Origin of the sequence: Actinopolyspora mortivallis (genome assembly GCF_003001495.1) — a bacterium.
Classification (GTDB): Bacteria; Actinomycetota; Actinomycetes; order Mycobacteriales; family Pseudonocardiaceae; genus Actinopolyspora; species Actinopolyspora mortivallis_A.
The window spans coordinates 1-56273 of record NZ_PVSR01000012.1 but is presented as its reverse complement, the minus strand read 5'-3'; the positions used below and the strand labels follow the sequence as shown (position 1 = coordinate 56273).

Genomic DNA, 56273 nt, shown 5'->3' with positions numbered 1-56273 from the left:
CCCGACCGTTTCGACCTGCGTGCGGAGTTCACCGCGGCGGCGGTGCAGTCCGACCCGTTGGCGCTCTACACCCGGCTCGAACGGTTACCGCAGCACTTCGCCCGGCGGTTCCCGCGACGGGAGCCGGGCTCGACGGCGGGGACGACCTCGGTGCTGTCCGGAGACCTCGACGGTGGTCCGGTTGGGTCGAGCGGGGAGACCGCTTCGGGGGAGACCGCCGTGCAGGTCCCGGCGGGCGCCTCCGGTGCGTCCTCGGTCGGATCCGCCCGGCACCTCCCGCACGTGGCGGGTTCCCTGTCGGAACCGGCACCCGCCGCCCACGCTCGGTCCACAGCGGAGGGTTCCCCGTCCTCGGAGTCGAACGCGCCGACGGCCGGGGGCGCGGAGCCGGAACGCTCGCCGACACCGCCGTCTCCCGTCCCCTCGACGGGGGAGGACGGGGATCCGCCCGGCCCGGCCGAACGCACCGAGATGATCATGGGTGTGGCCGGCCCGTTGGCCTCGGAACCCACCGGGACGGACTCCGCCGGTGGGCGGGAGGAAGTCCACGGCTCGGAACCCTCCGAGGACGACCGGCCAACGACGCGGATCCCGCCGGTGCCCGCCGAGGCGGAGGGGGTTTCCTCCGCACCGGCTCTCGCCCGTCCGCGGCCTCCGGTCACGGAGCGTCCCGGTCCCGAGCCGGGTTTCTCCGCCTCCGCCGCGCCCGAGGCACCGGGGAGGAACCGACCGGTGAACAACGGCGTGGACGCGGCGCGACCCCCCGGCCGTGGTGGTTCCGTTCCCGGCACCCCGGTCCCACCACCGGGTCCGCCGAGGGTCGCTGCCGGCCCGACAGCGCCGCAGGCACCGTCCGGAACTCCGCCCGCCGGGCCGTCCGGCGGTCCCGTTCCGGGTGATCGGTCCGGCGCCGGGCCGGAACACCGAGGGGCGCAGCCACCCTCCGGTAACTCCCCCGGGGAACCTCCCCGGGACCGGACGGGGCCGGAGAAGCGGCCAGCGGGCGAGGGGTCCCGTTCCGGCGTGCGTCCCCCGAGGTACGAACCCCGTCCGGACGGTGGGTTCGGCCCCATGGGATCGGGTTCGTGGGTGTCCGGGGGGATGAGTTCCCGCTTCGCCCCCCGCGCCAGGGAACGCCCGGAGAACGAGGAGCAGGAGGACTCCGACAGGCCACGTCTCAACGAGCTGCGCAGCGGACAGGGCTACCACTTCGAGGACGAGGACGAGCGCCCGCGTTTTCTCGTGCACACCGACGACGCGGCTGGTGGTGCCGACTTCGGGGAGGACCGGTTGGTCGCCCCGCCCGTGATCGGCGAGGGGCCGGTGGGATACGGCTTCTGACCAGGTCTTCGGCATGGTCCGGTCCGTCCCCTCCACGGAGGACGAGGGCCGGTTTTCGAGAACAGGCAGGTGAGCGGGGCGACCGTGACCCCGCGAGCACCTTTGCGAGGGACGCCCGTACATGGTCGAGACGATCAACCTCTCCCTGTCCGCTGTCGGCGTGCTGGGAGCACAACTGAACCTGGACGTGCGGCAGTACCCGTTCGAGTTCCCTCCCACCGGTGGGACTCCGGAGGAGCGGGACGAGCTGACCAGGAGGGTGTGGGCCGAGTTGGAGTCGGCCGGTTTGGCCAGCGGGGGAGAACCCGAACCCGAGGTGGCCGACGCCCTGTACCTGATGTGCAGTTCCGAGGTCTCCGTGGCGGCGGCGGGACTGCTGGACATCCGTGGCGGACTGCGGTTGGCCGCCCGTGCGGTCTCCACGGGGGAGGTGGGGGTCGTCGGTGTGATCACCGCTCACGGGCTGCGACTGGACTTCATGGACCCCGAGACGCTGCCCGAGGTGTGTGTCCGGCTGCTGCCACGGGCCCCCGCCGGCAGGGGCGGACCCGTGCGGGTTCCCGTGGAGGCGCTGCGGATGCGGGCGCGGAACACCGGTGAGGACCGGGATACGGGCCCCACGGAACCGGAACTGCTCGCCCGGGCCCCCAAGTACCGCATCGGGCACTTCGTGGTGAGCGGAAACGAGGGAGAGGCGTCCCGACTGCCCGGGATCGTGTGGTTCGACACCGAGCACGGCCGGTACTCGATGCGTCGTGTCGATGCCTCCGAGGGGGAGGTGCTCGACTGTTCCCCGGTGGACCACCGGGGGCTGGTCGCGCAGCTCACCGACTCGCTCGACCGGGTGAGACGGAACTAACCCCTGTAGGGGAGTGTGACGTAGGACAGGGCACGTTCGGCGACGAGTGCGTCCTCCGGATCAGGTAAGGCAGGCTTAAGTTGTGAGCCGTGACAGCGCCGCCACCGAGACCGGTGGCCCCGACGAGCGCGATTCGTTGATGCGGGTGCTCGGTGGGCGTGCCTCCGCCGTCGACGCCAGTGTGCCCCCCGTGGCCTTCGGTGCGGTGTGGGCGTTCAGCGACGGTTCGATCGCCGCCGCCGGGATCGCCGCCGTCGGAGTGGGGGCGGTCATCGGGGCGTGGCGGCTGACCCGGGGAGCACGTCCCCTCGCGGTGCTGCTCAGCCTGCTGGCCGTGACCGTGGGGGCGCTCATCGCGCTGCGCACCGGCCAGGCCGCCGACTTCTACCTGATCCGGCTCGTCTCCAACGCGGCCAGCGGGCTGGCGTGGATGACCAGCATCGCGGTGCGGTGGCCACTGCTCGGCCTGGTGGTGGGCACCGTGCTCGGGCAGCGGACCACGTGGCGTCGCGACCCCGAGCTGCTGCGGGCCTACAGCAGGGCCAGCTGGGTGTGGGTCGGGCAGTACCTCACACGGCTGGTGGTCTTCGTCCCGCTGTGGGCGGCGAACGCGGTGTTCGCGCTGAGCGCGGCCCAGGTGGTGCTGACCTGGCCGCTGGTGGCGTTGTGCGTGGCCACGAGTTGGTGGGTGCTGCGGCGCACCCTGCCCGCCGACCACCCCGGGATCCGGCACGTGCGCGAGTCCGGCTGAGCACCCCTGCCGGAGCTCCGCGCGGAGCACTCAGACCTGCCGGTGGAGCACGGAGTCGGTTCGTTCGCCGAACCACCGCTCGTGCAGCCGCAGCGCCTCGCCCTCGTCGACCAGTTGCCGGGCGGCCAGCCAGGCGGCCCCGATCGCCCCCGAGCCTGCCGTGATCGGCTGTGCCCGGCTGCGTTCGGCCAGCTCGCCGCGCACCGCCTGGCCCAGCGGCCCCTCCGCGCACAGGAGGCCGCCCGCCAGCACCACGGGCCTCTCGTCCTCCTCCGCGTGGACGGACAACACGTCGGTGGCCAGCATGTGGGCCGCGCGGGAGACGATCCCCCGGGCCTTTCCGCCTCCCTCGGAGGCCGAGGCCGTCACCAGCGGCGCCAGTTCGGCCAGTTTCACCGGCCGGTCCCCGACGAACGAGATGAGGCGGCGGCACAGCAGGGTGTCCGACTCGTTCCGGGGTTGGTCGGCGAGCACCTCGTTGAGGACGGAGGCCACCAGCGGGTCGTTCTTGCCTGTCCCCCGTTCGAGGGCTCGCAGCGTGACGCGCACCGCCTCACGCCCGAGCCAGAAGGCCGATCCCTCGTCCCCCAGCAGCCACCCGTGACCGCCCACGGTGCGGGACAGCACGTGGTTCTCGATACGGGCCACGATCGATCCGGTTCCGGCGATCAGGGCGGTGCCGCTCGGCTCCGGGGTGCCCGCGGCGAAGGCCACCTCGCTGTCGGAGACGGTGCGCACCTCGCAGCCCAGCCCCAGGCTGCGCCAGGCCTGTTCGTAGCGACCGGCGATACCGGGATCGCTCAGCTTGCTGATGCCGGCCATCCCCAGGACCGCGGCACCGACCCGTCCCCGGTCGACCCCGGACAACGCCGAGCGGGCGGCCCGGGTGGTCTGCTCCACGGCGTACTCCGGCGGGTGGGAGTTCGGGTTGCCTCCGCCCGCGTGTCCGACCCCCAGCACGCGGGAGTCCAGGTCGGCGACGACCGCGCGGCTGGAGGTGCCGCCCACGTCCAGACCGAGGACCAGTGTCTTGTCGTCGGTGGTGTCGGTCATGGTCCTCCCGTCCCCCCTGCTCGTCGGCCGCGCCGCCCGGCGTAGCCTGGCTGTGCCCGTCCCGCCCCGCCCCCTCGGTGGGACGGGCTTTCACATGTCCGTGCCGGGTGGTCACCTCACGGTATCCCGGTCAGCGGGTGCGCGTGACCTTGTTCAGTCCCCGCGGCCGGTCCGGGTCCTCCCCGCGTTCGAGAGCCAGGGTGAGCGCCAGGCGCTGCACGGGCAGCACCTCCAGCACCGGGGCGATCTCCTCGGCGGAGTCCGGCAGCTCCACCGCGTGGGAGTGGGGGACCGCCTTCGCTGCGGAGCCGATCGCGCAGACGTCCGCGCCGCGTTCGTGCACCGTCTCCAGTACCTCGGTCATCGCGGTGCCGCCTCGCCCCGAACTGCACAGTGCCAGCACGGCCGTTTCGGTGTCCACGGCCGCCACGGGGCCGTGCAGCAGGTCGGCTCCGCTGTAGGCACGGGCGGAGAGGTAGCTGGTCTCGGCCAGTTTGAGGGCGGCCTCGGCGGCCGTGGCCGAGGAGTACCCGCGTCCGGTGGTCAGCACTCGGTCGGCGAACCGGTAACGCCGCACGGCCTCGTCCAGTTGTTCCGTGGGTTCCAGGGCCCGTTCGGCCAGTTCGGGCAGCCGTCGGGCGTGCTCCGCCTCACCACCGCGGATCGCGTCCACCAGCAGGTACAGCGTGAGCAGCGTGGCGCTGTACGTCTTGGTGGCCGCCACGGCGTGTTCGGGTCCCGCCGCGATGTTCACCGACATCTCCGCCGCCTTGTTCAGCGCGGAGTCGGGGTTGTTGGTCACGGCCACGGTGGTGGCCCCGTTCCTGCGGGCGTTCTCGGTCACTTCGAGCAGGTCCGGCGAACCTCCGCTCTGACTGACCGAGACGAGCAGCACGTCGGTGAGGTCCGGCTGTGCGCCGTACAGGGTGGTGGTGGACGGTGAGACCAGCCCGGCCGGGAGCTGGAGCAGTACCTCCACCAGGTACTTGGCGTACAGCGCCGCGTGGTCGCTGGAGCCGCGCGCGGCCAGCAGGACGAAACGGGGGGCGCGCTCCGCCACACGCCGGGCGACCTCGGTCAGCGCGGAGCGGTCGGAGAGCAGGCCGTCGAAGACCGCGGGCTGTTCGGCGATCTCGGAGCTCATGTTCCTGCCGGGATGCTGGGACTGCTCGCCGGCCCCGGCACCGGGGTGCTCGGTCATCTCGTCGTCCGTCCTTCACCGTGCGACAATTCGGTCTAGACCAATCCTACCGGTGGGCTCCCCCGATGCGACAGCCCCGAGCCGCCTCCGTAGTTTTCCGAGCGGGGGTCCACCACCGGTTCCGAGTCCGGCATGCTGGAGTCAGTGGTACTGATCGCCCCGTTCAAGGCGCGACGGTAGGAGGAAGAATGCTCGAAGCGTCGGTGCCCGGCGGGGCCGACACGCCGACGAAGAACCAGCGCGAACCCAAGTACTGGGGGTTGAAGCAGCACCTGCTCGACATGCTCCGATCCATGCCGGCCGGATCGTCCATCCCCACCGAGCGCGCGTTGGCCGCCGAGTTCGACGTCTCCCGCACCACGGTGCGGCAGGCGCTGGCCGAGTTGACCGTGGAGGGCCGGTTGCTGCGGGTGCAGGGCAAGGGCACCTTCGCGGCCCAGCCCAAGGTGGCCCAGCGCCTCCAGCTGAGCAGCTACACCGAGGACATGCGGGCCCAGGGCAGGCACCCCGACTCGCGGCTGCTGGAGATGACCGAGGAGTCTGCCGAACGCGAACTGGCCCACCTGCTCGACATCCCCGCGGGCAGCCCGATCCTGCGGATGCGCAGGCTGCGCCTGGCCGACGACGAGGCGATGGCGATCGAGACCACGCACCTGCCGCTGACCAGGTTCAAGGGACTGACCAGGCTCATCGGGGAAGGCGGATCGCTCTACCAGGTGCTGCGCGAGCAGTACGGGATCTCCTTCGCCAGCGCCGAGGAGACGATCGAGACGGCCCTGGCCAGCCCGGAGGAGGCCGAACTGCTGGGCGCCGACGTGGGCCTGCCGATGCTGCTGCTGTCCCGCCACTCCTTCCACGGGGACGGAACCCCGGTGGAGTGGGTGCGCTCCATCTACCGCGGGGACCGCTACAAGTTCGTCGCCAGCCTCAACCCCCCAGCGAGCTGACCAGCAGCGCCGGATCGACGTTGCCGCCGCTGACCACGGCGACCGTGGTGGTGTCCGGAAGTTCCCGGGTCCGGTGCAGCCAGGCCGCCGTCGTCACGGCCCCGCTGGGTTCGGCCACCAGTCCGGGCCCCCTCGCCAGGTAGCCGACCGCCTCGGCGATCTCCTCCTCGGTGACCGTGACCACGTCCTCGACGAACGCCGCGAGGTGGGCGAAGGTCAACTCGCTGGGCTGGGCCGTGAGCCCGTCGGCGATCGTCCTGGTGCGTGCCCGCACCGGCCAGTCCACCCGCCGTCCCGCCCGCAGGCTCTGCCTGGTGTCGGCGGCCAGCTCCGGTTCCACCCCGATCAGCCGGGTCCGGACGTCCGCCCCCGACAGGGCGGCCCCCACGCCCGAGATCAGCCCTCCTCCGCTGACCGGAACCAGCACCGTGGCCTCGGACACCCCGCGCGCCCGCAGGTCCTCGGCGATCTCCAGCCCCACGGTGGCCTGCCCGGCGATCACCGCGGAGGCGTCGAAGGGCGGGATCAGGGCGGCACCGTTCTCCGCCGCGATCTCCCGGGCGCGTCGTTCCCGCTCGGCCACGTCCACCAGAACGATCTCGGCTCCCAGCGAGCGGGCAGCGGCGACCTTGGACCCGGGGGCGGAGTGCGGCACCACCACGGTGGTGGGCACGTCGAAGACCCGCCCCGCGTGGGCCACCGCGCGCGCGTGGTTGCCGCTGGAGTAGGTGACCAGGCCCCTGCTCCGGGTGCGCTCGTCCAGCACGGCCGTGGCGTGCAGGGCCCCGCGGAGCTTGAAGGCCCCGGTCGGCTGGAGGCTCTCGGGTTTGAGCAGCAGCGGCCGGGTGCCGTCCCCGACGGGAAGCAGCGGGGTGCGCACCGGCCCGTGGTGCTTCGGCAGCCGCGCGAGGACCTCCCGGGCGGCCACGGCGTCGGCGTGGGTGGTCAGCGACATGGGGACATCCTCTCCGATCGTGTTCCCCCGCCTCGCCGGGCGTGCGCCCCCGTGCGTCGGCCGGTGTCCGCGTTACACCGAAGTGGGGGTGTTCACTGGAGGGCCGTGCTCGGGAGCAGCGCGCTGCGCTCCGACGTTGGTGGGAGGGAATGGTCGGATCAGGTTCTGTTGGGAGTGCCATGAACTCGTTGGACCCGTTCGCAGCGACACCCCTCCGCCGTGAACGTGAGGGCGGCGGGCCTCACGCGGTGCCGCGACCGCGGGCCCGGCGGGGCGGATTCCCCGGTGAACCGGATCGGGGAGTGGAGACCGTGCGGAAGGTCCGGCGGGTATGACCGAACGCGAACGTCCCGACTCCCCGCCGCGCACCGAGGACTCCGAGCGGGACGGGAAGAAGGGCCTGTTCGGCAAGCTCGACCTCTCGCCGACGCAGGTGCTCGGTACGGCTTTGGCCTCGGTCACCGCCGCCTTCCTGGGCGGGAGCCTGGGGATCGCCGGCACCGTCTCCGGGGCGGCGCTGACCAGTTTGGTGATCACCGTCGGCGGTGCCGTGTACCAGCGGTCCCTGGAGACCACCAAGGAGAAGGCCGCCAACGCCGCCCTCCGCCGTCCCGGCAGACGAACGCCCGGGCAGGGACGGGAGGAGGCCACCCGCCGGATTCCCGCCGGACCGGCCGCCGCGCCCGGTGACGGGCAGGCCACCCGGGTGCTGCGGCCGTGCTCACCGGAGGCCACCACGGACAGGATCCCGTTGTCGGGCACGGACAGCGTTCCGTCGGGCGAGGCCCCGAGCCGCGCGCGGCGCGGGATCCGCTGGCGCGTGGTCGCCGTGACCAGCGGGCTCGCCTTCCTGCTGTGCATGGTCGTGGTCACCGGTTACGAGGTACTCACCGGCGACTCCGTCTCCGGCGACTCGGGAGGAACCACCGTGGGACGGATGCTGCACCCCCACGGAGGCGGACAGCCCCGGGAGCGGGGCGGTGAGGAGCTGCCCGCCGGATCCGAGTCGGTCGAGCCGACCGCTCCGGAAACCACGGAGCCCACCCCGGAGTCCTCGGCTCCCACCGAGCCCGAGCGCTCCGCGGAGAACCGGCCCCCCACGGCCACCTCCACGCCGCCCCCGACGACCACGGAGACGCCCGAGGAGACCACCTCCACCCGGCCGACGGAGGACGTGGAAGGGGGCGGCCCTTCGGCGGGACCCTCGGAAACCCCCGAGTGAGCCGTTCCCGGCTCGGCGGAAGGCGGCGGCGCTCCGCTCCTCCGACTTCCGCCGCCCCCGGAGCGGCCGGACACGGACCTCGCGGGTCAGCCACGGGCGGGCGAGTCGTGCAGCACGCACTCCGTGCAGTAGCCCGTGCCGGAGCGCCACATCTGGCAGCACGTCCGTCGTCGTGTCCACAACCCTTCGGGTGTGGCCGTCACACGCACCAGGTCCTCCCGGCCGGTGGCGGCACGCAGCGTCAGCGCGCTCGCCAGCGTGTCACCACCGATGCCGTCCCGGTCGGCGCGGCGCAGCACCTCGCCGATCAACCCCACCGCGTTGCCCCAGTACTGGTCGCTGTCGGCGGGTGGGCCGCCGATCCCGGCCAGGCCCCGGGTGAGGGGAGTGACCAGCGCCGACACCTCCGTCCACCAGCGGACCGCCCGGTCCTCGTCGGTTCCCGTGCGAACCGCCGGCCCCGGCAGCAGGCCGTGCAGGAAACCGTCCGGGGTCACCACGGCCCGCGTTCCGCGTGCCGAGGGGAAGTCCGTGCCGAGGTGGTACTCGGGAATCGTGGCGCACAGCATCAGCCAGCAGGCGCGGAAGGCGACCAACACCGTTCCGGCGCGGTGGTGCTCGAAACCGGCGCGTCGCTGCCAGTGCCGCACGTTGTCCGCCAGGTACGGCTGTTCCGGGTCGCAGAACCGTTCCCAGGGAACGGTCCTCGTCTCCGTCGTCGTGCGCCCGGGGCGGGCGAGTGCACGGGTGCCCGCCGTGAGCGGGTTCGGATCGCTGTCGGATTCCACGTGCCCATTCCACGTCACGGGACGGGAGCTCGTGTGCGGACCGGGCGAAACGATGAAGAGATGTTCATCGCTTCCGCGGGCAGTTGTGCGCACCGTGCCCGTCCCCGTAGGGTCCCGCTCTGCCGCAGTGCACGGGAAGCCGGTGTGAGTCCGGCGCGGTCCTCGCCACTGTGACCGGGTAGCGAGTCCTGGAACGCCACTGGACACGACGGGTGTCCGGGAAGGCTGGACAGTGTGGATCCGGAAGCCAGGAGACCGGCTGCGGCACACGCCAGATTCCACGAGCGATGGAAGGAAGGTTGTTCGATCATGACGACCGTTCCCGCCGCTGACCCGTTGTCCGCTGTCCCCCGTGTCCGGGTCCCCGCGTGGGCGTGGGCGGTGGCCGTGCTCTCCCTCATGCTCATGTACGTGGTGTTGCAGGAGAACGGGGCCGTGTTCGCCCAGACGGCCGAGGTCATCCACGAGTTCACCCATGACGGCAGACACGCCCTCGGCGTGCCGTGCCACTGAACGGGAGGCGATCGTGGAGAACTCGTTCGGTCGCATTCTGCGTGACGGGGTGCTCGCCGGTCTCGTGGCCGGAGCGGCGGCGGCGCTGGTCGCGCTGCTGGTGGTCGAGCCGCGGATCCGTGCCGCGCTGCGGATCGAGGAGGCGCGCGCCCACGACGGTGGTGGGCACGCGCATTCCCACGAGGAGATGTTCGGCCGGGTGACCCAGGTGATCGGTGGCATGGTGGCCGCCGTCGTGGTGGCGGTGGCGCTCGGTGCGCTGTTCGCCGTGGTGTTCGCCCGCCTGCGGCACCTGCTGCCCGCCCGCACCGAGTTCGGGCGCACCATGCAGCTGGCCGTGGTCGGGTTCTTCGCGTGGTCCCTGCTGCCCGCGCTGAAGTATCCGGCCAATCCTCCGGGGGTCGGGGGTACCGACACCGTCACCTACCGCACGGTGACGTACTTCTCGGTCATTCTGGCGGGGATCGTGATCGTGGCGCTGGCGTACCTGCTGCGCGGGTACTGCCTGCGGCGCGGGTGGTCCTCGCCTGTCACGGTCGCGGTCACCGCGCTGTTCGTGACGCTGCTCAGCGTCCTGGTGCTGTGGGCGTGGCCCGACAACCCGGATCCCGTCCCGGGCGATGTGCCCGCCGGGCTGCTCTGGCGTTTCCGACTGTCCTCACTGGCCGAGCTGGCCACGTTGTGGGGTGTGCTCGGCCTGGGGTTCGGGCTGCTCTCCGAACGGCGGGTGGCCGCCACCAACGGCACACGTCCGGTCGCGGCGGCGTCGTGACGCCGGTGTAGCGGATGAGCCCGTCGGTCCCGTCGAACAAGGCGGGGCCGGCGGGTCCGACTCCCCGGCGACGGCGGGTTCGGTGAGCCGACGGCGGGTTCTGCTCCGCACCAGCGTCCGCCGCGTGGAGGGAAGAGGAGAGCAGCGGCGGGGCTCGGGCCGGTTCTCCGGGGCGCTCCCGTCTTCCGGGAACGAACAGGTGCGTGGTGTTCGTGTGCCCGAACCACTGTGGCCGGACGGTCGTGACGGGTACGCTCGCGGGCCGTTGCGCCGGGGGCTTCCGGCGGTGTGAGGGGTCGTCGACGGGGGAAGCGTGTCGGAAGAACGAAGTCCGGAGTTGCGGAAACAGGGGGCCTTCCTCGCCGTCCTCACGGTGCTGCTCGTGATTCCGGGGCTGCTGGCGCACGGGGCCTGGGTTGTCGCCTCGTTCGAGGCGTGGGAGCACGGCGTCGAACTGTCCGAACTGCTCGGAGGCGTGGGTAATGCTCTGATCGTGGCAGCGCTGGGGGCGGGAGCTGTCCTGCTGACGCTGCGCCGCCCCGCCGGTCGGTGGATGGTGGTCGCGGGTGCGGTCGGAGCGCTCGTGGTGATCGTCGTCGAGATCGTGCACCTGCTGGTGCTGATCGCCCACACCGAGGACGGCGACACCAAGGGTTTTCTGGAGATGGGGCTCCTCTTCGTGTGCGCCGCCCTGCTCGGTCCGATCCTCACCCTGATGTGCACCCTCACGGCGAGCATGGGCGCGTGGCTCCGCCGGGGCTCTCCCGGTCCTTCCGAGCAGTAGACGCCACGGTCTTCCGGCGAGTCACCCCAGCAGTCGGGAGCGCAGCTCGCTCGCCGCGGCACGCGGGTCCTCGGCCTCGGTGACGGCCCGCACCACGACGACGCGTTCGGCTCCCGCCGCGATCACCTCGTCCAGGTTCTCGGGGCCGATGCCGCCGATGGCGAACCACGGACGCCCGTGCCCCTGGTGCTCGGCGGCGTGGCGGACCAGCTCCAGACCGGCGGCCTGCCTGCCGGGCTTGGTGGGTGTGCTCCACACCGGCCCGGTGCAGAAGTAGTCCACTCCGCGTTCGGTGGCCGCCGCGTCGGCCTGCACCACGTCATGGGTCGAACGCCCGATGACCATCCGGTCGCCGACGATCTCGCGGGCCGTGGGCACCGGAAGGTCGTCCTGGCCCAGATGCAGCACGTCGGCGTCGACGGCCACGGCGATGTCGGCGCGGTCGTTGACCGCCAGCAGCGCGTCGTGACGCACGCAGGAGTCCGCCAGCACCTCCAGCGCGGCGAGCTCCTCCCTGGCCTCCAGCGGGGCCCCGGACTCGTCCTTGTCGCGGAGCTGGATGATGTCCACCCCGCCCGCCAGGGCCTCGTCCACGAACTCGGCGAGATCACCCCGTTCGCGCCGCGCGTCGGTGCACAGGTACAGCCGCGCCGCCCGCAGGCGGGAGCGGATTCCGTGGCCGTCCATTCCGGGCATGCGCCCAGGATAAGTCACCTGAGGACGCGGGAGGAGCCACGGAACGGATCGGATTCCGCTCCTCGGCGTTCACGTGACTGCTGACGTGAGGCCGGACATCGCCTAGGCTGTGCGGTGGGTAGGCACGGGAGTCCGGCCGAACGGACTGAGAGGGGGCTGAAGCCCCGACCGTCGAACCTGATCCGGATCATGCCGGCGCAGGGAGCGAGACGTTGACGAGAGAACAGCACCACGACGTCGCCGTGGTCGGTGGCGGGGTGATCGGTCTGTCCTGTGCCTGGCGGCTCGCCGCCGCCGGTGCGCGGGTGTGCCTGGTCGACCCGGAACCGGCCTCCGGTGCCTCGCGCATGGCCGGGGGGATGCTGGCCCCCGTGGCCGAGGCGTGGCCGGGCGAGGAAGCACTGCTGGAGCTGGGCTCGGCCTCGCTGCGCCGGTGGCCCGGTTTCGCCGCCGAACTCTCCGCGACCGCCGGGGAACCCTCCGGTCTCCACGAGCACGGGACCCTCGTGGTCGGGGTGGACAGCGCCGACCGGGAACAGCTGGGTGCGCTGGCCGAGCATCTCGCCTCGCTGGGGCGCACGGTGACCAGGAGAACCTCCCGGGAACTCCGTCGGGTCGAACCGGCGCTGGGACCCGCCGTGCACGGGGGGCTGGAGGTGCCGGGGGATCTGTCCACGGACAACCGCACCACCCTGCGGGCCCTGCTGCGGGCCTGCACGGCCACCGGCGTGGAGTTCCGGGCCGTCGAGGCCCGCCGGGTACGCCCGGGAGAGGTCGAGGCGGGACAGGACACCGTGCGCTGTGGGACCGTCGTGATCGCCGCCGGGACGCACTCCCCGGGGTTGCACCCGGGGCTGGACGGGCTGATCCGTCCGGTCAAGGGGGAGATCCTGCGGCTGCGTGCCCGGAGCACGGCGTTGCCCCCTCCGCGTCGCACCGTGCGCGGGCCGGTGCACGGCAGGCAGGTCTATCTGGTGCCGCGTCCCGACGGGGTGGTGGTCGGAGCCACCCAGTACGAGAGCGGGGTCGACACCACGGTGACCGTCGGCGGCGTCCGGGATCTGATCACCGACGCCGAGCGCGTGATGCCCGCCCTCGGCGAGTACGAGCTCGGCGAGACCGGAGCGGGGCTGCGCCCGGCCACCCCGGACAACCTGCCGCTCATCGGCCGGCTGGAACCGGGTGTGCTGGTCGCCACGGGGCACCACCGCAACGGCTTCCTGCAGGCCCCGATCACGGCCGAGGCGGTCGAGGCGTTGCTGTCGGACCGGCGGCCTCCCGCCGAGACGGTCCCGGCCGACCCGACGCGCTGGAAGGGACGCTGATGACCATCACGATCAACGGGCAACGGCACGAGGTGGCCACGGACGCGAGTCTCGCCGAGGCGATGCGCGTGTTCGGAGCGCCGGAACGGGGAGTGGCCGTGGCGGTGGACGGCGCGGTCGTGCCCCGCGCCCGCTGGGCGGACACGGTGCTGCACGAGGAAGCCACCGTGGAGGTACTCACCGCGGTGCAAGGAGGATGATCATGGACGATCCGCTCGTCATAGCGGGCCGCGAATTCGGTTCACGCCTGATCATGGGAACCGGGGGCGCCTCCAACATGGCGACTCTGGAGCAGGCGCTGATCGCTTCGGGAACCGAGCTGACCACGGTGGCGATGCGCCGGGCCGACGCCGGAGGCGGCACCGGGGTGTTCGAGCTGCTGCGGCGGCTGGGGATCGACCCGCTGCCCAACACGGCCGGGTGCAGGACGGCGGCCGAGGCGGTGTTGACCGCCCAGCTCGCCCGCGAGGCGCTGGAGACGGACTGGATCAAGCTGGAGGTGGTCGTCGACGAGGAGACGCTGCTGCCGGACCCGGTGGAGCTGGTCGACGCCGCCGAGCAGCTGGTGGAGCAGGGCTTCGTGGTGCTGGCCTACACCAACGACGACCCCGCCCTGGCCGCGCGGCTGGAGCAGACCGGATGCGCCGCGGTCATGCCGCTGGGTTCGCCGATCGGCACCGGTTTGGGGATCCGCAACACGCACAACATCGAGATGATCTGCTCCCGGGCGTCGGTGCCGATCGTGCTGGACGCGGGGATCGGCACGGCCTCGGACGCGGCGCTGGCCATGGAACTCGGCTGTGACGCGGTGCTGCTGGCCTCGGCGGTGACCCGGGCCCACGACCCGGAGCGGATGGCGGCGGCCATGCGCTCCGGGGTGGAGGCGGGGCGGCTGGCCTCCCAGGCCGGACGCATCCCGCGCCGCTACTGGGCACAGGCTTCCAGCCCCGGACGGCCGATGGGGTGACCACGGAGCCGGGCGAGCTCGACTCAGCCTCGCTCGTGGGCGGGCACGCGAGGTTCACGGCGGAGGGCGAGCCGTCCTCCGAGGAGGGTTCCCGCCGTCAGACCGAGCAGGACGGCCACTACGAGAGCCGTGGCCCACAGCGGACTCGGCAGCAGGCCGCTGAGCGGCACCTCCAGCCCCAGCAGCCGTTCCAACGGCCCGCGCAGCAGCACGGCAACGCCGAGACCGATCGCGCTGCCGAGCAGTCCGAGGAGCAGGCCCGTGGGCATCGCTTCGCCGAGCAGGATCCGACGTGGTCCGCTCCCCGACTCGTGGGGGAGAGAGGAACGGGTGTGGAACAGACCGGTGAGCACGGCGACGGCGAGAACGACGAGGACACCGATTCGGTGACCGAGGTCGGCCGCTCCGAGTACACCCGGCAGGTTACGCACCCGTTCGGCAACCGGTGAGGCGGAGAATCCCATCTGCTCCAGCTTTTCCGTCACCGTGGACACGTACTGCTGGTCGGTCACCGAGACCACCGCCGACCTGGCTCCCGTGGTGGATCGGTACTGCTCGGGAGGCACCCCCGCCTTGGCGGCTGCCAGCATGGCTGCCGTTTCCGGGGCGAGGTAGGCGGTGTCGGGCTCGTCCGACCGTTGTCCGGGAGCGTAGGTGGCCACCACCTCGAAGGTGGTGTGTGTTGCCGTCCCCGAGTGTTCTCCGGTCGCTTGGGTGTAGGCGACGGGCAAGGACCTTCCCACGTAGCGGTTGAAGTCGACACCTCCGCTGCGGGCGGGCAGCACGACCTGGCCGGGTCGAAGCGGCTGGGGAAGCTCACCACGGACGACGGGCAGACGAATCGAGGGCCGCCAGGAATGCGTGGTCAGATCGAAGGTGGGCGCCTCGGGATCCCGGCTTCCGGTGTAGACGGAGGAGATGTAGTCGGGGGTCACGTTCGTCACGTGTTCGAGGCCGCGCACCTGCTCGAGGTTCTCGCTGTCGAGAGCGTGCACAGCCCGCCCCGTTTCGATCGCGGAGAGGTCGATTCGAGCCGGCCCGCCCGAACGGAGGACGTCGCGTTCGAGGGCGGAACGAGCCGCCGAGGTCACACACGTCAGCGCGCTGACCAGAACTGTCAGCGTCACCAGCAGTCCCAGCGCTCTGCGAACCGACGAGTCCGGTCTCAGCCGGGGCAGCCATGTCCACCGTCGCATTCCGTGTTCCTTCCGCCCGAGGTGCCCGTCTCACGAGGCCACGATGATCACCGGGGCCGGACGGTACCGTGACTCCTCCCCGGTCTCCACCGTCTTCCGCGCGTCGCCACCGGGTCGGCGCCCACGGAGGGCCCCGGCGGGATGCGGTGCGGGGGCCTCGCCGTCGCCTGGGGAGTCCTCCCGGCTTGCCCTCAGCGGATGCGCAGTCGTTCGGGGCGGACGAAGGAGATCGTGTAGCTCTTCCACGGTTCGTCGTGGCCGAGCGTCTCGTCGATGGCCGCTCTGGCGTGCAGGCCGTTCTCCACCAGAGAGCCCGCGAGCAGTTCGGTCGCCGGGGCCTGGTCGCCGGGGATGTCCGGCACGCTGTGCCTCGCGTCGCCGCCGAGCAGTTCGTCCACCGCGCGCAGCGCCGGGAGGGCGAGCTCCTTCTCGGAGGCGGGACGGAAGGCCAGTGTGGCCAGGTCCCGGCGCAGGGCGTCCAGCGCGGTCGCCGCGGCCCTGGCGCCGTGCTCGGTCACCGGGTCGGCGGTGTCCGAGGCGTCCAGCATCGCGGGCAGCCCGGACAGGTCCTGGGTGCGTCGCAGCGCCAACACGTGCGCGGCGCGCAGGGCCGAGCGCACGTCCGCTCCCCGGGCGGAGGCGCGGACGCTGCGCAGCAGTTCGGAGAGCGACCACACCGTGGAGCGCACGGTCCCGGCCACGTCCGGGCCCAGACTGCCGGGCAGGACCAGGTAGCTCACGAAGCCCACGGCCAGGGCTATCGCCGCGCCGATGGCGGTGTTGGCGGCGAAGCCGATGGTGGCGTCGACCAGCGAGTGCCGTTCCAGGTCGCCCACGCGAACGAGTACCGTGATCCCGATCAGCGCGGCGAGCAGCAGGCGGTAGTCCTCGCGCAGGGCCCGCACGCGCAGCAGCATGGCGGCGATCGCCACCGGCACGAGCAGCACGGCGTAGGGCACCAGCACGATGACCACCGCCAGCAGCACCACACCCAGCACCGCGCCGCCGGTGCGTTCCAGGGCTCCGCTCATGCTGTCCCGCGCGGTGGGCTGGAGCACCGCGTAGAGCCCGAGCAGCAGGGTGGACACGGTGGGGGTGTGCAGTAGCAGCACGATCACCATCCCCGCGGCCACGGCCAGCGTGCACCGCAGCGCGTGCCGGAACAGGGCCGAACGCAGGGACAGGTGGGCACGCGCCGCACCGAGGACCTGCTGTCGGCGGCCGCCCGGGGCGGGCGCCGTGGTGGGGCTGGTGTCCCGTTCGAGCACGGCCGCGCGCACCCGGTCCAGCCCCTCGTTGATCCCGCGGACCGCCTCGGGAAGCTCACGTTCGGACTGGCCGGCCAGGACCTCGGGCCGTGCCCGGGCCAGCTGGTTCAGCCCGGTGCACACCCGGGACCGCACGGCGGTGGCCAGCTCGGCCGCGATCTCGTCGGAGCGGGTGACCAGCTCACGGAGCCGTCGGCCCTCCTCACCGGAGTGCTGCTGGGCCTGGGCCAGCAGCACCTCGCGGGCGGAGCGGAACCGCGCCGCCCCGGCGAGCACCTGTCCGAGCCAGCTCACTCCACCGTCGGTGCGCCAGGCGTCGGCGGCGTCGGCCACCACACCGGGGCCCGGCGTGGTCAGGGTGTGCGCCACGGTCGCGCGGATCGCCCTGGTGGGGTCGTCGGAGCCGATGAGCACCCGCAGCAGCAACGCGAACAGGGTGCCGAGAACGGCGCAGCCGGCCAGGGCGCCGGGAGGCTGGTCGGAGCCGACGCCGGTGGTGGTGGCCACCAGCGTGGCGGCGGCGAAGGTCTGCCCGAAGGTGCGGTAGCGCTCACCGAGGGCGGGCAGCATCCCGGTGCCGAAGACCACCAGCGCCACCAGGGCCCCCGCGAGCACCGGCACGTTCTCCAGCAGCGGCCCCACGGCCATGACCAGTGTCAGGGGCGGTGCGAACCGGGTGAACAGCCGCAGGTCGGCACGCAGCGAGTGTCCCTCGGAGACGATGAGCACGAACACCGTGGTCAGCCCCGCCAGCACCACGGAGTCCGGCACGGACAGCAGCCACCCGAGCAGGGTGGCCACCACGACGGTGAGCAGGACGGCGGTGGTGTACTGCCGTTGTCGTGGGTCTGGTGCTCCCGCTTCGGTGGACAGCTCTGCCTGCAGTTTTCTCAACACCGGAATTCGCCCCGTGACTCGGCCGATGAACGTACTGACGGATCGACGGCGCCGACGAGGCGGGCCGTGGTGGCCGCGACCCGTGAAACCACTCGCCCGTGGTATCCGCGCCCTCGTCGGGGATGTCGACACCGTCCACGGTCGGGGTTACTGCGTAGCGAGGAAAATCACTCGATAAGGGGGAAGTTTCCGAGGTCGGAGGACATTCGATCACGTGACGTGTTCCGTTCGGCGGCTGTCCGGAACAGTGGTCCCGCAAGCGGGGAAAACCGATGGTGTTCCTCAGATCGAGCGACTGCTGGTCCTCCAGAAGGTCGACACCGGTCCGATCCCGCTGCCCAGCGGATAGGCGTGTTCCACGGAGCGGGTGACGAACCGCTTGCCCAGCCGCACGGCCCGCTCCACCGGCGATCCCTTCGCCAGGGCCGCGGTCGTGGCCGAGGCGAAGACGTCCCCGGCACCGTGGGTGTGCACCGTCGCGTAGCGGGGGCCGGGAAGCGGGGTGGCCTCGCTGCCGTCGAACAGCAGGTCCACGCACTCCGGGTCCTCCGGCAGGTGGCCGCTCTTGATCAGCACGTACTCCGGGCCGAAGTCGTGGATCGCCTTGGCCGCCTCCCACAGCTGTTGCCGGTCGCGCACCTCCATGCCGGTGAGTAGCCGCACCTCGTCCAGGTTCGGCGTCACCAGGCTCGCCCGGGGGAACGCCTCGGTGCGCAGCGCCTCCAACGCGTCCCGGTGCAGCAGCGGCTCCCCGTTCCGGGAGGCCGCCACCGGGTCGATCACCAGCGGGGTCCGCCCTCCTCTGCCGATCCCCTGCCGGTCGCAGGCCCGCAGCACCGCCTCGATGCAGGCCGCCGAGGGCAGCACCCCGGTCTTGACCGCGTTCACCCCGATGTCCGAGGAGACCGACTCGATCTGGGCGGCCACCGTCTCGGGTGGGATCTCGACCATGTCGGTGACCCCGAGGGTGTTCTGCACGGTCACCGCCGTGACGGCGGTCATCCCGTGCACCCCGCAGGAGAAGAAGGCACGCAGGTCGGCGTGCATCCCCGCGCTCCCGCCGGAGTCGGACCCGGCGATGCTCAGCGCCGTGGGCGGTGCGGTGTCGTTGGCCGGTCTGATTCCGTGGCCGACGGGTGTGGAGTCCATCCTGCTCATACTAGACAGTTCCGGTCCGGAAACGGCATCGTCCGTGCTCACGGACCCAGGGGGTTCGTTGGCCGTCGGGCAGGGGCGGGGCCGGTGTTCCCCGGAGGTCCCGCGGGCGACACCGGCCCCGCGACGTCGTCTCACTCCGCGACGGGCAGGTACACCCTGCCGCCGGAGGAGGTGAACTCCTCCGACTTCTCCCGCATCCCGGCCTCGATGGCCTCCACACTGGTCAGGCCGTGCCGGTTCGCGTAGTCCCGCACGTCCTGGGTGATCTTCATCGAGCAGAACTTGGGTCCGCACATGGAGCAGAAGTGCGCGGTCTTGGCGGGTTCGGCGGGCAGCGTCTCGTCGTGGTAGGCCCGCGCGGTGTCGGGGTCCAGCGAGAGGTTGAACTGGTCGTTCCAGCGGAACTCGAAGCGCGCCTTCGACAGCGCGTCGTCGCGTTCCTGCGCACGCGGGTGTCCCTTGGCGAGGTCGGCCGAGTGCGCCGCGATCTTGTAGGCGATCACGCCCGCCTTGACGTCGTCCCGGTTCGGCAGCCCCAGATGCTCCTTCGGCGTGACGTAGCACAGCATCGCGGTTCCCGCCCGACCGATCTCGGCGGCCCCGATCGCGGAGGTGATGTGGTCGTAGGCCGGGGCGATGTCGGTGGCCAGCGGCCCCAGGGTGTAGAAGGGGGCCTCGCCGCAGAGTTCCTCCTCCCGACGGACGTTCTCCGCGATCTTGTGCATGGGCACGTGACCGGGGCCCTCGATCATCACCTGCACGCCGTGCTCGCGTGCGATGTGGGTGAGTTCGCCCAGGGTCTCCAGCTCGGCGAACTGGGCGCGGTCGTTGGCGTCGGCGATCGAACCGGGACGCAGCCCGTCACCGAGCGAGAAGGTCACGTCGTAGGAGCGCAGGATCTCGCACAGTTCGGAGAAGTGCTCGTACAGGAAGCTCTCCCTGTGGTGGGCCAGGCACCAGGCGGCCATGATCGACCCGCCACGGGAGACGATCCCGGTCACCCGCTGGGCGGTCATCGGGACGTAGCGCAGCAGGACACCGGCGTGCACCGTCATGTAGTCCACGCCCTGTTCGCACTGCTCGATCACGGTGTCCCGGTAGGTCTCCCAGGTCAGCTCGGCCGGGTCGCCGACCTTCTCCATGGCCTGGTAGATCGGCACCGTGCCGATCGGTACCGGGGAGTTGCGCAGGATGGCCTCGCGGGTCTCGTGGATGCGGCTGCCGGTGGACAGGTCCATGATCGTGTCCGCGCCCCAGCGGCTCGCCCAGACCATCTTCTCCACCTCCTCCTCGACCGAGGAGGTCACGGCGGAGTTGCCGATGTTGGCGTTGACCTTCACCAGGAAGTTCTTCCCGATGATCATCGGCTCGGTCTCCGGGTGACGGCGGTTCGCCGGGATCACCGCGCGTCCGGCGGCGACCTCCGAGCGGACGAACTCGGCGGAGACGTCCTCGCGGGTGGCGATGTACTCCATCTCGCGGGTGATGACGCCCTGCCTGGCCCATTCGAGCTGGGTGCGGTGCTCCCGGCCGTCCGTCCACCCGCGACGCAGCGGGGGGATGCCCGCGTGCACGTCGATCTCGGCGTTCTCGTCGGTGTAGGGACCGGAGGTGTCGTAGACGTCGAGGTGCTCGCCGTTGCTCAGCTCGATCCGGCGGGCGGGCACGCGCAACCCCGACTCGGTGTGGTGGTGGACCTTGTGCGAACCCCGGATGGCTCCGGTGGTGACGCCCGGTGCGGCCGTTCCGTTCGAGGTGGACTCGTTCGGATACACGTCGGCCATGGCCGTGTTCCCTCCCTACGCCGGTATTACCCGGTCAGGTTCATGCGGTCGGCGGCCCCGGAGATCGACTCCAGCCGCCCTCTCAGCCCGCTTCCGGTGCGAGCTCCCGCGGTTTTCGTTGTCGGCGGCAGACACTAGCCCCCCGCCGTCCGGCGCGCAATGCGTGTCGGTCCACCGGTCGGGTGTCCACTCCCGGTGGTTCCGTGCGAGTGGACCGACCTGCCACGTCCTCCGGGGTTCGCCGGTCTCGTCCGGCGGTGGGGCTCGCCTCAGTCCGCGAACGGGTCGGCCTCGGTCGCGGGATTCCAGGAGTGGCCGGGTTCGTTCCATCCGTTGCGCTTGAGCATCTTCTTGGCGGCGCGGGCGTGCCGCCCCGTCAGTCTGCTCAGGTAGAGGTAGCCGTCGAGGTGGTCGGTCTCGTGTTGCAGGCACCGGGCGAAGTGTCCGGTGCCCTCGACCTCGATCTCGGTACCCTGGGGGTCGACACCGCGTACCCGGGCCCATTCGGCCCGTCCGGTGGGAAAGGACTCGCCGGGCACCGACAGGCATCCTTCCCAGTCCTCGTCCGGGTCGGGCATGGTCAGCGGGATCTCCGAGGTCTCCAGCTCCGGGTTGACCACCACCCCCCGGTGCCGCACCCCCTCGTCGTCCGGGCAGTCGTAGACGAACAGGCGCAGGTCCACCCCGATCTGGTTGGCGGCCAGACCCACCCCGTGGGCGGCCTCCATGGTCTCGAACATGTCGTCGACGAGGGTGCGCAGTTGTTCGTCGAACGCCGTGACGGGGCGGGTCGCGGTGTGCAGCACGGGATCACCGGCGATACGGATGGGATGGATGGTCATGCGCGAAAGCCTATCCGGTGGGCCGGGCGGGCTCGGCGGGACTTTGTCCGTGGGCGGGGCCGGTCACGACTCCCGGAAGTTGTCACTCGTGAGTGTGATGTCACCCCCCGGTGATCAAGACATGGTGTAATGCGGGGAAGGGGGTCGCGCACTCGTGGCCTTCCGGTGCGGATAGCCGATCACGAGGCGAGGTGTGACATGGACGCCGCCCAGATGTTGACCGCACACGAGATCGCACGGCAGTGCAGGCAGCGGGCGCGCACCGTCGAGCAGCACGACGAGTCGGACACCCCGGGCGGAGGAGCCGGTGGCCACTTACGCGTGGTGGAACCGGTGACCCAGCCGATCGAACGCGTACCCACCCAGGAGCGCAGGAGCACGTCCGCGCCGGCCGGCGAGGGCGCTCGTGGCGGTGAGCTCACCGAGCGGGAACGGGAGATCCTCGCCTTCGAACGCCAGTGGTGGAAACACCCCGACAGCAAGGAACGGGCCGTGCGGGAGCTGTTCGGTCTCGCGCTGGCCGAGTACCACCGTCTGCTGGAAGACCTGCTGGACGAGCCCGCCGCGATGCGCAGTGAGCCGATGCTGATCAAACGGCTGCGCCGACAGCGCCGCACCGGTGGGTTCGACCAGGCCACCACCTACCCGTACGGGAGCACTGAATGAACTCCGGAGAACCCCCCGCGGGCCCGTCGGTGATGCGGATGAGCGGTTTCACCCTCATCGGCGTGGGCCTGCTCGCGCTCGTTTTCGGCGTGTCCTCGGTCTTCGCCGGTGAGAGCGAGACCGTGGCCGAGCAGTCCACCGCGGTCACCACCACGGACCGGCGAACGGAGTCCGACAGCGCCCCCGCCGAGGACTCCGCGACCGCCCGGACCACCGAGGGCGAGGCTTCCTCGGCGCCGGAGACCACGACGAGCGACACCGAGCCGCCCCGGAGGGTGACCTCGGAAACGCCGACCGGCACCACCTCCCCGCGCCGTGAGGCCGGTGGAGAGCACGAGAACGGCCCGGAACGGATCGCGCTGCGGGTGTACAACAACAGCAAGATCGACGGGCTCGCGCACCGGGCCGCCGATGACCTGCGGGGAGCCGGTTTCGACGTGGTCGAGGTCGGCAACTACGGGGGCGGGCGGATCCCGGTCACGACCGTGTACTACCGGCCGGGCACCGAGGAGCGCGCCCAGGCGGAGACGGTGGCGCGGAAACTGGACGCGCGGGTCGAGCCCCGCTTCCGGGGCATCGCCGACGCCTCACCCGGGGTGATCGTCATCGTCACCAAGTACTACGACGGCCTGGACTGACGGCGGGAAAGAGCCCACCGGGTCCGGGCGGAGTCGCGGAGGTGTCCGGCGGTTCGGGACGACCGTCGCCCCTCACGGGGTCCTCGGCGCCCTCGCGCTTCCCCTCGGCGAACCCCGGATCACTTCGAGCGGTGCCGCAGTCCCAGCGCCCGGTAGCTGCGTCGGCTCTCCCGGTCCCGCTCGGTGCCGCGCCGTGACAGCCGCACCCGGCGGGCCGCCCCGGCCACGCGTCGGCGCAACGGCGGGCGCAGTCCGAGGCGCCGCTGGCTGCGCCGGATGGCCCGGCGTTCGCGGGGCGGAACCTCCCAGACCTCCGGATGCCTGGCCAGCCAGTTGTGCCGGTACACGGCGTAGGGAACGTGGACGAGGTAGGCGAGCAGCGCGACCGTCAGGGAGACGAGCGGATAGGTCACGATCCCGGCCGCGAGCAGGGCCACCAGCACCAGCAGCGGGGCGATCAGCTTGGCCGGGACCTTGGCCGTCTTCAGCGACAGGGTGGGCACGCGGCTGACGGCCAGCGCGGCGATCGCGACCATCCAGACCATCACCGTGGACTGGGCCGACCACCAGCCCTCCCGTTCGAGGGCGGCGGTGACCACGATCGGCAGCAGGGCGAGCAGCCCCGCCGCCGGGGCGGGGACGCCGACGAAGAACTCCTTGCTGAACGGGAGCTGTTCCTCGTCGTCGAGCAGGGTGTTGAACCGGGCCAGACGCAGGACCATGCACACCGCGAAGACCAGGGCCACCACCCATCCGAGCCGGTTTCCCCCCAGTTGCCAGGCGTAGAGGGTGAGGGCCGGGGCCACGCCGAACGACATGGCGTCGGACAGCGAGTCCAGCTCGGCTCCCATCTTGCTCGTGGCGTCCAGCAGGCGTGCGATCCGCCCGTCCAGACCGTCCAGCACGGCGGCCACCGCGATGGAGGCGATGGCGCCCTTCAGCTGCTGGTCGAGCGCGAACTGCACGGCGGAGAGCCCGGCGCACATCGCCAGGACGGTGACCGCGTTCGGCAGGAACCGCACACCGGGCGGGTTGGAACGTGGCTCGCTCATAGCACTGTCGCAGCGTTGTCGTCGGCCAGTTCGGCAAGAACGGTCTCGCCGCCGACCGCGCGTTGCCCCGGTGACACCCGGACGTGGCTGGTGGCGGGCACGTAGAGGTCCACCCGGGAACCGAAACGGATCAGCCCGTAGGTCTGCCCGGCGGTGAGGGACTCGCCCCGCTCGGCCGAGCACACGATCCGCCGGGCCACCAGCCCGGCGATCTGTACCACCGCGAGCTCGTGGCCGTCGGGGGTGCGCAGCAGCATCGAGTTCCGCTCGTTGTCCTCGCTGGCCTTGTCGAGGTCGGCGGAGAGGAAGGCTCCGGGGCGGTAGGCCAGCGCGGTCACCTCGCCCGAGACGGGAGCCCGTTGGACGTGGACGTCGAAGACCGTCAGGAAGGTGCTGATCCGCAGCATTCGTTCCGTGCGCGGGCCGAGCTCGGGCGGGGGATCGGCGTGTCGGATCTCGGTGATCGTCCCGTCTGCCGGGGCCACCGCGTGCCGGGGATGCTCGGGGGTGACTCGACGGGGTTCGCGGAAGAACCAGGCGCACCAAGCCGTGGCCAGCGCCGCGAGGGTGCCCGCCGGTTTCCAGAGCCCGCGCAGCAGCACGGTCGCGAACGCCCCCGCCAGGACGAACGGGCGTCCCGCCGGGTGCATCGGCGGGACCGTCTCGCGGGTCAGCCGTATCAGCTTGTGTAACGGGCCGTTGTTCGGCGCCGGATCCGCGTTGTTCATCGAGATGGCTCGTCCCTGCTTCGCCGGTGAGGACACGACGGCTGTGCCGTCCCGGTTACAGCATCGCTGATGTCCGGTAGCCGAATGTGAGCAGGGGGTGGGGTCGTGCGGTCTCGGCAGGCGGGCACGGGTCGCCGAACGCGGACCACCTGGTGGGAGAGTTCAGCACGGTGACACGGGGCCGGGGTGGCACCGGCACCCCCGAACGTGCCGGCGCCACCCCGGAACCCCGACCGCTCGGAGTCTCCCCGTTGACTCCGAACGGCCCCCGGGGAATCCGTGTGCCCCCCGACGGCACACGCACCCTCGGTTCCGGATCCTCCCGTCAGCGTCGTGAGGCTGAACGGACCCGACGTTCTTGGGACGGAGTGGATCGACAACTTGTGACGCCACTGTCAGTGTAATAGAACTCACAGGCGTAGATATACCCTCGATAGGAGGACTTTCGTCACATATTTAATAACTCTTCGTGCTCATCGTTCTGATTTGCTCATTCTGATGAGTGTTCAGCGGGGGTGGTGTGCAGCCGCGCCCCCAGTAAGTCCCCCAGACCGGTGTACGGAGTCCCCTGTTCCAGGGCGTCCCCGACCCCGCGGACCCGCAACGCCGCCAGCTCCTCCTCGGTCTCCTCCGAGACGGTCTCGGTGACCCCCTCGCTCAGCTCGGAGACCGCGTACTCGTCCAGGTACAGCCGCAGGGTCAGCTCCCAGCTCCCCTGGGTCTCGTGCAGCTCCGCACCGGCGACGTCCCGCGTGTCCACCCACTGCGCCCCGGGGGACTCGCGCAGCTCGGCCACCGGAGTGGCCGCCACACGTTCGAGACGCTCGTGCTCGGAACGCCGCAGCGAGGCCAGCGCCCCCGCGAACACGCGGCGCAGCGTCCGCACGGAGGAGGGCAGCAGCAGGACTCCCCGGTCCGTGACCACCATGTCGTGCAGCCCCCCGGCGACCCGGACCGGACTGACCACCCCGGAGGTGCCGGGCTCCGGCTCCTCCTCCGCCGGTTGGGAGTGCTCCAGGGGCACCCCGAGGTGCACCAGGTGCCGGTGCAGCCCCGGAACCAACCTGGGATCGGCCACGGCCGGACGCACCAGTTTGTCCGGATCCAGCGTGCGCCCGTCGGGAAGACGCACCACGGGCGGCCCGCCCCAGTCCAACTCGTGCTGGGCCCGCCCCGCCCGAACCAGCGCGTCCACCACGGCCGCCCCCAGCAGCTCGGTCAACGTGTCCACCACGGCCTCGTCGACGAGCTCCGGAGCGAGTCCCGGGTTGAGCGCGGGGTTGATCAGCTCACGCCCCTCACCGCGGTGCAGGGCGGCCAACACTCCGGCCAGCGTGGGCTCGGTCTCCACGCCGCTCTGGGAGACCGCCGCGCTCAGCCGGGCCGTCTTCACCGCCACGTCGTGATCGGCGGCCATCCGGGCCAGCTCGGGCCAGGGAACCCGTTCTCCCAGCCCCTCCGAGAGCAGTCGGTTCTCCACGGCCGGCACGTTCGTGCGCGGCTCGCGCACCAGTGCCAGCGCGGGGCGCTCGTCGGTCTCCTCCGACTCCCCGGAGGCCCTGCGCAGTGCCTGGAGTCGTTGGGAGACGGTGGGACGGGCGGCGTCGGCGGCCTCCTCGGCGGCGATGGTCTCCTTCGCGCGCTCGGCCAGTTGCGTGCGCCGGTGCTGGTTCTCCAGGAACGAACGGAACCCCAGCAGCACGTCCGGGGTTCGTTCCACCCGGGAGGCCATGCTCAGGTACTCCCGCGTGTAGTCCTCCCACCCCAGGCGCAGTCCCACGTGTTTGCGCAGGGTGGCCGCCGTGACACGCCTGCCCGCCAACCGGACGGCGACGGCGTCGCCGCGCAGCACACCGGACCGGGCCAACGGATCGCTCAGTCGGCGGCACACGGCCGCGTACCCGGCGAACAGCCATTTGGTCGGCCCCGCCGTCAGCTCCCGCCGGGTGTGGAGCACGCACTCCCGCACGCGGCTGGCGAGCACCTCGACCGGACCACCCCCGAAGCGGCTCAGTTCCTGGGCCAGCACCACCGACAGTTCGGAGACGTTGAGTCCCGCGATCAGCGGAAGTCCCACCTCCAGGCAGCGGGTTCCCCGGGTCAGACCCAGCAGTCCCGCGCGCTCCCGCAGTCGGACGCCCGGTTCGGCGGTGATGCGCAGCTCGTCCGGATCGGTGGTCTCCGCCGCCTCGCACACCCGACGCACGGTGCGCCACAGCTGCGGCTGTCCCTGCCGGTTCACGGCGACACCGCGCGGTCTGTTGGGGACCCGCAGCAGCCCCCACAGCAGGGCGCCCGTGACCGCGGCGACGAGGAGGCCGGCCGCGGCGGCCCGCACGCCGTTGCCCAGGTCGTGGCGAGCCGTGTAGGCGGCGATTCCGAACAGTCCGAGAACCAGCACTGCCGGTGCGGCGAGGAAACCGATGTGCAGTGCCGAGGTCGCGACGGCACGCCATGGGGCACGCACAGTGACAACTCCCGACTGACGATGATCCGTGAACGCTGCGGGCCCTGCCGGAACGGCCTGCCGGACAGCTCACACCCGCGACCGCACGACCCGCGTGAGGAGGGCGCCGCGGCGGCCACCGGGAACCGTTCCGCAAGGACTCCTCAGGCTAGTCACCGTCCGAGCCCGGCCGGCAGGGAGCCCTCGGGGCACCGACTTCCGGGGAGGTCACTACCGCCGGCGAGGAAGAACCCCGATCCGGCCGGACACCCGACGGGCTCGGGTCAGTCCAACAGCCACACCCGCACCGTCGTCCCCTCGGCGACCTCGGTGCTGTCCTCCGGCAGCTCCACCAGGCAGTCCGCCTCCGCCATCCCGGAGAGCAGGTGCGAGCCCGCACCCCCCGGCACGGTGACGCTGTCGGAGGCGGGGTCGAACGTTCCGCGCCGGTACTGGCGTTTTCCGGGGGAGGAGCGCAGCCGCCCGGTCAGCCTCGCCCAGCGGAACGGGCGGTGTGTCCGGTGGTGACCGCCGGCCTGCCGCAACGCGGGGCGTACGAAGACCTCGAAGGAGACGATCGAGCTGACCGGATTGCCCGGCAGCGTGATCACGGGGATCCGGTGGCCGCCACTGGTGTAGTGTCCGGCGCCCTGCGGCATTCCGGGTTGGATGGCGACCCGGTGGAAACGGACCTCGCTGTGCTCCAGGGCGTCCTTGACCACCTCGTAGGCACCGGCGCTGACCCCGCCCGAGGTCAGGATCAGGTCGGTCCATTCCAGGTGCGGTTCCAGCGCGGCGTGGAAGGCGTCCGTGTCGTCGGGGACGAAACGCAGCAGTCGTGTCTCCCCGCCGCACTGGCGCACCGCCGCCGCGAGCATGGTCCCGTTGGACTCGTGGATCTGCCCCCGTTCCAGCGGTTCGCCGGGTTCGACCAGTTCCGAGCCGGTCGACAGGACGAGCACCCGGACCGGTCGGTGCACCGGCAGCTCGGCCCGCCCCACGGCCGCGGCCATGCCGAGCCGGGCGGCTCCGAGGGTGTCCCCCCGGTGCAGCACAGTGTCCCCTTCGGACACGTCCTCGCCGGCGCGTCGCACGTTGGCCCCCGGTGACACCGTGGTGCGCACGGCCACCCGTTCCGTGCCGCCGTCGGTGTGCTCGACCGCGACGGTCGCGTCGGCTCCGGGAGGCAGCTGCGCGCCGGTCATGATCCGTTGGGCCGTGCCCGGTGACAGTTCCGCGACCTCCACCCTCCCGGCCGGGACGTCGTCGGTGACGGGCAGGGTCACCGGTCTCTCGCCGGTGGCCCCCTCCAGGTCCGCCGCGCGGACCGCGTAGCCGTCCATGGCCGAGTTGTCGAACGGCGGCAGGGGGATCCCGGTCGTGACCGGTTCGGCCAGCGCCAGTCCCAGGCAGTCCTCCAGCGGAAGGTTCCGCACCGGTGTCGGGGACAGCAGCTCGGAGACGTGCCGGGCGTAGTCCTCGACCGAGAGCAGTGCCGAAGTGTCGGTGTCGTGCGCCACGCCCCGATCATCGGACACGCCCCCCGCGGGGTTCGCACCGGATCGCCGAGTGTCTTCCCGGCACCGCGTCCGGGGCGGTTCGGGGCCGGTCGCCGGGGACGGGGCGAACTCGTGCGCCGGAGACCTCGTGCCAGACTCCCGCGTGTCCGGATGATCGCCCCGTGGGGCACCGCCACCGTGTCGGAGGGGTCCGTGCAGGTCCGCACTCGTCATTCGCCGTCGTTCGGCATCGCCCGTCTCGTGCTGGCCGGGGGAGAGGTGGCACGCACGGGGGTCGACGCGGTGGCCACCAGCAGCGGGATCACGCGCACCACGACGGGTCGTCCGGGAAAACTGGGGGCCGTGACGCGGGCGCTCGGCGGGGACTCCGTGCCGGAGACCGGTTACGCGGCGGGCCCGCAGGGCGGGTGGCTGGATGTGGCACCGAGCTTCCCCGGGGACGTGCACACCGTCGAGATGGACGGCCGGATGGGGTGGACGCTGGCGCGGCAGTCCTGGCTCGCCGCGGCGGGGACGGTGCGTCTGGAGACGAGCTGGAGCGGGTTCCGTCCCCTGTTCGGGGGGCAGCCGGGGTTTCTGGTGCACGCCTCCGGGCAGGGGCAGCTCGTGTTGGCCTGCTGTGGGGCCCTGGACGTGCACGATCTCCAGACCGGGGAGTTCATGACCGTCGACACCGGACACGTCGTGTCCTACACGGACACCGTGCAGTGCAGGTTGCGCCAGTTCGAGCAGGGGCGCGCGCAGTCGCTGCGCACCGGGGCCGGTCTGGTGTTCGACTTCGCCGGTCCCGGAAGGGTGGTCACCCAGACCCGCAGCCCGCGTCGCCTGCTGTCCTGGTCCCAGGCCCAGCCGGGCGGGGGGTGATCCCGCTCCGGTCGCCCGCCGGTGGCGGAGCCCGACCGTGGTGCACACACCCGTGGGGAACCGGGAAATCCGTGTGGTCGACAACGGGACGAATCGGCTCCGTTGCGGTAGCGTAGCTGGTGCTACATCGGCGCCGTGTGCGCCGCGCATCATATTTCTAGGAGGACGCCGTGGCAGTCGGCACGGTCAAATGGTTCAACCCCGAGAAGGGCTACGGATTCATCGCTACCGACAACGGTTCCGATGTCTTCGTGCACTACACGGCTATCGACATGGATGGTTTCCGGACCCTCGACGAGGGAGACAGGGTCGAGTACGAGGTCAAGCCGGGACGCGATGGCCGCAGCCAGGCTGACGGCGTCCGCAAGCTCTGAGCAGGCCGGACAGGACGGTGACGGCTCGGTCGGGTGTTCGGCCGAGCCGTTTTCCTGTGTGGGGTCCTCCGTCAGGTCGGGTTCGGGGCGACGGAGGAGCTCCGGGCGAGGAGTGTGAACCGGAAGACGCCGGTTTCGCCGAAACGTTAGGCTTCCGGTGTGTCGGAAGACCTCACCGGGAGCCGTCTCGGCCACTACAAGATCGAAGGAGTGCTCGGTCGCGGTGGCATGAGTGTCATGTACCGCGCCACCGACGTCCGCCTCGGACGCAAGGTCGCCCTCAAGGTGATGGGCGAGCACATCACCGGTGACAGTGAATTCCGTGAGCGTTTCGTGGACGAGGCGCGCAACACCTCGGCCATCGACCACGCCAACATCGTCCCGTTGTACGACTTCGGGGAAGTCGACGGGATGCTCTACATCGCGATGCGGCTCGTGGAGGGCTCGGATCTGGCGAGTCTCATCGCGGAGGGACCGATGGAGCCCCGCCGTGCGGTGGACCTGCTCGGCCAGGTGGCGGAGGCCTTGGACACGCTGCACGAGAAGGGGCTCGTGCACCTGGACCTGAAACCGGCCAACGTGCTGGTGACCTCGCGGGAGGCCTCCCACGAGCACGTGTACCTGGCCGATTTCGGTCTGACCCGCCGGGGTGCCACCGGCCACCGCACCAGCACGGGGGACTTCCTGGGGTCGCCGACCTACGCCGCTCCGGAACACCTGCGCGGGGAGGCGGTGGACGGCAGGACCGACCTCTACTCGCTGGCGTGCATGCTCTACGCGTGTCTGACGGGTGGGCCGCCGTTCACCGGCGAGGTGCAGGAGGTCATCCAGGGGCATCTGCGCACGGAGGCTCCCCGGGTCACCGCGCGGGTCGCGCTGCCCCCGGCGATCGACGAGGTGCTGCACCGGGGCATGGGCAAGACCCCGGAGCAGCGCTACGACACCTGCCGGGAGCTGGTCAGCGCGGCGGGCAGGGCCCTGAACTCCTCCGGGGAGCCGCGACACACCGGCGGTGGGGCGGGGGCCGCTCCGCCGGTGGGGCCCGCCTCGGGCCCGCAGCTCGTGCAGTCCGGCCCTTTCCCGGCCCAACCGGTCGAACCGCCTTCCGGGCCACAGCCGACCGCCGGTGGTCCGATGACGGGCCCGCCCTCCGGGGGAGTGCCCCGGCCGGGAGGAGCACCGGGGCCGGGCGTTCCTCCGCCACCCGGGGAACCGGTTCGGGTGCGGCCCCCCATGCCCGCCCAGTCGACCTCCTTCACGCGCGGGTCGCGGAGTTCGGCCAGGTGGGTGGTTCCGGTCGTGGTGATCGCCGCGGTGACTCTGCTCGTGGTGATGTTCATCATCATGGTCGACAGGCTCAATGCGGCCTCCGCGCCGGAAGGGGTCGTCGGCACGGACGGGGAGCCCGCGACGGTACTGGTCGCGCCGGAGGGCGGGGTGTTCTCGTCGCCCCCGTTCGGGTGAGCGTGGACGCGTTCGGGGGTGTTGTTCCGCGCCCCGACTTGCACTCTCCTCCGGTGAGTGCTAAACACGGTGTTGGCACTCAGTAGGGGTGAGTGCCAGGTCGGGACGGTGAGGCCGTATCCGCCCCTCGGGGCGGTGACCGGTCGTCCGTCGCGGGCACCGAGCCTGGCCGAGCACGAGTCCTGCCGTGGGGTCCCGATTCCACGGCGTCCAAAAATCTGGAGGACCACACCGCAATGGCCAAGATGATCGCGTTCGACGAGGACGCCCGCCGCGGTCTCGAGCGGGGCATGAACTCCCTCGCCGACGCCGTCAAGGTGACGCTCGGCCCGAAGGGCCGCAACGTCGTGCTCGAGAAGAAGTGGGGCGCGCCGACCATCACCAACGACGGCGTCTCCATCGCCAAGGAGATCGAGCTCGACGACCCGTGGGAGAAGATCGGGGCGGAGCTCGTCAAGGAGGTCGCCAAGAAGACCGACGACGTCGCAGGTGACGGCACCACGACCGCCACCGTCCTGGCCCAGGCGCTGGTGCGTGAGGGCCTGCGCAACGTCGCGGCCGGCGCCAGCCCGACCGCCCTGAAGCGGGGCATCGAGAAGGCCACCGAGGCGGTCGCCGAGCAGCTGCTCAAGAACGCCACGGAAATCGAGACCAAGGAACAGATCGCCGCCACCGCCGCCATCTCCGCCGGCGACTCCCAGATCGGTGAGCTCATCGCCGAGGCGATGGACAAGGTGGGCAAGGAAGGCGTCATCACCGTCGAGGAGAGCAACACCTTCGGGCTGGAGCTGGAGCTCACCGAGGGTATGCGCTTCGACAAGGGCTACATCTCGCCGTACTTCGTGACCGACCAGGAGCGGATGGAGGCGTCGCTGGACGACCCCTACATCCTGCTGCTGAGCTCGAAGATCTCCAACGTCAAGGACCTTCTCCCGCTGCTGGAGAAGGTCATGCAGGCCAACAAGCCGCTGCTGATCATCGCCGAGGACGTCGAGGGCGAGGCGCTGGCCACCCTGGTCGTCAACAAGATGCGCGGCACCTTCAAGTCCGTCGCCGTGAAGGCCCCCGGCTTCGGTGACCGCCGCAAGGCGATGCTGCAGGACATGGCCATCCTCACCGGCGGCCAGGTCATCAGCGAGGAGGTCGGCCTCAAGCTGGACAGCGCCGACCTGACCATGCTGGGCAGCGCCCGCAAGGTCGTCGTCACCAAGGACGAGACCACCATCGTCGAGGGCGCCGGAGACGACGAGCAGATCTCCGGCCGGGTCAACGAGATCCGTGCCGAGATCGAGCGCTCGGACTCCGACTACGACCGCGAGAAGCTGCAGGAGCGGCTGGCCAAGCTGGCCGGTGGCGTGGCCGTCATCAAGGCCGGAGCCGCCACCGAGGTCGAGCTCAAGGAGCGCAAGCACCGCATCGAGGACGCGGTGCGCAACGCCAAGGCCGCCGTCGAGGAGGGTGTCCTCGCCGGTGGTGGCGTGGCCCTGCTGCAGGCCGCCGTGTCCGCCTTCGACAACCTCGACCTGGAGGGTGACGAGGCCACCGGTGCCAACAGCGTCCGGGCCGCCGTCGAGGGGCCGCTCAAGCAGATCGCGATCAACTCCGGTCTCGAGGGCGGCGTCGTGGTCGAGAAGGTCAAGAACCTGCCCGCCGGCCAGGGGCTCAACGCCGCGACCGGCGAGTACGAGGACCTGGTCAAGGCCGGTGTGATCGACCCGGCCAAGGTGACCCGCTCCGCGGTGCAGAACGCCTCCTCGATCGCCGGACTGTTCCTGACCACCGAGGCCGTGGTCGCCGACAAGCCGGAGAAGAACAGCGGCGGCGAAGGCGGCGGCGACCCGACCGGCGGCATGGGCGGAATGGGCGGCATGGGCGGCATGATGTGACGTCCCTCGGGGACGGACACGGCCGCCGCCGTCCGTGACCGGCGCGCCAGCCATGACGTGAGCACCACGTCCACGACGGGGCCGCTTCCCGAACACGGGAGGCGGCCCCGTCTTGTGTCCCGGGCGGGTGCGTCGTCACCCGAACGGGTCGGGTGATTCGAGTGCGTCGTGGCGGCCATGATTCACTCAACAGGACCGCTTGCGAACGCGAACGACCGACCCGAACCGGTTGACGACCCGAGGAGGCCTCGTGGGGCGTGTCCGGCGAACCGCCCGCCGTCCGGTGGTGCTGGTCTCGTTGTTGTGCGTGCTCGCTCTGTTCGCCGGGGCCTGCACCGACGAACGAGCGACCTCGGACGGTCAGGACAGCGCGGACACGGTTCGGCGGAAGCCGGACTCCTCCCACCGGGACGGGCTGCCCGAGGTGTTCCCGCGTCCCAGCCAGATGCACTCCGAGGGCGAGGACGTGACCGTGGAGGGCACGGTCTCCCTGGTGGTCGACCCGATGGTCGATCCCCAGACCCGCGATCTGGCGGTGCGCGTGCTGCGCGGTGCCGGAGCCGAGCAGGTCGTGGTGCGGGAACCGGGGAACCCGGTCGACGAGGCCACGCTGAAGATCCGTCTGGGCAACCGCTGGGCGCCGATGATCCGGAAGGAGTTGCAGCACTCGGGACTGGACTTCCCGGATCGGGACTCGGACGAGGACCTGGAGGCCGAGAGCTACGCGATAACCGTCCACAGCGGTCAGGATCCGGCCGTGGTGCTCGGCGGGGTGGACGCGGCCGGCGCCTACTACGCGGTGCAGACCCTGCGGCAGATAACCTCCTCCGGACGCATAGCCGGAGTGAGCATCCTGGACGAACCCGAGGTGCCCACCCGGGGGGTGATCGAGGGGTTCTACGGCAGCCCCTGGACCCACGCCGAGCGCATGGACCAGTTGGAGTTCTACGGCTCCGTGAAGTTCAACTCCTACGTCTACGCCCCCAAGAGCGACCCCTACCACCGGGAGAAGTGGCGGGACCCCTACCCGTCCGCGCAGATCGACCAGCTGCGCGAACTGGTGCGGCAGGCGGCGGCCCACCACGTGCGGTTCACCTTCGCGCTCTCGCCGGGACAGTCGATCTGCTTCAGCGACCCGACCGACTGGCGGGCGCTGGTGGGCAAGTTGCAGGCCGTGTACGACGTCGGGGTACGACACTTCTCGGTGCCGTTCGACGACATCTCCTACACCGAGTGGAACTGCGCGGCCGACCGGGAGGAGTACGGAGCCGCCTCCCCACGGGCGGCGGGCCGCGCCCAGGCGGACCTGCTCAACCGGCTCAAGCGCGATTTCGTGGACACGCACAACGGCGTGGGGCCGTTGCAGACGGTGCCGACCGAGTACTCCGACACCGAAGCAACCCCGTACAAGACCGCGTTGCGCCGCAACCTGGACTCCTCCGTGCGGGTCATGTGGACCGGTGACGGGGTGATCCCCGAGCGGATCACCGTCGACGACGCGGCCGCGGCGGCCCGCGTGTGGGACCGGGACCCGGTGTTGTGGGACAACTACCCCGTCAACGACTTCGACGCCACCGAGGGGCTGCTCATGCTCGGCCCCTACGCCAGGAGGCAGCCGGGGATGACCGAGCACCTCGAAGGACTGGTGGTCAACCCGATGAACCAGGCCGCGGCGAGCAAGGTGGTGGAGTTCTCCGCCGCCGACTTCGCCTGGAACAGCTCCGACTTCGACCCGCAGCGGGCCTGGCGGGCCGCCGCCGAGTACCTGGCCGGTGAACGGCTCTCGGAAGGGAACGCGGACACCGAGTCGAGTGGGGAGACGGTCGACGCGTTGATGGTGTTCTTCGACCTGAACCACATGGCCCCGCTGCCGGACGGGACCCCCTGGCTGGCCCCCGCCCCGGAACTGCGGGAACGCCTGGACGAGTTCCGCGACACGTGGGAGGCCGGTGGGCAGAGCCGCCAGCGGGCGGTGGCCGAGCTGCGTGGCTACGCACGGGCCGTGGCCGACGCCCCGGAACACATCCGTGAGGGGACCGCCGAGGACTTCGTGGCTGACGTGCGGCCGTGGCTGCGCGCCACCGACGCGTGGGGGGAGGCGTTGCTGACCACCCTGGACGGACTGTCCGCCCGGGCCGCCGGCAACGAGGACACCGCCACGGAACGTTTCCGCCAGGCGGCCGACCTCGCCGACCGGGCCGAGTCGGTCCACACCGTCGCCGGTCAGACGCGTCCCCAGGGGCCGGTGCGCCTCGCCGAGGGGGTGCTCGACGAGTTCGTCCGGCAGGCCCCCGAGATGTAGGACTCCGGTTCCGGCCCGGTCACTCCTCGGGAACCACGATCCAGCAGACCAGGTAGAGCACGAAACCGAGCCCGAAACCGATCAGCGTCGCGGCCACGAGCGCGACCCGCACGATCGTGGGATCGATCCCGAAGAGCTTCGCGGCTCCGCCGCACAGTCCGGCGATCATGCGTTCGTCGCGGGCCCGGCGGAACCGGTACCGGGGGGTTCTCGGTGCGCCCGCCCGGGCGCCGGGGTCGTCTCCGACCGTGACCTCGTGGGTGTGGCTGTACTCGTGTGTCATGCCTCCAGGGAACACCCGGTGCCGGGTCACCGCCCTCCGGGAACGACCCCGAGAGAACCCCGAGTTCCGCGGCGGGGGTTCCGGAGGCGACGTACCGCGGCGCCCCTCCGGGAACCCGGGGCCTCAGGCCACCGAGGGGCGGAAGACGTCGAGCAGGTCGGTCTCGTACTGCTCCCAGCGGTCGTAGAGCACGTCGCTGCCGTAGCGCGCCACGAGCTGCGCCTCCGCCCGGGTGATCGGCAGCAGGGTGATGAGGCGCAGTACCGCCTGGCCGGACTCGTCGCGCAGCACGTCGAAGTCCTCCCCGAGATAGGGGTGGGGCGCGGCCAGCGCTCCGCTGATGTCGGTCTCCGGCAGCAACGCGCGGTCGTTCATGATCAGCGCTCCCGGTCCGACCCGGCTGTTCGACTCGTCGAGCAGCTCGGCGATCACCCCGGTCAGGTGCCGCGCGTGCAGTTCCTGCTCGCGGTACAGGGTGCAGACCAGTTCGTGCGGCAGCGGTGCCCCGGCGGTGTGGGAACGCAGCCCGTTGGTCAGCACCGAGACGTGCTCCCCGTGCGGCGGGTCGCAGTAGACGAGATGGTAGCCCCGTTCCCGGGAACCCGTTTCCTGGCTGTCCGCGCCGCGGATCCTGCCGAGGTACTGCTCGACATGGGCGGGGAACTCGCTGAAGCGACTCACGATCCACCTCGGCTGTACGTGGTTTCCACCGGCGTAAGTATGACCCCCGCCCCTTCGGCGGCCTGCGGTGGGAGCGGATCTCCGCCGCGGGTGGTGCGCCCCGGACGTGTGGGTGGGAGGTTCCGCGTTCGGCGGGCGTCGTTCGGACACGGAAGGTGATCGGTGACCTACGCTCGCGGCATGGTCGACGAACACGGTTCCGCCGTGCCGGGCTCGCCCGCCGACGTCGCCGTCGCGCTGCGGGAGACCGGTTATCTCCCGGACGAGGGAGTGGCCACCGCAGCGTTCCTCGCGATGCGGATGGGCAGACCCCTGTTGTGCGAGGGAGAACCGGGAACCGGCAAGACCGCCCTGGCCCACGCGCTGGCGGGCGCCTACGGGCTCGAACTGGTCAGGTTGCAGTGCCACGAGGGGATCGACGCCGCCCAGGCGCTGTACGAGTGGGACTTTCCGCGTCAGTTGCTGCATCTGCGCGCTCTGGAGACGGTCTCCGACGGTGGTCTCGACGTCGGTACCGCCGAGTCCTCGTTGTACACCCGTCGTTTCCTGCTGGCGCGTCCGCTGCTGCGGGCGTTGCAGCGGGCGCCGTGCGTGCTGCTGGTCGACGAGATCGACCGGGCCGACGACGAGTTCGAGGCGTTCCTGCTGGAGACACTGTCCGAGTACACCGTGACCGTCCCCGAGTTCGGGGTGGTGGAGGCGGACGAGCCACCACTGGTGGTGCTGACCTCCAACCGCACCCGGGAGGTGCACGACGCGTTGAAGCGGCGCTGTCTCTACCACTGGCTGGAACACCCGGGGCCGGAGCGCGAGGTGAGCATTCTGCGGAGTCGGGTTCCGGAGCTGGACCGGAGGTTGGCCGACCAGGTGGCCGGTGCGGTGCGCAGGATGCGCTCGCTGGAGCTGCTCAAACCGCCCGGGGTGGCCGAGGCGATCGACTGGGCGAGTGCGCTGCTCGCGCTGGGGGCCGCGGAGCTGGACACCGAGACCGCCGCTCGCACCCTGGGCGCGGTGCTGAAGTACAGCGAGGACGTGCGGCGGGTGCGGGCGGCGGGCGTGGTGGACGAGGTCGGAGCCTGAGCTCCGTCGTCGGAACGTCTCGGGGAGGTGGGCGAACCGGCACGGGCCAGCGCCGGTTCGTTTCGGCGGGCCGGTCGGTCTCAGGAGTGCTTCCTCCGGCTCAGCACCACGAACACCACGGCGACCCCCGAAGCGCACAGCAGCAGCACGCTGTTGCACAGCAGGCTGAGCTGGACTCCGGACTCGTAGGAGCGCAGGATCGCCGCCTGCACGACCGGGTCGTCGCTGTGGGGGATTCCCTGCCGCGCTGCTCGGACCAGTGCCTCGGCACGCGGTGCCGCGACGTTCGCCTCGGCGAGTTCGTCGGCCAGGGCCCCCGCGAAGCGGGTCCCCAGCACCGCGCCGAGCACCGCCGTTCCCAGCACCGAACCGACCTGGCGGAAACCGGTCACCGCGTTCGAGGCGGCCGGAGCCTGCTGGGGTGGGACGACAGACAGTGCCGCCGAGGTCGAGGGCGCGATCACCAGTCCGCTTCCCGCCCCGACCAGGGCCAGGGCGAGTCCGCTGAACAGGTAGGAGGTGTCCGCGTCCTGGGTGCTCAGCAGCAGGGCGGCCACCGCGGCGGTGAACAGGCCGGTGAGCAACATGCGGGCCGGGCCGAACCGCGCGGTCCAGCGGCCGGCCAGCACGGTGACGACCATGAAGGCGACCATCTCGGCGAGCAGCCGCAGCCCGGACTCCAGGGGGGTGTGCCGCTGGACCTGTTGCAGGAACATGACCTGCACGTAGGTCACGCCCACGAACCCGAACAGTCCGACGGCGGCCAGCAGCAGGGAGATCGAGTAGGGCAGCGACCGCATCATGCGCACGTTCAACATCGGCTGTTCGGTACGGGCCTCCACCAGCACCAGTCCGATCAGGCACAGCACCCCCAGCCCCAGGCTGGCGAGCACGTGGGTGGCCGCGTACCCGTCACGTCCTCCCGCGATGACCCCGTAGACCAGCCCGGTGAGCCCGACGACGGCGAGGCACTGGCCGCCCGGGTCGAGCCGCCGTTGTGGGTTCGCCGCCTCGCGCAGTGCGTGCAGACCGAGTGGCACCGTGACCAACGCCAGCGGTGTGTTGATCACGAACACTGCCCGCCAGCTGGTCATGGAGTTCAGTGCGCCGCCGAGTACCGGGCCGAGCGCCAGGGCCACTCCCGACATGGAGACCCACACCGAGATCATCCTGGCCCGTTGGTTCGCGTCGGTGAAGGTCATGACCACATAGGCCAGGGACAGGGGCAGGATCAGCGCCCCGCCGACGCCGCTGATGACGCGCCCCGCCATGACGACACCGAAGGTCGGCGCCGTGGCGACCACCAACGAGCCCGCGGCGAGGATCACCACGCCGGCGAGGTAGGAGCGTTTCCGCCCGAAACGTTCACCGATCGCGCCTCCGGAAAGCACCAGTGCCGCCAGGGCGAGGGTGTAGGCACTGGAGACCCAGCTCAGGAAGGCGGGAGGAACCGACAGGTCCACCTGCATGCTGCGCAGCGTGGAGATGGCGGCGGTGACCTCGATGAAGGCCATGAACATCCCCAGGCAGCAGGTCACCATGACCGCGAGGTGCCGTGGCCGTCGTCCGGTGTCCGTTCCCGTGGGGCTCGTCGAGTCGCTGTCCTGTTGTTCGTCGGCTTGTGACATACCCGTGTGCGTCCAAATCCGTTCGTCGTGCACCGCCCCCAGTGGACGGCCGTCGGGTCGTGTGAGGGTTCGCGTCGTGCTCGTGGTGGGAAATCCGTCCTCCGTGGAATGGAGTCACGACGGAGGCCGACGGATACTTACCGAGCCGTATGTCACCGATACGGGTGAGTCAGTTCCGCGCCGCGGGTCCCGTCAGACGATGTACTGCTTGATCTTGCGCAGGATCCGGTCCCGGGTGGGTCCGATGGGCCTCGTGGTATCCCCAGAGTTCGGCTGATCGTCTCGTAGCTCGCCGGCGGTGCAGCGGTCCATGATCTGCACGCTGTCCACCGGGATCTGCCACGAGTGCTTGGACACGTGTTTCATGGCCTCCCGGCGGCTCGTGGTGACGATCCAGGCGGACACCCTGTGCGGTTTGCAGTTGGTGCATGTGTTCGTGCAGCCGTTGCCAGGTCAGTTGACACAGGTCCTCGCTGTCGGCGTGGTTGAGTCCGAACGAGCGTGCCACGGTCCAGACCAGCGGTTGGTATTCCGTGATCAACTTCGACCAGGCCCAGGGCTGTCCTGCTCGGCAGGCCTCGATCAATCCTGCTTTGAAGGCTGTCGATCGCCGCCGAGCATCGGATAACGGTCTTTCCGGTCCATGGGTGGTATCGGCGACCGCCGGTTCCGACATTGTGCCTCCTATGGACTTGGTGGGCTCGGTCGCAGACTAGCTACTGGCCCGAAAGTTTGAAAGAGGTTGTTCGCTTTGGTTACACAGTGATAACCAGGGCGATACCGGTATCATGACGGTTTATCGGCTGTTTGGACTAACGTGTCCCCAACAGCGAGAACGCCCCGAGTTCACCGAATGCGAGGTAGTACGTGATGGCGTCCGAAACCGCCTCGAACAAACGTTCCCCGTGGCGGGAACGTATGCGTGAACGGACGGCCAACGAGATCAGGCAGAGCGCGGCGAAACTGCTCAACGAACACGGCATCGACGCCGTGTCGATCCGTGCGGTCGCCAGGGAACTCGGCATGAGCTCACCCGCGATATACCGGTACTTCAGCAACCACGAGGACCTGGTCAACGCGGTCATCGTCGACGTCTTCGACGAGCTCAACACGCATCTGGACAACGAGGTGGCGGCCGTGTCCTCCGTGCGGGACAAGATCGTCACCGCCAGTTGGGCGTTCCGGGAGTGGGCCGCGGGTCACCCGCACGAGTTCGAGTTGATCCTGCTCCACCCGTTGCCGCCGAACGTCTCCGCGGAGGTCGTCGAAGCCCGCCGGAGATTCGGGACCACGTTCATGCGGCTGTTCTCCCGGCTCTGGAACGAGCACGGTTACGACGCCCCCGCCCCCGAGGAGATGACCGAACAGCAGCACACGATGGTCGAACGCTTCCGGTCCAACACCGGCGGTGCCTTCGACCTCCCCCCGGAAGCCCTGCTGGTGTTCATCCGCAGTTGGACCAAGCTCTACGGTGTGGTCTGCATGGAGGCCATGGGGCAGAACACACTGCTCGGGGACGCCGCCGGATTGCTTTTCGAGATGGAACTGGCGGACATGGGGGACTGTCTGGGAGTTCCCCGCCGTCCACCGCACAAGTGAGGCGGCGCCCGAGTGCACGGACACCGACCCCGGCTCGTGGGGCCCGAGCCGGAGTCTCCGGAAAGGCTTGTGGCCACGTCCTCGAGCGCGGCGACGCGACCCCCACGACCGGGGTCGGATGATCACGCGAGCAGCAGGCCGATTCCCAGTGTGACGACCCCCAGCGCCAGGACCAGCGCACCGATCCAGACCACGGCGATCATGCTGTTGGGTCGTGTCACGTCACGCCCCGCCGAGGACAGGTAGAAGCCCAGGGGCATCAGCACCGCCGCCACCGGAACGCCCAGTCTTCCCACCCAGCCGAACACACCGCTGAGAGCGGCCGCGTCCGCCAACACCAGGCACACCAGGCTCAGGGTCACGAGAACACCGGCGTGTCCGTGCATGGCACGGGAGAAAGCCTGCTGGAAATCCGTCATCGGAACGTCTCCGCGTACGATGCGGGAGACGAACCATCCGCCGAACTCGATCGTGACGATCGTCAGCAGAACGACTCCGGCGACGTACTGGGACTCGGGGCTCAACGTCAGGGTGGACAACTCTGCTGTACTCCTCATCGGTGGTGGGAGGGGCTGACTGCGAACGCGTCCTCATCGTGCCCGGACGCGTGACCTCGCGGGGAATCGGAACATCGGTACGGCGGTGTGGGGGTCCGGGGTGCCACGTTTTCGGTCATTCGTGGTTCCGGACCTGTTGGGCGGACTCCTGACGTGTTTCGTGAGGAGATTCCGATGACGCGACGGTGGTCGCTCCGGATCACTCCTGAACCTCGGTTTTCGTGAAACGTCCCATGCCGAACTCGGGCATGTTCCGGTAGATGATGTGCACCTCATCCGGATGAGTGATATAGGCTTCGTGGAAAACTCCGACGCTGCCGTCGACCCCCACACGGCGGTTGAACCTCCGCCAGGCGGGCACGTTCTCGTGGTCGGCGTTGCGGGCATGGGCCATCAGATGGTCCATGTCCTTCCAGTACTCGACCAACAGGGTGGTTCGTCCGAACCAGACGTGATAGCCCAGCATGCCCAGTTCGGGCTGTTTCCTCAGCTCGACCAACATCGGTGGCATCGCCAGGAAACTGGGCAGCCAGCGATGAATTTTCCACCATTTGTTGATCCGCATTCCGATCAGGAAGACAACGGTACCGTCCGGGACATCAGCGGTACGTCGGCCACCGGTCGGGCGTTTACGCCCCCTCGACATCACCTCCGCGTTCGACGTGCGTAATCGACTCGTGGAACGGCAGGAAGCGGTTCCCACGACAACCTCAGAATCGGAACTTCCTGCCCGGACCGGTGACGGTTTCTGGTCTGCCAGGTGCTGAATGCCTCCACACCGGCGACCCCACCGAAACTCCCACCGTTGCCCGACTGTCCGAAACCACCGAACGGCAGTTTTGGTTCACTGTTCACCGTTTGGTCACCCAGATGGATCATTCCGGCACGCAACTCCCGCGCCACGGCGTTGCCCCGTTCCTCGGAACCGCTCCGCACGGCGGCGGAGAGACCGTACTCGGAGGCGTTCGCCAGCCGCACCGCCTCGGCGTCGTCGTCGAAGACCGTCACGGCGGCCACGGGACCGAAGATCTCCTCGTCGAACGCCGGAGTTCCCGGCCTCACCCCGGTCAGCACCGTCGGTGGGTGGAACGGGAACTCGGGCTCGCGCGAGGTCAGCTTCCGCGCTCCGGCCCCGACCTTGGCGGCCACGACGGAGGAGATCCGTTCGTGCTGTGGGCGGTTGATGATCGGGCCGATCTGCGTCCCCCATGACGGGGGTCGCCCACCACGAGGGCCTCGGCCCGCTCGACCAGGGCGGCCACGTACTCCTCGGCGATCGAGCGGTGCACCAGGTGACGTCCGACTCCGATGCACAACTGCCCCGCGTGGACGAAACCGCCCCAGGCGCTCGCCTCGGCGGCGGTGGTCGCGGGATCACCGTGGTGCACCGTCCCGCCGACCTCTTCGAGGCGTTCCACACCACCCGGGCCAACGCCCAGGCCCTGTTCAAGGACTCCGCGTTGTACATGGAGAAGTACCTCGAAGCGGCGCGCCACATCGAGGTGCAGGTCCTGTGCGACAGCCACGGCCGGGGGTGCACCTGGGAGAGCGGGACTGCTCCGTCCAGCGCCGCAACCAGAAACTGTTGGAGGAGGCTCCCTCCCCCGCCGTGGACGAGAACCTGCGTCAGGAGCTCGGTGCCGCCGCCGTGCGGGGAGCCCTGGATGCGGGCTACCAGGGTGTCGGCACGATGGAGTTCCTGCTCGACGGGCAGAACCGCTTCTGGTTCATGGAGGTCGACACGCGTATCCAGGTGGAACACCCCGTCACCGAGGCCGTCACCGGTATCGACCTGGTGGCCGAGCAGATCCACAGCGCCGCGGGTGTCCCGCTGTCCCTGCGGCAGGAGGACGTCCGACCGTTCGGTCACGCCGTCGAGTGCCGCATCAACGCCGAGGACCCCGCTCGGGGTTCGTGCTCACCCCGGGCACCCTGCACCACCTACCACGCCCCGGGCGGACCGTGGGTGCGGGTGGACACGCACTGTCACACGGGGGCCGTCGTCACGCCGCATTACGACTCCCTGGTGGCGAAACTGGTGTGCTGGGGCCCGGGCCGTGCCAGCGCCCTGGACCGCACGAGCCAGGCCCTGCGGGAGTTCGAACTGGACGGAAACGGTATGCGCAGCACCATCGGGCTACAGCGGGCGATCGTCGAGGACTCCGTCGTCCGTGACGGCGGGGCCACGACGGGGTTCCTGAGTGCCCGTATGCCGGAGTTCGCCGGATAGTGGTGTCGACGGGGTGACCTGCGGTTTCGCGGGAAGGTGGCAGGGGGGTGGACAGCGGTGATCGGCGCGCGGTAGAGTTCCACTCGGTCGTTGTATTTCTGGGTTCGTGTTCGTACACGCTCGCAGGATGTCGATGCGGGCGAGCTTCTGTCTTTGGTTGTAGCTGGAGTAGTAGCCGTCTGAGATCCCCGGCCCGGGTGTCCGCACGGTGTGGTCATCCGTCATACGTACCCCAGCTCCCGAAGGAGAAGGACATGACACAGGGAACAGTGAAGTGGTTCAACGCGGAAAAGGGCTTCGGCTTCATCGCTCCTAACGAGGGCGGCCCGGACGTGTTCGTGCACTACTCGGCCATCGATGCCCCGGGCTTCCGCAGCCTGGACGAGGACCAGCAGGTCACCTTCGAGTCCAGTCAGGGCTCCAAGGGACCGCAGGCCGACGTCGTCCGCGCGGTCTGAGGCCTTCCGGTTTCGTCGACGGCTCCCCATCCCGCTCGGGGTGGGGAGTCGTTGTCGTGTCCGGCCCTCTTGCCGCCTCCCGCACGTGGGTCGTTCTCCGCGGCGGTCCCCCGACGGGGCGGAAGCGGCGACACGGCCTCGGATGATCTTGGAACCGGGCGGGGGCTCGGTTTCGGTGTGGAGGTCCGTCCCGGTTCGCCGGTCACCGGCAGAATCCCGGTGTGGCCGTGACGTTCCGTCAGGAAGGATCAGGTGAGGTGGCAACCGACCCGGCAACCGCCCACGCGCACCCCCCGGTGCTGCCCGAGAACCACGCCTCGCTCATCGTGCAGGGCAGGGACAGCACCGGCATCGTCGCCGCTGTCAGCGCGGTGCTGAGCGGACACGGGGCGAACATCGTCTCGTTGGACCAGTACTCCGACGACCCCCACCAGGGTGGGGCGTTCTACCAGCGCACCGTGTTCAGTCTCGACAACCTCCGGGCCGTGTTGCCCGCGCTGGAACGGGACCTCGCCGACGAGCTCTCGGCAGGGTTCGACCTCGATTTCACCCTCCGCGACATGTCGGTTCCCAAACGGGTCGCCGTGTTCGCCTCCAAGGAGGACCACTGCCTGCTCGACCTGCTGTGGCGGCACCGGAGGGGACAGCTTCCCGTGACCATCACGATGGTCGTCTCCAACCACACCGACACCGCCGAGGAGGTGCGGGCCTTCGGCGTGCCCTTCGTCCACGTGCCCACGATGGAGCTGGGCAAGTCGGCGGCCGAGGCCGAGCACCTGCGGCTGTTGCGCGGCAACGTCGACTTCGTCGTGCTCGCCCGGTACATGCAGATCCTGTCCGGTGACTTCATCGCCCGGCTCGGGGTGCCCATCATCAACATCCACCACTCCTTCCTGCCCGCCTTCATCGGCTCCGGCCCCTACGCCAAGGCCAAGGAGCGCGGCGTCAAGCTCGTCGGCGCCACCGCCCACTACGTGACCGAGGACCTCGACGAGGGGCCGATCATCGAGCAGGACGTCGTCCGGGTGACCCATGCCGACACCCTCGCCGACATCCGACGTCGTGGTGCCGACGTCGAGCGCACCGTGCTGGCCCGCGCCGTGCGTTGGCACAGCGAGGACCGCGTCATCCGCAGCGACAACAGCACCATCGTCTTCGCCTGAGCGGGGCGGCGCGGTCCTGCCGGGAGGCGGGGACGGGACACAATGTGGGTATGTGCGAGGTGGATCACACCCTGGAGGGACTCGTCGGGTTCGCCCGGGCGCTGCGCCACTCCGGGATGCGGTGTGACCCGGCCCGGGTGCGTTCCTTCCTGGACGCCACCGCCCACGTCGACTTCGCCGAGCGGGACCAGCTCTACTGGGCGGGCAGGCTGACGCTGTGCTCCGACCCGGACGACCTGCCCCGTTTCGACGCCGCGTTCCGCGCCTGGTTCGGCGGCGGGGTGGTCGGCACGGAACTCCGGCCGCGGCGGCGCGACAGTGTCCGCTCCCGTGCCCTGCCCCTGGGCGGGAACGATCCGGAGTCGACCCGTTCGGAGGAGGCCGAACGTCTCGCGGCGGCCGGAGACGTCGAGGTGCTGCGGCACCGCGACATGGCCGAGCTCGGCGAGGCCGAGCGTGCCCAGCTGCGGCGGATGATCTCCTGGCTGGATCCGCGCCCGCCACGCCGCGCCGCGCTGCGCAGGCATCGGGCCCGCGCGGGCCGTCTCGATCCCGGCGACACCATGCGCTCCATGCTCCGCACCGGCGGCGAACCGGTGCGGCTGGTGTACCGGGCGCGTCGGGACCGGCCCCGCAGGGTGGTGCTGCTGGTCGACGTCTCGGGTTCCATGAGTCCCTACGCGGACGCGCTGCTGCGTTTCGCGCACGTCGTGGTGCGGGCGGCTCCGATGACCACCGAGGTGTTCACCCTGGGCACCAGGCTGACGCGGGTGACCAGGCAGCTGCGTCAGCGCGATCCGGAGTTCGCCCTGGCCGCCGCGGGACGGGCGGTGCCGGACTTCTCCGGCGGCACCCGGCTGGGTGGCACGGTACGGGCGTTCCTGGACCGGTGGGGCCAGCGCGGTGCGGCGCGGCAGGCGGTGGTGGTGCTGTTCTCGGACGGGTGGGAACGCGGCGGGACCGAGGAGCTCGCCGAGCAGATGCGCAGGATGCGGAGGTTGGCCCGCGCCGTGCTGTGGGCCAACCCGCACGCGGGGCGCGAGGGCTACGAGCCGGTGCAGTCCGGGGTGGCGGCGGCACTGCCCCATGTGGACGCGCTGGTGGCCGGGCACAGCCTCGCGGCGCTGCGGCGGTTGTGGCGGCGGGTGCGGGAGTGCTCCGAGTCCGGCTCCGCCGGGTGACCGCACCGGAGCTCGTTTCAGACGCTGCGCAGCACCGAGACGACGGTGCCGAGGATCACGGCCCCGTCCCCGTCGAGGACCTCGTGGGCGGGGTTGCGCGGTTCGAGCAGCACGTGACCGTTGCGGCGACGGTACACCTTGACCGTGGCCTCCTCGTCGATCATCGCGGCCACGATCTGGCCGGAGTGGGCCTCGGGCTGCTGACGCACCACCACCACGTCGCCGTGGTGGATTCCGGCCTCGATCATCGAGTCACCGCGCACCCGCAGCGCGAACACGGTGCCGCGCGCGGCGAACTCCCGGGGTAGGGTCAGCACGTCCTCGACGTGCTCCTCGGCCGTGATGGGGGCGCCGGCGGCGATGTCGCCGAGCACGGGGACGCTCACCCGGTCCTCGGACGGCTGGGTGGTCGTGGACTCCCGCAGGAACATGCGCACGTCGATCGGGCGGGAGACCGTGGTGCCGCGGCGCAGGAACCCCTTCCGCTCCAGGTCCGCCAGGTGGCGTGAGACCGAGGACGAGGAGCGCAGTCCCACGGCGTCGCCGATCTCGCGGGTGCTGGGCGAGTAGCCGTGTTCGAGCACCCGGTCCCGGATGGCGGCCAGGATGCGCCGCTGGCGCGGGGGCAGGATCGAGGTGTCCGGGTGGTTGAGATCGTCGTAGGTGCTCACCCGGGGAATGGTAGAGGCGGGTCTCGGGTTGTCGATCACCGGTGTGTTCGGCGAGGGAGGCGGCCCGAGTCGCGGGCGGGGTGTGCTGGCGCGTTCGTCTCCGATGTGGCTGAGGCCGACCGACGGGGCCGACCCCGGTTGCGTCCCGGGCGGGGCGGCTGAGTAGCGCGCGGGGCGTGTCGAGCCCGGAAAGTTTCAGGGTGGGGGCTTTCGGTCACGCCGTCACCCCCTGAACCGCTAGCTTCTTCGTTCGAGTCCCGGCCGCTCTCCTCGGTCGGGACCGCTGCGCGCACCGGTGGGGCGCTGACCGCGGTGACGAGACGTCGTCCTCTCGTTGTTCTCCTCACCTCGGAGTTCATGCTTTCCGGTCTGTTGCCGGACATTGCCACGAGTCTGGACGTCTCGGTCGGCACGGCCGGGCTTCTGACCTCGGCCTTCGCGGTCGGGATGATACTCGGTGCCCCGCTGATGGCCGGGCTCGCCCGCCACTGGCCCGCCCGGAACAGCCTGCTCGGGTTCGTGCTGGTGTTCGCGGCGGTCCACGTGGTGGGTGCTCTCACGTCGAGCTTTCCCGTTCTGCTGGTCGGCCGTGTGGTCGCCGCTGTGGCGAACGCGGGGTTCCTGGCCGTGGCCCTGGCGACCGCGTCCGCCCTCGTGGCGCCTGACCGGAGGGGACGCGCCCTGGCGGTGCTGCTGTCGGGGACGACGGTGGCCCCGTGGTCGCGGCCTCCACCCTCGGGGCCGGTCTCGGAGAGCTCGGACCCGTCTGGGCCAGCGGTCTTCTGGTCGCGATCGCGTCGTGCATCGCCCTCCCGCTGCCGCGGGTCCTCACCTCCGGCGCCGCCGGGCGGGAGACATCCGACGAGCCGTGCCCACGTCGCTCGTGAACAGCGCAGCTCGGTGGCACCCCCTCGGGGCCACGTCCCGGGCCTTCGGCCCGCCCCCGGCCTCTCACCTGATCGTGTCGAGCGAACCGTGTGTCGCTGGCCGGGAACGCTGCGTGTCGTTCGGGATCATGGAGCCGAGCCACGGACTCGTTGCCGCCGGGACGGCGACGGCCGCGAGGCCGTGGCACCAGCCGCTGTTGAGGGGTTCCTTCGGGACGGTTCGGTTCGCCGGGACGCGCCGTCGGCCCGGATCGGGTGCTGTGGTGGGTGTGCGTGGGCTGCCGCGCGGCGGCGGAACGGTCCGCCGCCGCGTCCCGGGACGGTGCGGCACCAGCCCGCCGGGCACGCCACCGATCCGGCCCGTCGAAGGGATCCGAGACGTTGTCCCGACACATGTCCGCACCACGCGGGCAGGCTCCGTGAGGGAGGCCCGATGCCGCGCATCACCGTCGACGTCGACGGAACCACCTACACCGACGACGTGAGTCCCAGAACCCTGCTCGTGCAGTACCTGCGGGAACAACTGGGCAAGGTCGGCACCGTCGTGGGCTGCGACACCAGCAACTGCGGAGCCTGCACGGTGCATCTGGACGGACAGAGCGTGAAGTCCTGCTCGGTGCTGGCGGTCCAGGCGGACGGCCACGAGGTGACCACCATCGAGGCCCTGGCCCGCGACGGGCGGCTGCACCCGGTGCAGCGGGCCTTCCACGACAACCACGCCCTGCAGTGCGGGTTCTGCACCCCGGGAATGATCATGCAGGCGCTGGATCTGCTCGCGGAGGATCCCGAACCGGACGACGAGCGCATCCGGGAGGGGCTGGAGGGCAACCTCTGCCGCTGCACCGGCTACCAGAACATCGTGCGCGCCGTGCGGGAGGCCTCCCGCCAGATGCGGCCCGGTGCCGGGCCGGCCATGGAGCACTCCGGACGGACCCCCGCCCCGCGCGCTTCCACCGAACAGGCCGACACGCGTGTGACCGGAGGGCAGTCATGACCGCCACCCCAGTGAGTCCGTCCGAACCGGAGATCGGACGCGCGCGCAGGCGCAAGGAGGACGCCAGGCTCGTCACCGGTCGTACACGGTGGACGGACAACATGAGCCTGCCGGGCATGGTGCATCTGGCCGTGCTGCGCAGCCCGGTGGCCCACGCCCGGATCAGCGCCGTCGACACCACCGAGGCCCGTCGGATGCCCGGGGTGCACGAGGTGGTGACCGGGGCCGACCTCGCCGAGCGGCAGGGCAGCATGCCGTGTGCCTGGCCGGTCACCCCGGACATGAAGACGCCGTACGCTCCCGCCCTGGCGGTGGAGGAGGTCCACTTCGCCGGTGAGGCGGTGGCCATGGTGGCCGCGCGCAGCGCCGCCGAGGCCCGCGACGCCCTGGACGCGATCGACGTGGACTACGAGGACCGGGAGGTGGTGCTCGACATCGAGGCCGCCGCGCGGGACGACTCGCCCCTCGTGCACGAGGAGCTGGGCACCAACCGCAGCGCCACGTGGACCTTCGACTCGGCCGAGGCCGGCACGGGAGGGGACGTGGAGCAGGCCCTGCGGGACGCCGAGATCCGGCTGGACCGGACCTTCCGGCAGCAGCGGCTGATCCCCGCCTTCATGGAACCGCGTTCGGTGCTGGTCGACCCGACCGGTGAGCAGTACACCGTCTGGTCGTCCACCCAGGTGCCGCACATCCTGCGCACCATGATGGCCATGACCCTCGGTGTCGGCGAGCACAAGATCCGGGTGATCGCCCCCGACGTGGGCGGGGGTTTCGGCGGCAAGCTCCAGGTCACTCCCGAGGAGATGCTCACCTTCCTCATGGCCGAGCGGCTCGGCCGTCCGGTGAAGTGGACCGAGAGCCGCTCGGAGACCATGGTCTCGGGCCACCACGGCAGGGACCAGGTGCAGCGGCTCTCGCTGGCTGCCCGCGCCGACGGGACGGTCACCGGTCTCAAGGTCGACCTGCTCGCCGACATGGGGGCCTACCTGCGACTGATCGCGCCGGGGATCCCCGTCCTCGGGGCGCTGATGTTCAACGCGATCTACAAGTTCGACTCCTACCGCTTCACCTGCACGAACGTGTTCACCACCAAGACACCCACCGACGCCTACCGGGGCGCGGGCAGGCCGGAGGCGACCTTCGCGATCGAACGGATGATGGACGAGCTGGCCGCCGAGCTCGACATGGACCCGCTGGAGGTCCGCCGCAGGAACTGGATCAACCACGACGAGTTCCCCTTCGACACCGTGGCCGGGCTGACCTACGACTCCGGCAACTACGAGGCGGCCACCGACCGGGCGGTGGAGATGTTCGGCTACCAGCAGCTGCGGGACGAACAGCTGCGGCGTCGGCAACGCGGCGACACCGTCCAGCTGGGTATCGGGGTCTCCACGTTCACCGAGATGTGCGGGCTGGCGCCCTCCCGGGTGTTCGGTTCGCTGTCCTACGGGGCCGGTGGGTGGGAGCACTCCCAGGTGCGGGTGCTGCCGACCGGCAAGGTCGAGGTGGTCACCGGTACCTCCCCGCACGGGCAGGGCCACGTGACCGCCTGGAGCCAGCTCGTGGCCGACCGCCTGGGCGTCCCCTTCGAGGACGTCGAGGTGCTGCACGGCGACACCCAGTCCTCACCCCGGGGACTGGACACCTACGGTTCCCGGTCGTTGGCGGTCGGCGGGGTCGCGGCGGTGCGGGCCGCCGACAGGGTGATCGACAAGGCGCGCTCGATCGCCGCGCACCTGCTGGAGTGCTCGGAGCAGGACCTGGACTTCTCCGCCGGGCGTTTCTCCGTGCGCGGCACGGACCGGGGCATGGAGCTCACCGAGGTCGCCCTGGCGGCCTTCACCGCCCACGACCTGCCCGAGGGGGTGGAGCCCAACCTCGACGCCGAGGTCAGCCACGACCCGGAGAACTTCTCCTTCCCCCACGGCACACACCTGTGCGCCGCCGAGGTCGACACCGAGACGGGCCGGGTGCGCATCCGCTCGTACGTGTGCGTGGACGACGTCGGCACCGTGGTCAACCCGCTGGTGGTGGAGGGCCAGGTGCACGGGGGACTGGCCCAGGGCATCGCCCAGGCACTGTACGAGGAGGCCGTCCACGACGAGGACGGGACGCTGACCACGGCGACGCTGGCGGACTACCTGGTTCCCTCCGCCGTGGACCTGCCCGAGTTCCACACCGACCGCACCGAGACCGAGGCGACGTCCAACCCGATCGGGGTGAAGGGCGTCGGCGAGGCGGGCACCATCGCCTCGACCCCGGCCGTGGTGAACGCCGTGGTCGACGCCCTCAGGCCCTACGGCGTCACCGACGTGCGCATGCCGTGCTCGCCGCAGCGGGTGTGGCGGGCGTTGTCCGGGGCCCGCGCGAGCTCGGCCACGGCGGCCGAGTCCGGCGGCGGGCTCGGTTCCGTCGACCCCGACCAGGCGTTCCCCACCGGAGGTGACAGGTGATTCCCGCCGAGTTCGACTACGTCGCTCCGTCCACCGTGGAGGAGGCCGTGCATGCCCTCCGGGACGCGGGGGAGGACGCCAAGGTCCTGGCCGGTGGGCAGAGTCTGCTGCCGGTGCTGCGCATGAGGCTGGCCGCCCCGTCGACGCTCGTGGACCTCGGGAAGGTCCCCGAGCTGCGCGGGGTGCGCGAGGAGGACGGGAATCTGGTGATCGGGGCCATGACCACCCACCACGAGGTCGTGCGGGACGGGCTGGTCAACGAACACGCCTCCCTGCTGGCGCTGGCGACGCGGACGGTGGCCGACCCGCAGGTGCGCCACCGGGGAACCCTCGGCGGTTCCCTCGCGCACGCCGACCCGGCCGGTGATCTGCTGGCTCCGGTACTGGCCATGGACGGGGAGATGGTGCTGGCCGGCCCGCAGGGCCGCAGGAGCGTTCCCGCCGACGAGTTCTTCGTGGACCACTTCACCACGGCGGTGGGCGCGGAGGAACTGCTCGTGGAGGTGCGGGTGCCCAAGCACACCGGATGGAGCGCCCACTACGAGAAGTTCAACAGGGTGGCCCAGGCCTGGTCGGTGGTCGGGGTCGCGGCCGCGGTGCTCGTGGAGGGCGGCAGGATCGCCCGCGCCCGGGTGGGGCTGACCAACATGGGCTCCACCCCGGTACGGGCCCACGAGGTGGAGCGGGCGCTGCTCGGTGCGAGCCCCACGGGCGAGGCCGTGCGGCGGGCCGCCGAACGTGCCCACGAGGGAACCAACCCCGGCAGCGACGCCGGCGCCGACGCCGACTACCGGCGGCATCTGGCCGAGGTGCTGACGGGCAGGGCGCTGGCCACGGCGGCGGGTGTGTGACGGCTGCGTGTACCCGACCGGCCCGCACGGCGCCCGCCGCCGGGCTGGCCGGGGCGGGAGCCGGACGCGTTCCCGCCGAGGCGAGGAGGGAATAGAGTGCAACTGGAGCACGAGTTCACCGTGCCCGTACCGGTCGAGACGGCCTGGCAGGCCCTGCTCGACCCGGAGAGGGTCGCGCCGTGCATGCCGGGGGCCACGCTGAAGAGCGTGCAGGACGGCGAGTTCTCCGGCTCGGTCAAGGTCAAGCTCGGCCCGGTGTCGCTGCTGTACAAGGGCAACGGCCGGTTCGCCGAGGTCGACCACGAGACCCACCGCGCCGTGCTGGAGGCCAGCGGCAAGGACTCGCGGGGAAACGGCACCGCCGCCGCCACGGTGCGGGCGACGTTGCGGTCCGAGGGCGAGAGCACCGCCGTGCACGTGGACACGGACCTGAAGGTCACCGGAAAACCCGCCCAACTGGGCCGGGGGCTGATCTCCGACGTGGCCCAGCGGCTGATCGACCAGTTCGCGCAGTGCCTGGCCGAACGGCTCACCGGCTCCGACGCCGCCGAGGCCGCCGGGGACGGGCAGCAACAGGCCGCGGGCACCGTCGGTGGGGCCTCGGTCTCCCCCGACGGCGAGGCCGGGCAGGAGCGTTCCGCGCCCACGCGCGCCGAGTGGGACTCCGGGGCCCCGGATGAGCGCACCCCGTGGAGGGTCACCGGCGCCGAAGGGGAGTCCTCCCGCGAGGGTGCCTCCTCGGAACGGCCGCAGCGCGAGCGGCACGGTGCCGGGTTGTCCGGCTCCGCGCGGCGGGCCGGAGAGGCCGAACAGGACGTGGTGGATCTGCTCGGCACGGCCGGGGTTCCGGTGCTGAAGCGGCTGGTGCCGGTGGCCCTGGCCACGGCGGTGCTGGTCGTGGTCCTGGTGGTGTGGCGGCGGAGGACCCACCGGATGCGGTGACGGGGTTCGGCCGGCCGCAAGCCGCCCCGTGGGATGCCCGCCGGGCACCCCACGGGGACGTTCCGGAGATGCCCGGCTCCGTCACCGGCCGGTGTTCTCACCGTCCAACAGGGAGCGCGCGAACTCCTCGCCCTGGTCGAGCACCCGGGCCGCCTCCTCAGCCCGGTCGTCCTGCCCGGACCGGGACGAGGGGGACCGGGAGGAACCGTCGGGCTCCTCGCCGAGGGCCTGGGAGGCGAACTTCGGCAGCAGCTGCGACAGCAGCAGCGTGGACAGGGCGGACTGGTCGCCACCGCCGCGGACGACGATCGGACGCGGGGCGTTCTCGGCGAGCCGCGATCCGACCTCCAGCCTGCGTCGGGCCAGTTCGTAGTGCAGCACGGCGCGGTTGTCGCGGTAGGCCTGACCGAGCCGTTCCCGGGACTTGGCCTCGTTCTGCGCCTCGGTGAGCGTGGCCCTGCCCCGGGCCTCGATCTCCCACTGGGCCCGCTGGGCCTCGGTCTCCTGTTCCTCCAGTCTCCGGGCCACGTCGCGGCGGGCCTGGTTGCGGGCGGCCTTCACCTCGACCAGCTTGGCGTCGCGGGTCTTCTTGGCGCGTTCGATCTCCATCAGCAGGTTGTCGATGCGCCGCTTGCGGGTCAGCTCCCACTCCCGCTCGTAGGCACTGAGCTCCTTGGAGACCTGCTCGCGGGTGGCCAGGTGCTGCTGGTACTGGTCCGGCAGCTGCACGTCGGGGATGTTCGCCCCGAGGATCCGCACCCCGTACTTGGTGAGCTGGCGGTTCAGGGCCTCCTGCATGTCCTCGACGTCGCTGCCGCGCAGCTCGTGGGCCTGCTCGGTGTGCACGCGCCGGGCGCGCTGCCGTAGGGCGTCCTGCACCGCGCTGGACAGCACCATGTCGAAGTTGCCCGCGCCGATCGTGCGTACGAAGTCGACCGGGTTGTCGATGCGGAACTTCAGGAAGAACTCGATCGACTTCAGCGGCACGTCCTCCGCCGTGGGACAGGCGGCCACCGGGGCGTTGTAGGGGATCTCGGTGGTGGTGTCGACGACGAACTCGACCTTGTCCCACGGCCACCACAGGTAGTGCCTGCCGGGGTCGAGGGTGCCGGTGAACGCGCCGTAGCGGCTGCGGATGCCGGTGGTGCCCTGTTCGATCTCCACGATTGAGCCGCGCCACAGGGCCAGGCCGGTCAGCACCAGCATCAGCAGGGTGCCTCCCCACAGGACGGCGGACAGCGGACCGGTGCCGAGCGCGGCCGTTCCCCCCAGGTACAGGGTGAGGAACAGCAGCGCCACCCAGGTGGGGTTGCGGTTGTCCTTGGGGATCACCACGGGGACGAGCTTGCCCTCGTCACCGCTGCGGATGAGCTGACGGATGTTGGACCACGGCGCGACCGCGTCGGTGATCGTGGAGAAACCGTTCCGTTGACTCGCCATCACTGCTCACCTGCCTGGGAGTCCTCCTCGGACTCGGCCGGGTCGTCGTGGGGTGCGGTGCCGTGCCCGGCACGTCCGGTCGGGGCGTCGGCCTCGGCGGCCGGGGTGTCCTCCTCGTCCTGGTCGGCCTCTGTGGAGGTTCCCTCGTTCGACAGGTGGCCGCCCTCGGCCAGCAGCTGTTCGATCTCGGGTTCGCGCTGTCGGATGCGTTCCCGGATGGCCTCGGTGCGTTGTTGGATGGCGGACACGTCCTCCTCGGACAGCCCGGCCCCGTCGCGGGAGGTGCCGAGCATCCTCCGCGCGGCGGAGAGGTAGTCGATGTTCTCGTCGTCTCCCAGCGAGACGAGCACCGGCAGGTGCTCGGCCAGCCCCTCCAACCTGTCCAGCAGGTCCCGCTCGTAGTGGTACTCCAGGATCTCCGGGTTGTTCGCCGCGCTGACCGCCCGGATGTCCAACGCCTGGGCCTCCAGCAGGGCGGAGTTGGCGTTGGCGGTGCTCTCCGCCTCCACGAAGCGCTGGCGGGCCTGGGCCTTGGCGCGGTTGGTCTCCCGCTCCAGCGCGGTGTCCATCTGCGCCTGGTAACTGGCGATCTCGGCCCTGATGCCGGACAGGCTCTCGTTCATCGAGGCCAGTTCCTTGTTCAGGTCGCCCTCGTCCTGTTCCTTGCGCAGGCTGAGCTCGTACTCGTAGGTGTAGGCCTCCTTGGCCATGCGCACCATCTCCGGGGCGGCCAGGTCGGCCCGGTACTGCTGGCTGGACGGCTCGGCGTGGGTGATGTTGGCGCTGGTCAGCCGCACCGCGGGCAGGAACTGCTCGTTCAGGCTGTCCAGCAGTTCCTGGGTGCTCTCCCCGACGAGGTCGTAGATGTCCTCGGCGCGCTGTTGGTAGATCAGGCTCCGGGTGACCTCGCTGACCGCGTTGGTCAGCTTGTCCGAGAATCCGGACACCGCGCCGAGGGCGAACATGAACTGGGTCGGGTCCTCGATGCGGAACTGGAGGAACAGGTCGACCGAGGCCTTGATGCCGCTGCGGGTGGGTGCTTCGCTGATCGGCGCGTTGAACGGGTACTCCCGCGTGGTGTTCAGCACGTAGCTGACCTGTTTGCGCGGGTCGAGCAGCAGGGTCCGTCCCGGGCCGACCGTCCTGTCCAGTTTGCTGAACTTGGTGATCATCGCCTGGCAGCCCTCCGGCACCATGACGATGCTGCGCCGCAGCCACAGCAGTACCGCCAGCACCACCAGCAGCACCCAGACGTGCGGGCCGACCCAGGCCGCGCCCGTGCCGGTCGTGTGGACCACCAGGGTGCCGAGCAGCACCAGCGCCAGCAGCACCAACAACGGAAAGCCCAGTTTGGTCAGCGCGTTGCGTTTGGGGATCACCACGGGGCAGATGACGTTGACCCGCTCCCCGTCGTCCCCGCGCTCCGGGACGCTGTTGTTGACGAGCGCGGCGACCTCCTCCATCGGTGCGGTGCGCTGCTCGATCCGCGTACCCGCCGAGCTGCCCTGCTCCCGTGCGGAGAGGAAGTCGGTGGGGTCGATCGCGAACTCGTCGGCCTCCTCCCCGGCTGGTTCGCCTCCGGGGGAGGAGGGCTGGTTCTCCCGCGCCACGGACATGGCCTGGCGCCCGGCCGCTGCGATGGACATGTGTCGCTCCCTTGACGACGGCGGGATCGCCTACATCGGACGCGCGGCGGTGGTTCCCGGGTTCCTGCCGGGGCCGCGGTTTCCGCGTGTGGTCGCAGGCTATCGCCGCGGGCGCCGCGTGTGGGGCGGTTCGCGGGTTTCCGCCGGTCCGGCCGTGCTCAGGAAGTGCTCGCCAGTCGGACGCGGTGCAGCCGTTCCAGCCAGCGGTGCTGGGTCTCGGCCACCGGGGTGGCCGAGACCCAGCACCGCTGGCTGGAACGGCTGCAC

The 56273-nt window shown here is 70.8% G+C and carries 51 protein-coding genes, 4 pseudogenes and 2 riboswitches; of the genes and pseudogenes, 30 read left to right on the top strand and 25 right to left on the bottom strand.

Annotation, left to right across the window (positions count from 1 at the left end; translation table 11 throughout):
- The first annotated feature begins 1071 nt into the window (after positions 1–1071).
- The 3 genes from CEP50_RS19855 to CEP50_RS09695 all read left to right on the top strand — a co-directional run bounded on the left by CEP50_RS19855 (position 1072) and on the right by CEP50_RS09695 (position 2951).
- Complete coding sequence (locus CEP50_RS19855; protein WP_146134779.1) at positions 1072–1341, top strand: hypothetical protein; 270 nt, start codon at positions 1072–1074, stop codon at positions 1339–1341.
- Positions 1342–1462: 121 nt separating this feature from the next.
- Positions 1463–2200: an ESX secretion-associated protein EspG gene (locus CEP50_RS09700; protein ID WP_106113613.1), complete on the top strand. Its 738-nt coding sequence runs from the start codon at positions 1463–1465 to the stop codon at positions 2198–2200.
- Positions 2201–2282: 82 nt separating this feature from the next.
- Positions 2283–2951: a DUF3159 domain-containing protein gene (locus CEP50_RS09695; protein ID WP_106113612.1), complete on the top strand. Its 669-nt coding sequence runs from the start codon at positions 2283–2285 to the stop codon at positions 2949–2951.
- Positions 2952–2981: 30 nt separating this feature from the next.
- On the opposite strand, the gene CEP50_RS09690 is transcribed toward CEP50_RS09695, so the two are convergent.
- Positions 2982–4004: an N-acetylglucosamine kinase gene (locus tag CEP50_RS09690; RefSeq protein WP_106113611.1), complete on the bottom strand. Its 1023-nt coding sequence runs from the start codon at positions 4002–4004 to the stop codon at positions 2982–2984.
- A 130-nt stretch (positions 4005–4134) separates the two neighbouring features.
- Complete coding sequence (locus CEP50_RS09685) at positions 4135–5205, bottom strand: SIS domain-containing protein (RefSeq protein ID WP_106113610.1); 1071 nt, start codon at positions 5203–5205, stop codon at positions 4135–4137.
- Positions 5206–5393: 188 nt separating this feature from the next.
- On the opposite strand from CEP50_RS09685, the gene CEP50_RS09680 reads away from it, so the two are divergent.
- The gene (locus tag CEP50_RS09680) at positions 5394–6152 is read left to right on the top strand and encodes a GntR family transcriptional regulator (RefSeq protein ID WP_106113609.1); all 759 of its coding nucleotides are present in this window, start codon (positions 5394–5396) and stop codon (positions 6150–6152) included.
- Here CEP50_RS09680 and CEP50_RS09675 read toward each other — a convergent pair.
- Positions 6133–7107, bottom strand: coding sequence for a threonine ammonia-lyase (locus CEP50_RS09675; RefSeq protein ID WP_106113608.1), 975 nt, complete (start codon positions 7105–7107; stop codon positions 6133–6135). The two genes, CEP50_RS09680 and CEP50_RS09675, sit on opposite strands and share 20 nt — an antisense overlap.
- 331 nt (positions 7108–7438) lie before the next feature.
- Here CEP50_RS09675 and CEP50_RS09670 point away from each other — a divergent pair, with 331 nt between their 5' ends.
- Positions 7439–8329 carry a hypothetical protein gene (locus tag CEP50_RS09670; protein ID WP_106113607.1) on the top strand — a complete coding sequence of 297 codons (891 nt, stop codon included), beginning with the start codon at positions 7439–7441 and terminating at the stop codon, positions 8327–8329.
- Between the two features lie 86 nt (positions 8330–8415).
- Here CEP50_RS09670 and CEP50_RS09665 read toward each other — a convergent pair whose 3' ends face one another.
- Positions 8416–9117 carry a hypothetical protein gene (locus tag CEP50_RS09665; RefSeq protein WP_106113606.1) on the bottom strand — a complete coding sequence of 234 codons (702 nt, stop codon included), beginning with the start codon at positions 9115–9117 and terminating at the stop codon, positions 8416–8418.
- A gap of 108 nt (positions 9118–9225) precedes the next feature.
- Positions 9226–9395, top strand: a riboswitch (cobalamin riboswitch).
- Positions 9396–9426: 31 nt separating this feature from the next.
- On the opposite strand from CEP50_RS09665, the gene CEP50_RS09660 reads away from it, so the two are divergent.
- From CEP50_RS09660 to CEP50_RS09650, 3 genes are all read left to right on the top strand, one after another.
- Positions 9427–9630 carry a CbtB domain-containing protein gene (locus CEP50_RS09660; protein ID WP_019855742.1) on the top strand — a complete coding sequence of 68 codons (204 nt, stop codon included), beginning with the start codon at positions 9427–9429 and terminating at the stop codon, positions 9628–9630.
- Positions 9593–10402, top strand: a complete 810-nt coding sequence (locus CEP50_RS09655) for a CbtA family protein (protein WP_258175128.1) — start codon at positions 9593–9595, stop codon at positions 10400–10402. Before CEP50_RS09660 ends, CEP50_RS09655 begins: the two co-directional genes overlap by 38 nt.
- A gap of 313 nt (positions 10403–10715) precedes the next feature.
- Positions 10716–11186 (top strand): hypothetical protein, encoded by a 471-nt coding sequence (locus CEP50_RS09650; protein ID WP_106113604.1) that lies wholly within the window; start codon positions 10716–10718, stop codon positions 11184–11186.
- A 21-nt stretch (positions 11187–11207) separates the two neighbouring features.
- Here CEP50_RS09650 and thiE read toward each other — a convergent pair whose 3' ends face one another.
- Positions 11208–11882 (bottom strand): thiamine phosphate synthase, encoded by a 675-nt coding sequence (gene thiE, locus CEP50_RS09645; RefSeq protein WP_106113603.1) that lies wholly within the window; start codon positions 11880–11882, stop codon positions 11208–11210.
- A 114-nt stretch (positions 11883–11996) separates the two neighbouring features.
- Positions 11997–12103, top strand: a riboswitch (TPP riboswitch).
- Between thiE and thiO the strand changes: the two genes are divergently transcribed.
- The 3 genes from thiO to CEP50_RS09630 all read left to right on the top strand — a co-directional run bounded on the left by thiO (position 12095) and on the right by CEP50_RS09630 (position 14174).
- Positions 12095–13207 (top strand): glycine oxidase ThiO, encoded by a 1113-nt coding sequence (gene thiO, locus CEP50_RS09640; RefSeq protein WP_106113638.1) that lies wholly within the window; start codon positions 12095–12097, stop codon positions 13205–13207. Its footprint overlaps the riboswitch before it by 9 nt.
- Positions 13207–13407 (top strand): sulfur carrier protein ThiS, encoded by a 201-nt coding sequence (gene thiS / locus CEP50_RS09635; protein ID WP_106113602.1) that lies wholly within the window; start codon positions 13207–13209, stop codon positions 13405–13407. Before thiO ends, thiS begins: the two co-directional genes overlap by 1 nt.
- A 2-nt stretch (positions 13408–13409) precedes the next feature.
- Positions 13410–14174, top strand: a complete 765-nt coding sequence (locus CEP50_RS09630) for a thiazole synthase (protein WP_106113601.1) — start codon at positions 13410–13412, stop codon at positions 14172–14174.
- Between the two features lie 23 nt (positions 14175–14197).
- Here the strand turns inward: CEP50_RS09630 and CEP50_RS09625 are convergent, their stop codons facing one another.
- The 5 genes from CEP50_RS09625 to CEP50_RS09605 all read right to left on the bottom strand — a co-directional run bounded on the left by CEP50_RS09625 (position 14198) and on the right by CEP50_RS09605 (position 21319).
- Positions 14198–15370 (bottom strand): hypothetical protein, encoded by a 1173-nt coding sequence (locus tag CEP50_RS09625; protein WP_106113600.1) that lies wholly within the window; start codon positions 15368–15370, stop codon positions 14198–14200.
- A 191-nt stretch (positions 15371–15561) separates the two neighbouring features.
- On the bottom strand, positions 15562–17535 hold the full coding sequence (locus CEP50_RS09620; protein WP_106113599.1) for an FUSC family protein: 1974 nt from the start codon (positions 17533–17535) through the stop codon (positions 15562–15564).
- Between the two features lie 282 nt (positions 17536–17817).
- Positions 17818–18693 (bottom strand): bifunctional hydroxymethylpyrimidine kinase/phosphomethylpyrimidine kinase, encoded by an 876-nt coding sequence (gene thiD, locus CEP50_RS09615; RefSeq protein WP_106113598.1) that lies wholly within the window; start codon positions 18691–18693, stop codon positions 17818–17820.
- 131 nt (positions 18694–18824) lie between these two features.
- Positions 18825–20477, bottom strand: a complete 1653-nt coding sequence (thiC, locus tag CEP50_RS09610) for a phosphomethylpyrimidine synthase ThiC (RefSeq protein ID WP_106113597.1) — start codon at positions 20475–20477, stop codon at positions 18825–18827.
- A 269-nt stretch (positions 20478–20746) separates the two neighbouring features.
- Entirely contained in the window at positions 20747–21319 is a 573-nt protein-coding gene (locus CEP50_RS09605) for a peptide deformylase (RefSeq protein ID WP_106113596.1), read from the bottom strand.
- Positions 21320–21517: 198 nt separating this feature from the next.
- Between CEP50_RS09605 and CEP50_RS09600 the strand changes: the two genes are divergently transcribed.
- Both CEP50_RS09600 and CEP50_RS09595 read left to right on the top strand, forming a co-directional pair.
- Positions 21518–21985 carry a DUF3263 domain-containing protein gene (locus tag CEP50_RS09600; protein WP_106113595.1) on the top strand — a complete coding sequence of 156 codons (468 nt, stop codon included), beginning with the start codon at positions 21518–21520 and terminating at the stop codon, positions 21983–21985.
- 38 nt (positions 21986–22023) lie between these two features.
- Entirely contained in the window at positions 22024–22623 is a 600-nt protein-coding gene (locus CEP50_RS09595; RefSeq protein ID WP_258175126.1) for a LytR C-terminal domain-containing protein, read from the top strand.
- Between the two features lie 119 nt (positions 22624–22742).
- On the opposite strand, the gene pssA is transcribed toward CEP50_RS09595, so the two are convergent.
- The 4 genes from pssA to moeA all read right to left on the bottom strand — a co-directional run bounded on the left by pssA (position 22743) and on the right by moeA (position 28369).
- The gene (gene pssA / locus CEP50_RS09590; RefSeq protein ID WP_106113594.1) at positions 22743–23675 is read right to left on the bottom strand and encodes a CDP-diacylglycerol--serine O-phosphatidyltransferase; all 933 of its coding nucleotides are present in this window, start codon (positions 23673–23675) and stop codon (positions 22743–22745) included.
- A complete protein-coding gene (locus CEP50_RS09585) occupies positions 23672–24403 on the bottom strand; it encodes a phosphatidylserine decarboxylase (protein ID WP_106113593.1) in 732 nt (243 codons plus the stop codon). The genes pssA and CEP50_RS09585 overlap by 4 nt, the downstream gene beginning before the upstream one ends.
- 490 nt (positions 24404–24893) lie before the next feature.
- Positions 24894–26870 carry a M48 family metallopeptidase gene (locus tag CEP50_RS09580; RefSeq protein ID WP_106113592.1) on the bottom strand — a complete coding sequence of 659 codons (1977 nt, stop codon included), beginning with the start codon at positions 26868–26870 and terminating at the stop codon, positions 24894–24896.
- Between the two features lie 263 nt (positions 26871–27133).
- Complete coding sequence (moeA, locus tag CEP50_RS09575; RefSeq protein WP_258175125.1) at positions 27134–28369, bottom strand: molybdopterin molybdotransferase MoeA; 1236 nt, start codon at positions 28367–28369, stop codon at positions 27134–27136.
- Between the two features lie 192 nt (positions 28370–28561).
- Here moeA and CEP50_RS09570 point away from each other — a divergent pair, with 192 nt between their 5' ends.
- From CEP50_RS09570 to CEP50_RS09550, 5 genes are all read left to right on the top strand, one after another.
- Entirely contained in the window at positions 28562–29233 is a 672-nt protein-coding gene (locus tag CEP50_RS09570) for a TIGR00266 family protein (protein WP_106113636.1), read from the top strand.
- Between the two features lie 170 nt (positions 29234–29403).
- Complete coding sequence (locus CEP50_RS09565) at positions 29404–29607, top strand: cold-shock protein (RefSeq protein ID WP_019855716.1); 204 nt, start codon at positions 29404–29406, stop codon at positions 29605–29607.
- A 159-nt stretch (positions 29608–29766) separates the two neighbouring features.
- Complete coding sequence (locus tag CEP50_RS09560; protein ID WP_106113590.1) at positions 29767–31071, top strand: serine/threonine-protein kinase; 1305 nt, start codon at positions 29767–29769, stop codon at positions 31069–31071.
- A gap of 236 nt (positions 31072–31307) precedes the next feature.
- Positions 31308–32957 (top strand): chaperonin GroEL, encoded by a 1650-nt coding sequence (groL, locus tag CEP50_RS09555; RefSeq protein ID WP_106113589.1) that lies wholly within the window; start codon positions 31308–31310, stop codon positions 32955–32957.
- Between the two features lie 250 nt (positions 32958–33207).
- A complete protein-coding gene (locus CEP50_RS09550) occupies positions 33208–35259 on the top strand; it encodes a beta-N-acetylhexosaminidase family protein (protein WP_181188306.1) in 2052 nt (683 codons plus the stop codon).
- A 19-nt stretch (positions 35260–35278) separates the two neighbouring features.
- Here the strand turns inward: CEP50_RS09550 and CEP50_RS09545 are convergent, their stop codons facing one another.
- Positions 35279–35542 carry a PspC domain-containing protein gene (locus CEP50_RS09545; RefSeq protein WP_106113588.1) on the bottom strand — a complete coding sequence of 88 codons (264 nt, stop codon included), beginning with the start codon at positions 35540–35542 and terminating at the stop codon, positions 35279–35281.
- A gap of 123 nt (positions 35543–35665) precedes the next feature.
- Positions 35666–36223, bottom strand: coding sequence for a suppressor of fused domain protein (locus CEP50_RS09540; RefSeq protein ID WP_106113587.1), 558 nt, complete (start codon positions 36221–36223; stop codon positions 35666–35668).
- A gap of 180 nt (positions 36224–36403) precedes the next feature.
- On the opposite strand from CEP50_RS09540, the gene CEP50_RS09535 reads away from it, so the two are divergent.
- A complete protein-coding gene (locus CEP50_RS09535; protein WP_106113634.1) occupies positions 36404–37303 on the top strand; it encodes an AAA family ATPase in 900 nt (299 codons plus the stop codon).
- 80 nt (positions 37304–37383) lie between these two features.
- Here the strand turns inward: CEP50_RS09535 and CEP50_RS09530 are convergent, their stop codons facing one another.
- The 3 genes and pseudogenes from CEP50_RS09530 to CEP50_RS20890 all read right to left on the bottom strand — a co-directional run.
- Entirely contained in the window at positions 37384–38931 is a 1548-nt protein-coding gene (locus CEP50_RS09530; protein WP_106113586.1) for an MFS transporter, read from the bottom strand.
- Positions 38932–39123: 192 nt separating this feature from the next.
- Entirely contained in the window at positions 39124–39336 is a 213-nt protein-coding gene (locus tag CEP50_RS20570) for a hypothetical protein (RefSeq protein WP_258175119.1), read from the bottom strand.
- A 52-nt stretch (positions 39337–39388) separates the two neighbouring features.
- Positions 39389–39607: pseudogene (locus tag CEP50_RS20890) on the bottom strand (RNA polymerase sigma factor); the annotation flags it as partial.
- Between the two features lie 194 nt (positions 39608–39801).
- Here CEP50_RS20890 and CEP50_RS09520 point away from each other — a divergent pair.
- Positions 39802–40530 (top strand): TetR/AcrR family transcriptional regulator, encoded by a 729-nt coding sequence (locus tag CEP50_RS09520; RefSeq protein WP_106113584.1) that lies wholly within the window; start codon positions 39802–39804, stop codon positions 40528–40530.
- 122 nt (positions 40531–40652) lie between these two features.
- Here CEP50_RS09520 and CEP50_RS09515 read toward each other — a convergent pair whose 3' ends face one another.
- From CEP50_RS09515 to CEP50_RS09505, 3 genes and pseudogenes are all read right to left on the bottom strand, one after another.
- A complete protein-coding gene (locus tag CEP50_RS09515) occupies positions 40653–41069 on the bottom strand; it encodes a hypothetical protein (RefSeq protein WP_106113583.1) in 417 nt (138 codons plus the stop codon).
- Positions 41070–41286: 217 nt separating this feature from the next.
- Positions 41287–41733, bottom strand: coding sequence for a DUF4188 domain-containing protein (locus CEP50_RS09510; protein ID WP_106113582.1), 447 nt, complete (start codon positions 41731–41733; stop codon positions 41287–41289).
- Positions 41733–42475, bottom strand: a pseudogene (locus tag CEP50_RS09505) (aldehyde dehydrogenase family protein). The gene CEP50_RS09510 and the pseudogene CEP50_RS09505 overlap by 1 nt, the downstream one beginning before the upstream one ends.
- On the opposite strand from CEP50_RS09505, the pseudogene CEP50_RS20885 reads away from it, so the two are divergent.
- The 5 genes and pseudogenes from CEP50_RS20885 to CEP50_RS09480 form a co-directional block, all read left to right on the top strand.
- A pseudogene (locus CEP50_RS20885) lies at positions 42413–42559 on the top strand (ATP-binding protein); the annotation flags it as partial. The pseudogenes CEP50_RS09505 and CEP50_RS20885 sit on opposite strands and share 63 nt — an antisense overlap.
- A gap of 41 nt (positions 42560–42600) precedes the next feature.
- Entirely contained in the window at positions 42601–43317 is a 717-nt protein-coding gene (locus CEP50_RS09495; protein WP_219905406.1) for an ATP-binding protein, read from the top strand.
- Positions 43318–43571: 254 nt separating this feature from the next.
- Positions 43572–43775: a cold-shock protein gene (locus tag CEP50_RS09490; protein ID WP_106113580.1), complete on the top strand. Its 204-nt coding sequence runs from the start codon at positions 43572–43574 to the stop codon at positions 43773–43775.
- A gap of 257 nt (positions 43776–44032) precedes the next feature.
- Positions 44033–44938 (top strand): formyltetrahydrofolate deformylase, encoded by a 906-nt coding sequence (purU, locus tag CEP50_RS09485; RefSeq protein ID WP_106113579.1) that lies wholly within the window; start codon positions 44033–44035, stop codon positions 44936–44938.
- Between the two features lie 50 nt (positions 44939–44988).
- Positions 44989–46119, top strand: coding sequence for a vWA domain-containing protein (locus CEP50_RS09480; RefSeq protein ID WP_106113578.1), 1131 nt, complete (start codon positions 44989–44991; stop codon positions 46117–46119).
- 17 nt (positions 46120–46136) lie between these two features.
- On the opposite strand, the gene lexA is transcribed toward CEP50_RS09480, so the two are convergent.
- On the bottom strand, positions 46137–46790 hold the full coding sequence (gene lexA / locus CEP50_RS09475; RefSeq protein WP_106113577.1) for a transcriptional repressor LexA: 654 nt from the start codon (positions 46788–46790) through the stop codon (positions 46137–46139).
- A 357-nt stretch (positions 46791–47147) separates the two neighbouring features.
- Between lexA and CEP50_RS09470 the strand changes: the two are divergent.
- The 5 genes and pseudogenes from CEP50_RS09470 to CEP50_RS09450 all read left to right on the top strand — a co-directional run.
- Positions 47148–47650, top strand: a pseudogene (locus tag CEP50_RS09470) (MFS transporter); the annotation flags it as partial.
- Between the two features lie 460 nt (positions 47651–48110).
- Positions 48111–48671 (top strand): (2Fe-2S)-binding protein, encoded by a 561-nt coding sequence (locus tag CEP50_RS09465; protein ID WP_106113632.1) that lies wholly within the window; start codon positions 48111–48113, stop codon positions 48669–48671.
- Positions 48668–51127 carry a xanthine dehydrogenase family protein molybdopterin-binding subunit gene (locus CEP50_RS09460; protein WP_106113576.1) on the top strand — a complete coding sequence of 820 codons (2460 nt, stop codon included), beginning with the start codon at positions 48668–48670 and terminating at the stop codon, positions 51125–51127. The genes CEP50_RS09465 and CEP50_RS09460 overlap by 4 nt, the downstream gene beginning before the upstream one ends.
- Complete coding sequence (locus CEP50_RS09455; protein ID WP_106113575.1) at positions 51124–51978, top strand: FAD binding domain-containing protein; 855 nt, start codon at positions 51124–51126, stop codon at positions 51976–51978. Before CEP50_RS09460 ends, CEP50_RS09455 begins: the two co-directional genes overlap by 4 nt.
- A 96-nt stretch (positions 51979–52074) precedes the next feature.
- On the top strand, positions 52075–52920 hold the full coding sequence (locus CEP50_RS09450) for an SRPBCC family protein (protein ID WP_106113574.1): 846 nt from the start codon (positions 52075–52077) through the stop codon (positions 52918–52920).
- Between the two features lie 81 nt (positions 52921–53001).
- Here CEP50_RS09450 and CEP50_RS09445 read toward each other — a convergent pair whose 3' ends face one another.
- On the bottom strand, positions 53002–54360 hold the full coding sequence (locus tag CEP50_RS09445; RefSeq protein ID WP_106113573.1) for an SPFH domain-containing protein: 1359 nt from the start codon (positions 54358–54360) through the stop codon (positions 53002–53004).
- Complete coding sequence (locus tag CEP50_RS09440; RefSeq protein WP_106113572.1) at positions 54360–56006, bottom strand: SPFH domain-containing protein; 1647 nt, start codon at positions 56004–56006, stop codon at positions 54360–54362. The genes CEP50_RS09445 and CEP50_RS09440 overlap by 1 nt, the downstream gene beginning before the upstream one ends.
- Positions 56007–56273: the final 267 nt, after the last annotated feature.

Bases quoted from the DNA above. Each gene is read 5' to 3' on its own strand.
- CEP50_RS09670 (WP_106113607.1), top strand. From the start codon at position 7,439: ATGACCGAACGCGAACGTCCCGACTCCCCGCCGCGCACCGAGGACTCC.
- thiC (WP_106113597.1), bottom strand. From the start codon at position 20,477: ATGGCCGACGTGTATCCGAACGAGTCCACCTCGAACGGAACGGCCGCA.
- CEP50_RS09690 (WP_106113611.1), bottom strand. From the start codon at position 4,004: ATGACCGACACCACCGACGACAAGACACTGGTCCTCGGTCTGGACGTG.
- CEP50_RS09545 (WP_106113588.1), bottom strand. From the start codon at position 35,542: ATGACACACGAGTACAGCCACACCCACGAGGTCACGGTCGGAGACGAC.
- CEP50_RS09535 (WP_106113634.1), top strand. From the start codon at position 36,404: ATGGTCGACGAACACGGTTCCGCCGTGCCGGGCTCGCCCGCCGACGTC.
- thiS (WP_106113602.1), top strand. From the start codon at position 13,207: ATGACCATCACGATCAACGGGCAACGGCACGAGGTGGCCACGGACGCG.
- CEP50_RS09445 (WP_106113573.1), bottom strand. From the start codon at position 54,360: ATGGCGAGTCAACGGAACGGTTTCTCCACGATCACCGACGCGGTCGCG.
- CEP50_RS09530 (WP_106113586.1), bottom strand. From the start codon at position 38,931: ATGTCACAAGCCGACGAACAACAGGACAGCGACTCGACGAGCCCCACG.
- CEP50_RS09685 (WP_106113610.1), bottom strand. From the start codon at position 5,205: ATGACCGAGCACCCCGGTGCCGGGGCCGGCGAGCAGTCCCAGCATCCC.
- CEP50_RS09700 (WP_106113613.1), top strand. From the start codon at position 1,463: ATGGTCGAGACGATCAACCTCTCCCTGTCCGCTGTCGGCGTGCTGGGA.
- CEP50_RS09605 (WP_106113596.1), bottom strand. From the start codon at position 21,319: ATGACCATCCATCCCATCCGTATCGCCGGTGATCCCGTGCTGCACACC.
- groL (WP_106113589.1), top strand. From the start codon at position 31,308: ATGGCCAAGATGATCGCGTTCGACGAGGACGCCCGCCGCGGTCTCGAG.
- CEP50_RS09680 (WP_106113609.1), top strand. From the start codon at position 5,394: ATGCTCGAAGCGTCGGTGCCCGGCGGGGCCGACACGCCGACGAAGAAC.
- CEP50_RS09460 (WP_106113576.1), top strand. From the start codon at position 48,668: ATGACCGCCACCCCAGTGAGTCCGTCCGAACCGGAGATCGGACGCGCG.
- CEP50_RS09510 (WP_106113582.1), bottom strand. From the start codon at position 41,733: ATGTCGAGGGGGCGTAAACGCCCGACCGGTGGCCGACGTACCGCTGAT.
- CEP50_RS09520 (WP_106113584.1), top strand. From the start codon at position 39,802: ATGGCGTCCGAAACCGCCTCGAACAAACGTTCCCCGTGGCGGGAACGT.
- CEP50_RS09440 (WP_106113572.1), bottom strand. From the start codon at position 56,006: ATGTCCATCGCAGCGGCCGGGCGCCAGGCCATGTCCGTGGCGCGGGAG.
- CEP50_RS09625 (WP_106113600.1), bottom strand. From the start codon at position 15,370: ATGCGACGGTGGACATGGCTGCCCCGGCTGAGACCGGACTCGTCGGTT.
- CEP50_RS09630 (WP_106113601.1), top strand. From the start codon at position 13,410: ATGGACGATCCGCTCGTCATAGCGGGCCGCGAATTCGGTTCACGCCTG.
- CEP50_RS09655 (WP_258175128.1), top strand. From the start codon at position 9,593: ATGACGGCAGACACGCCCTCGGCGTGCCGTGCCACTGAACGGGAGGCG.
- CEP50_RS09595 (WP_258175126.1), top strand. From the start codon at position 22,024: ATGAGCGGTTTCACCCTCATCGGCGTGGGCCTGCTCGCGCTCGTTTTC.
- CEP50_RS19855 (WP_146134779.1), top strand. From the start codon at position 1,072: ATGGGATCGGGTTCGTGGGTGTCCGGGGGGATGAGTTCCCGCTTCGCC.
- CEP50_RS09660 (WP_019855742.1), top strand. From the start codon at position 9,427: ATGACGACCGTTCCCGCCGCTGACCCGTTGTCCGCTGTCCCCCGTGTC.
- pssA (WP_106113594.1), bottom strand. From the start codon at position 23,675: ATGAGCGAGCCACGTTCCAACCCGCCCGGTGTGCGGTTCCTGCCGAAC.
- thiE (WP_106113603.1), bottom strand. From the start codon at position 11,882: ATGCCCGGAATGGACGGCCACGGAATCCGCTCCCGCCTGCGGGCGGCG.
- CEP50_RS09465 (WP_106113632.1), top strand. From the start codon at position 48,111: ATGCCGCGCATCACCGTCGACGTCGACGGAACCACCTACACCGACGAC.
- thiD (WP_106113598.1), bottom strand. From the start codon at position 18,693: ATGAGCAGGATGGACTCCACACCCGTCGGCCACGGAATCAGACCGGCC.
- CEP50_RS09600 (WP_106113595.1), top strand. From the start codon at position 21,518: ATGGACGCCGCCCAGATGTTGACCGCACACGAGATCGCACGGCAGTGC.
- CEP50_RS09480 (WP_106113578.1), top strand. From the start codon at position 44,989: ATGTGCGAGGTGGATCACACCCTGGAGGGACTCGTCGGGTTCGCCCGG.
- CEP50_RS09490 (WP_106113580.1), top strand. From the start codon at position 43,572: ATGACACAGGGAACAGTGAAGTGGTTCAACGCGGAAAAGGGCTTCGGC.
- CEP50_RS09675 (WP_106113608.1), bottom strand. From the start codon at position 7,107: ATGTCGCTGACCACCCACGCCGACGCCGTGGCCGCCCGGGAGGTCCTC.
- CEP50_RS09585 (WP_106113593.1), bottom strand. From the start codon at position 24,403: ATGAACAACGCGGATCCGGCGCCGAACAACGGCCCGTTACACAAGCTG.